The organism is Actinomycetes bacterium (assembly GCA_035489715.1).
In the GTDB taxonomy this organism is placed as follows: Bacteria; Actinomycetota; Actinomycetes; order JACCUZ01; family JACCUZ01; genus DATHAP01.
The window spans coordinates 1-41043 of the sequence record DATHAP010000201.1; the positions used below are offsets into that span (position 1 = coordinate 1).

The window sequence follows — 41043 nt, forward strand, 5'->3', positions numbered from 1 at the left end:
CGGACGAGACCTGGTTCTACCCCGGGCACGGCGACGACTCGACGGTGGGCGCGGAGCGGCCGCACCTCGACGAGTGGCGCGCCCGCGGCTGGTGAGCGGACCGCCACCACGCCTTGTGACCAACCGCCTCCGCAATGTGGCAAATGAGACATTCAACCGCGAACTCCTGACGTGGTTGGCTACCGTGACGCTCCACCTCCGGCCAGGGCGCCGGCCACTGACGCGTCGCCCCCGCAAGGCCCGGCGCGGTCACCGTCCGCGGAACGCGCGGGATCACCAGCCGCGCAAGGCAGGGCGCGGGATCACCAGCCGCGGGCGCGCCACTCCTCGAGGTGCGGCCGCTCCGCACGCAGGGTCGAGTCGTCGCCGTGCCCGGGGTAGAACCAGGTCTCGTCCGGCAGCCGGCCGAAGAGCTTGCTCTCCACGTCACCCAGCAGCGACGCGAAGTCCTCGGGAGTCGTGGTCCTGCCGACCCCGCCCGGGAACAGCGAGTCACCGGTGAACAGGTGCGGGTGGCCGCTCCTGTCGTCGTGCAGCAGGGCCACCGAGCCCGGCGTGTGGCCGACTAGCTGGACGACGCCGAGCGTGACCTCGCCGACCGTCACGGTGTCGCCGTCGGCGAGCAGGTCGTCGGTCCCGACCGGGATGCCCTCCACGTCGTCCCGGCCGGCTGCAGTGCGCGCACCGGTGGCGTTCACCACCCGCTCCAGCGCCTGCCAATGGTCCCCGTGCCGGTGCGTGGTCACGACCTGGCCCAGGCGCCGCTCGCCGACCAGCCCCAGGAGCCGGCTCGCTTCGGCGGCCGCGTCCACCAGCAGCAGCTCACCGGACGCCCGGCACTCCAGCAGGTAGGCGTTGTTGTCCATCGAGCCGACTGAGACCTTAATGATGGTCAGCGCGTCCAGCTCGCGGGTGGCGGCCGGGCCGCCGGGGGAGACGTGTCCGTCGTAGCTCACGCCGCGAGGCTAGCCGCCGCCCTCAGGACCAGCGCGGGGCGCGGGGGACCTCGCCCGGCGGGTCCAGGGTCAGACCTTCGCCGGCCGTGCGCCCGATGAGCCACCCGACCAGCGCCGACCGTGGCCCGGCCAGGGTGGGACCGGCCGAGGCAACCTCCCACCGGCCATCCGCATCGGTCGCGGCCAGGACGCCTACCGGGCAGTCCCGGTTGTCGTGGAAGAAGCCGGCCAGCTGGTCCAGCGTCCGCGCCGCGAACTCCGGCGACCAGTCGTCAGGCGTGTAGCCCGCGTCCAGGTCGACGTGGTGGACCTCGACCTCGCGGACCCGGATCACCGGGATCTCCCAGCCGTAGGCCGACGCCCCGGACCTCAGGTGGACCTCCCTGTCGAGCCCGTCGGCCGGGAAGTCGGCGAAGGCCTCCAGCAGCCTCTCGGCGGAGTCGGTCAGGTCCAGCCGCAGGTCACCGAGCCCCCGACCAGCCCCCGCCTCGATGGCGGCGTCCCGGTCCTCGCGGTACATCGGCCGGTCGTCACCGGTGCGCGCGTTCTGCGCCAGGACCGCCAGCCCGTCGGCGTTGCGAGCGACGTGGGTCAGGACGTGCGCCCGGGTCCAGCCCGGCAGGAGGGACGGTCCGCGTACGTCGCGCTCGGTCAGCCGGTCCAGGCCGGCCAGCAGGCGGTCGGTCGCCTCGGCCATCTCGTCGAGGGCGCGCTGCAGGTCGGCCATCCGGCCGGTCGGGTCCCCGCTCATGCCGGCGACCATAGTGGGGACCTCAGGAGGACGGCGCCACCTGTCGGCGCGGCCACCTAGCATGGTCCGCGACCTGACCGCTCCGGCCAGAAGGATCACGAGTGGACCAGCTGATCGTCCGAGGTGCGCGTGAGCACAACCTCAAGGACGTCTCGCTCGACCTGCCCCGCGACTCGCTCATCGTGTTCACCGGGCTGTCCGGGTCCGGCAAGTCCAGCCTCGCGTTCGACACGATCTTCGCCGAGGGCCAGCGGCGCTACGTGGAGTCCCTGTCCGCCTACGCCCGGCAGTTCCTCGGCCAGATGGACAAGCCGGACGTCGACTTCATCGAGGGACTGTCCCCGGCGGTCTCGATCGACCAGAAGTCCACCAGCCGCAATCCCCGGTCCACCGTGGGGACGATCACCGAGGTCTACGACTACCTGCGCCTGCTCTTCGCCCGGGCCGGCCGCCCGCACTGCCCGGTCTGCGGCGAGCCGGTCAGCCGGCAGACCCCCCAGCAGATCGTCGACCGGGTGCTCGAGATGGAGGAGGGCACCCGGTTCCAGGTTCTGGCCCCGGTCGTCCGCGGCCGCAAGGGCGAGTACGCCGAGCTGTTCCGCGAGCTGCAGACCAAGGGCTACAGCAGGGCCCGTGTCGACGGCGAGACCGTCTCGCTCGCCGAGCCGCCCAAGCTGGACAAGAAGTACAAGCACTCGATCGACGTCGTCGTCGACCGCCTCTCCGTCAAGCCGTCCGCCAAGCGCCGGCTCACCGACTCGGTCGAGACGGCCCTCGGCCTGGCCGGAGGCCTGCTGCTCCTCGACCTGGTGGACCTGCCGGTCAAGGACAAGGGCCGGGAGCGCCGCTTCTCCGAGAAGCTCGCCTGCCCCAACGACCACCCGCTGACGATGGACGAGCTGGAGCCGCGGTCGTTCTCCTTCAACTCGCCCTACGGCGCCTGCCCCGAGTGCACAGGCATCGGCACCCGGCTCGAAGTCGACCCCGAGCTCATCGTCCCGGACGACGAGAAGTCGCTGGGCGAGGGCGCGGTCGCGCCATGGGCCTCGGGCACCTCGTCGAGCGAGTACTTCCAGCGGCTGCTGCAGGCGCTGGCCGACGACATGAACGTCAGCATGGACACGCCGTGGCGCAAGCTGCCTGCGCGCGCCAAGGACGCCGTCATGCACGGCCTGGACTACCAGGTGCACGTCAAGTACCGGAACCGCTACGGCCGGATGCGCAGCTACCACACCGGTTTCGAGGGTGCGATCCCCTTCGTGCAGCGCCGCCACTCCGAGACCGAGTCGGACTGGAGCCGCGACCGCTACGAGGGCTACATGCGCGAGGTGCCGTGCCCAGTCTGCGGCGGTGCCCGGCTCAAGCCGGAGTCGCTGGCCGTCCTGGTCGGTGGCCACTCGATCGCCGACGTCTGCCGGCTGCCGATCCGCGACTGCGACGACTTCCTGCGCAGCGTCGACTTCACCGACCGGGAGCGCCAGATCGCCGAGCGGGTGGTCAAGGAGATCCATGCCCGGCTGGGCTTCCTGCTCGACGTGGGCCTGGACTACCTCTCCCTGGAGCGGCCCTCCGGCACGCTCTCGGGCGGCGAGGCGCAGCGGATCCGGCTGGCCACGCAGATCGGCGCCGGCCTGGTCGGCGTGCTCTACGTGCTCGACGAGCCCTCGATCGGCCTGCACCAGCGTGACAACCACCGGCTGATCGAGACGCTGACCCGGCTGCGCGACCTGGGCAACACGCTGATCGTCGTCGAGCACGACGAGGACACGATCCGCACCGCCGACTGGGTCGTCGACATCGGGCCGGGCGCCGGCGAGCACGGCGGCCAGATCGTGGTCTCCGGCACGGTCGAGGACCTGCTGGCCAGCAACGACTCGCTGACCGGTGCCTACCTCGCGCGACGTACCGTCATCCCGACCCCCGAGATCCGGCGGCCCCGCACGCGCGGCCGCGACCTGACCGTCGTCGGCGCGCGGGAGCACAACCTGCAGACCATCGACGTGACGTTCCCGCTGGGCTGCTTCGTCGCCGTGACCGGGGTGTCAGGGTCCGGGAAGTCGACCCTCGTCAACGACATCCTCTACACCGCGTTGGCCCAGAGGCTGCACGGCGCCCGGACGGTGCCGGGACGGCACAAGAAGATCAAGGGGCTGGAGCACGTCGACAAGGTCGTCCACGTCGACCAGAGCCCGATCGGGCGGACACCGAGGTCCAACCCGGCCACCTACACCGGCGTCTTCGACCACATGCGGCGGCTGTTCGCCGAGACCACCGAGGCCAAGATCCGCGGCTACCAGCCCGGCCGGTTCTCGTTCAACGTCAAGGGCGGCCGCTGCGAGGCCTGCTCCGGCGACGGCACGATCAAGATCGAGATGAACTTCCTGCCGGACGTCTACGTGCCGTGCGAGGTCTGCCACGGAGCCCGCTACAACCGCGAGACCCTCGAGGTGCACTTCAAGGGCCGGACCATCGCCGAGGTCCTCGACATGCCGATCGAGGAGGCCGCCGACTTCTTCGCCGCGGTCCCCGCGATCGCGCGCCACCTCACCACGCTCAACGACGTCGGTCTCGGTTACGTCCGGCTCGGTCAGCCGGCGCCGACCCTCTCCGGCGGGGAGGCGCAGCGCGTCAAGCTCGCCTCCGAGCTGCAGAAGCGCTCGACCGGCCGCACCGTCTACGTGCTCGACGAGCCGACCACCGGCCTGCACTTCGAGGACATCTACAAGCTGCTCCGGGTGCTCCAGGGGCTGGCCGACAAGGGCAACACGGTCATCGTCATCGAGCACAACCTCGACGTCATCAAGACCGCCGACTGGGTCATCGACATGGGCCCCGAGGGTGGCTCGGGGGGTGGCACCGTCGTCGCGGAGGGCACGCCCGAAGACATCGTGGCGGTGCCGGAGAGCCACACCGGGGTCTTCCTCAAGAACGTCTTGGGGCAGACGGCTAGGCCCGCGAAGCGGGCGCGGGCACCGCGGCGTACGGCGCGCAAGGCGGGCTGACCACGAGCAGCCCGGACACGCCTCCGAGCGGCGGGCGGCCACGGGGGATGCACACCCGCCGCTCGGTGGGCGGGGCCGGGCAGGGAGCTGGGGGCAGGCCCCGACCCGGCGGTACGGACGACACGGGGCAGGGTCCTGCCGTGTCTTCGACAGGGCCGTGTCGTCCGACGTCCTCAACGCTGCCGCGCCCGGCACGGTACCGACAGACTCATCGGCACGATCCTCGCCTAGTGCCTCTGGCGGGCCGCCGCGCAACCCGGGAGGGCCGGTCGTGACGCGGACGCACTACTCACCGGTAGCCGTACGCTGCGTGGCCCGGCCGTGGCAGGGTGTGAGAGCAGGGCTGACGACGACGTCGAGCAACAAGGGGTCGGGGGGAGGCTGACAGTGGGTCCACCGGTGACTGGCGCGAACAGGGGCTCGAGCCCGGCCGGCCCACCGACCAGGCTGCTGATCGTCGACGACCACGACATGTTCGCCGACAGCCTGCGGCTGGCACTGTCCGCCCAGCCGGACTTCCAGGTCGTGGGTACGGCCGGCACCCTGGTGCAGGCCAAGAACATGGTGGCGACGACCACGCCGGACGTTGTGCTCCTCGACCATCATCTGCCCGACGGGCTGGGGGTCGACGCGATCGCCGACCTGCGTGCGATCCGACCCGAGAGCTACATCGTGGTGCTCACCGCCGCGGCCGACGACTCGATGCTGGTGGCGGCCACGGAGGCGGGCTGCGCCGGCTTCATCCTCAAGACCAGCCCGCTCGACGAGCTCGTCTCCGCGGTGCGTACGGCGGCTGCCGGGGAGATCATGGTCAGCTCCGACCTGCTGTCCCGGCTGCTCCACCGGCTGCACCACCAGTACGACAAGCCGGCCGACGACCTCACCTCCCGAGAGCGCGAGATCCTGCAGCTCATCGCCGAAGGCCTCACCAACGGTGCCATCGCCACCCGGCTGTTCATCTCGGTCAACACCGTGCGCAACCACGTGCAGAGCATCCTGATCAAGCTCGGTGCGCACTCCAAGCTCGAGGCCCTCTCGGTGGCCATCCGCGACGGCATCATCGACCCGCCGAGCGCGGCGGCCGGCTGACCGCCGGGCGGAACCTCGTCGTGCCGGAAACTCCGGCACCGTCCCGCTCGTTGCGGGGGTCATGCCCGAGCTGACACCAGACACCACTTCCGAGACCACCCTGACCGAGCTGTCCCGCCGCCGGGTGCTGCGGGTGGCGGCCGTGTCCGGCGCCGGCGCCCTCCTCGTGGCCTGCGGCGGTGACGACACGGCGACCGACTCCTCCGACCAGGGGTCCGGCGGATCCTCGAGCACGCCGGCCGGCACCTCGTCGTCGGCAGCCGAGTCCGACGAGGATGCGGGTGGAGGTGGCGGCGGTGGGCTGGTCGCCACGGCCGACGTGCCGGTCAAGGGCGGCGTCGTGCTGGACGACAAGAAGATCGTCGTGACCCAGCCGGCGTCGGGGGAGTTCAAGGCCTTCACGGCGGTCTGCACGCACCAGTCGTGCACCGTGGCGAGTGTCAAGGCCAACACCATCACCTGCCCCTGCCACGGCAGCACGTACAGCGCGCTCGACGGCAGCGTGCAGGGCGGCCCGGCGCCGAGCCCGCTGCGGGAGATCGCGGTGACGGTCGAGGGCGACCAGGTCGTCAGGTCCTGACCTCGTCGTCCGGCGCGGGCGTCCCTGAGACGGGTGCGGTGCGGCCTGCGGGTGACGCACGCCGGTCGTAGGGTTGTCGGGTGGCTGACCCGGCGTCGTACCGTCCTGCGCCGGGGTCCATCCCGGAGCAGCCGGGCGTCTACCGGTTCCGTGACGAGCGCGGGCGGGTCATCTACGTCGGCAAGGCCCGCAGCCTGCGGCCGCGGCTCTCCTCGTACTTCCAGGACCTGGCCAACCTGCACGCCCGGACCCAGTCGATGGTCACCACGGCGGCCAGCGTCGAGTGGACCGTCGTCAGCACCGAGGTCGAGGCGCTCCAGCTGGAGTACAGCTGGATCAAGGAGTTCGACCCCCGCTTCAACATCCGCTACCGGGACGACAAGAGCTACCCCAGCCTGGCCGTCACGCTGAACGAGGAGTACCCCCGGCTGCAGGTCATGCGCGGACCGAAGAAGCGGGGGGTCCGGTACTTCGGGCCGTACTCCCACGCCTGGGCCATCCGCGAGACCCTGGACCTGCTGCTGCGGGTCTTCCCGGCCCGCACCTGCTCCGCCGGGGTCTTCAAGCGGGCCGGTCAGGTCGGCCGCCCCTGCCTACTGGGCTACATCGGCAAGTGCTCGGCTCCCTGCGTCGGCCGGGTCGGCGCCGAGGAGCACCGGCGGATCGTCGACGACTTCTGCGACTTCATGGCCGGCCAGACCGGGACCTACCTGCGTCGCCTCGAGAAGGAGATGCAGGTCGCCGCCGCCAACCAGGAGTACGAACGGGCTGCCCGCCTGCGCGACGACGTCAAGGCGCTGGAGCGGGCGATCGAGAAGCAGTCGGTGGTCCTGGGCGACGGCACCGACGCCGACGTGGTCGCCTTCGCCGAGGACCCGCTCGAGGCGGCGGTCCAGGTCTTCTACGTCCGCGGCGGCCGGGTCCGCGGCCAGCGCGGCTGGGTCGTGGAGAAGGTCGAGGACCTGACGACCGGCGACCTGGTCGAGCACTTCCTGCAGCAGGTCTATGGCGGCGAGAGCGGTGACGCGGTGCCTCGAGAGGTGCTGGTGCCGGCCATGCCACCCGACGCCGAGGCGGTCACCGACTGGCTGACCGGCCTGCGCGGGCGGCCGGTCTCCCTCCGGGTGCCGCAGCGCGGCGACAAGCGGGCACTGATGGAGACCGTCGCTCGCAACGCCGGCCAGTCGCTCGCGCTGCACAAGACCAAGCGGGGCAGCGACCTGACCGCGCGCAGCCTCGCGCTGCAGGAGATCCAGGACGCGTTGGGGCTCGACGAGGCCCCCCTGCGCATCGAGTGCTTCGACGTGTCCCACCTGCAGGAGAGCGAGGTCGTGGCGTCGATGGTCGTCTTCGAGGACGGCCTCGCGCGAAAGAGCGAGTACCGCCGGTTCGTCGTGAGAGGCCAGGGCGACCGGCCGGGCGCCGGCGGCGACGTAGCCGCCATCCACGAGGTGGTCAGCCGCCGGTTCCGCCGGCTGGTCGACGAGCGCTCCCGCACCGGCGACCTCCAGGAGACCGCCGCGGGCACCGGCGTCGATGCGCCGGAGGTCCCGGCCGGCATCGACCCCGAGACCGGCCGCCCGCGCAAGTTCGCGTACGCCCCCAACCTGGTCGTGGTCGACGGCGGTGCGCCCCAGGTCGCCGCGGCCCAGCGGGCCCTGGACGAGCTCGGCGTCGACGACGTCGCACTCTGCGGCCTGGCCAAGCGGCTCGAGGAGGTATGGCTGCCGGGCGTGGCCTACCCGGTCGTGATGCCGCGGACCAGCGAGGGGCTCTACCTGCTGCAGCGGGTGCGCGACGAGGCGCACCGCTTCGCCATCACCCACCACCGCGGGCGCCGGTCCCGGTCGATGACCGCCAGCGCGCTGGACGGGATACCGGGGCTGGGCGAGACCCGGCGCAAGGCTCTGCTCAAGCAGTTCGGGTCGCTCAAGCGGCTCCGCGCCGCCTCGGCGGCCGAGATCGCCACCGTGCCCGGTGTGGGACCGCGCACGGCGGCCGCAGTGGTCGCCGCGCTCGCGACCGGTGCCGACGTCCCGGCGGGGGTCAACATGGCCACCGGCGAGGTCCTCGACGACGGCGCGGATGACCGACCGGACGACCGTACGACCGGAGGGACCCACCCGTGACCGCCGCCGAGGCGCGCCCGGACGCCGCCCCGCACCTGCCGGAGCTCGCCATCATCACGGGCATGTCCGGGGCCGGGCGCAGCACGACGGCCAACGTGCTCGAGGACCTCGGCTGGTTCGTCGTCGACAACCTGCCACCCGCGCTGCTGCCCACCCTCGCCGAGCTCGGTGGCCGCGCCCGGGGCGACGTCGCGCGGATCGCCGCCGTCGTGGACGTCCGCAGCGGCTCCTTCTTCGCCGACCTGACCGAGGCGCTGGGTCAGCTGGCGGTGCGCGGCTCCGACCCGCGGATCGTCTTCCTCGAGGCATCCGACGAGGCGCTGGTCCGCCGGCACGAGGCGGTGCGCCGACCGCACCCGCTGCAGGGCGAGGGCATGCTCAGCGACGGCATCTCGCGGGAGCGGGCGATGCTGCGCGACCTGAGGGCCGACGCCGACATCGTGCTCGACACCACCAACCTCAACGTGCACGAGCTCGCCGCCAAGGTCGTGCAGTCCTTCGAGCAGGTCTCGCCCGGGCTGCACGTCACGATCATGACCTTCGGCTACAAGTACGGCCTGCCCGTCGACGCCGACCTCGTGCTGGACTGCCGCTTCCTGCCCAACCCGCACTGGGTGCCCGAGCTGCGCCCGCTGACCGGCCAGGACCCAGCGGTCCGCGACTACGTCCTGGCCCAGCCGGGTGCCCGGCCGGTGCTCGACTCCTACGAGCAGGTCCTGGCCCTGGTGGGCGAGGGCTACCTGCGCGAGGGCAAGCGCTACGCGACGGTCGCCATCGGCTGCACCGGGGGCAAGCACCGCTCGGTGGCGATGGCCGAGGAGCTGGTGGCCCGGTTGGCCGCCGGCGGGGTCGACGCCACCGTCGTCCACCGGGACCTCGGCCGTGAGTGAGCCGGTGGCCGAGGGTCCCGCCGGACCGGCGGTGGTCGCGCTGGGGGGTGGCCACGGGCTGGCCGCGTCGCTTCAGGCGCTGCGGCGGGTCACCGACGCGCTCACCGCGGTCGTCACGGTCGCCGACGACGGCGGCTCGAGCGGCCGCCTGCGCCGGGAGCTCGGCGTGCTGCCGCCCGGCGACCTGCGGATGGCGCTGGCCGCGCTGTGCGGCGACGACGAGTGGGGGCAGACCTGGAGCAAGGTCGCCCAGCACCGCTTCCGCAGCGCCGGCGACCTGCACGACCACGCCGTCGGCAACCTGCTGATCGTCGCGCTGTGGGAACTCTTGGGTGACTCGGTGGCCGGGCTGGACTGGGTCGCCCGCCTCCTCGGGGCGCACGGCCGGGTGCTGCCGATGTCGCTGGTGCCGCTGGACATCGAGGCGGTCATGGCGGTCGACGACCCGGTGGCCGCTGCGGAGGGGACCGGCCGGTCGGCGCGCACGGTGACCGTCCGTGGACAGGTGGCGGTGGCCACGACGCCCGGGCGCGTGGTCGGCCTCGGCCTGGTGCCGGACCGGCCTCCCGCCTGCCAGGAGGCGGTGGCTGCCGTGCGCAGCGCCGACTGGGTCGTCCTCGGCCCCGGGTCCTGGTACACCAGCGTGATCCCGCACCTCCTCGTGCCCGACCTCGCCGACGCCCTGTGCTCGACCGCCGCCCGCCGGCTGGTCGTCCTCAACCTGGCGCCCCAGCCGGGCGAGACCGCGGGCTTCGCGCCGGAGACCCACCTGGAGGTGCTGGCGGAGCACGCCCCCGGTCTGCGGCTCGACGCGGTCGTCGCCGACGCGGCCGCCGTGCCGCACCCCGACCGGCTCGCGCGGGTCGCCCGGTCGCTTGGGGCCGAGCTGAGGCTCGACGACCTGGCCCGCGCCGGCCAGCCCGAGATGCATGACCCCGACCGCCTCGGCGCCGTCCTCGGTGCCCTCTTCGCCGATGCCGGTGCCGACGCGGGCGGCCCTGGCGCTGCCCAGGACGCCCGACCGGGACGAACGGATCGGTTCGCCCGGCTCGACCCGCTCTCGACTGACAGGATGTGAGCCCATGGCCATGACCGCCGCCGTCAAGGACGAGCTCGCCCACCTCGAGGTGACCAAGCCCTGCTGCCGCAAGGCCGAGGTGTCGGCGATGCTGCGCTTCGCGGGCGGCCTGCACATCGTCGCGGGTCGCATCGTCGTCGAGGCGGAGGTCGACAACGGCGCCACCGCCCGGCGGCTGCGAAAGGACATCGCCGAGGTCTTCGGCCACCCGTCGGAGGTCGCGGTCGTGGCACCGGGCGGGCTGCGCAAGGGCAGCCGCTACGTGGTGCGGGTCGCCAAGGACGGCGAGGCGCTGGCCCGCCAGACCGGGCTTCTGGACGGGCGAGGGCGCCCCGTCCGCGGCCTGCCGCCGCAGGTCGTCTCGGGCGCGCCGTGCGACGCCGAGGCGGCGTGGCGGGGCGCCTTCCTCGCCCACGGGTCGCTCACCGAGCCGGGCCGGTCCTCGGCCCTGGAGATCACCTGCCCCGGGCCCGAGGCCGCCCTGGCCCTGGTCGGCGCGGCCCGCCGGCTGGGCATCAGCGCCAAGGCGCGCGAGGTGCGCGGGGTCGACCGGGTCGTGGTCCGCGACGGTGACGCGATCGGTGCGATGCTCACCCGGCTCGGCGCCCACGACAGCGTGCTGGCGTGGGAGGAGCGGCGGATGCGCCGCGAGGTGCGGGCGACCGCCAACCGCCTGGCCAACTTCGACGACGCCAACATGCGCCGCTCGGCCCGGGCGGCCGTCGCGGCGGGTGCGCGGGTACAGCGCGCTCTGGAGATCCTCGGCGAGGACATCCCCGACCACCTGCGGGTGGCCGGCGAGCTGCGGCTGGCGCACAAGCAGGCCAGCCTCGAGGAGCTGGGCACCCTGGCCGACCCGCCCATGACCAAGGACGCCGTCGCCGGTCGGATCCGGCGGCTGCTCGCGATGGCCGACAAGCGGGCCGCCGACCAGGGCATCCCCGGGACCGACGCCAACCTGACGCCGGACATGCTCGACGCGTGACATCAGCGCGATCCGCGGAAGAGCGGGCGGGCATCTCGCCAGGTGAGGCGGCCCGACGACGGCCCTGTGGCCTCTCGGTAGGGTCGGACCTGGACGGATGACCGAGAGCGCTGGAGGAGATCGTCGTGACTGTTCGGGTGGGCATCAACGGCTTCGGCCGCATCGGCCGCAACTTCTTCCGCGCCGTCCTCGCTCAGGGCGCCGACATCGAGGTCGTCGGTGCCAACGACCTGACCGACAACAAGACGCTGGCCCACCTGCTCAAGTACGACAGCATCCTGGGCCGGCTGACCGAGGACGTGAGCTACGACGACGAGAACATCGTCGTCGGAGGCCGCAAGATCCGCGCGCTCGAGGAGCGCGACCCGGCCGCACTGCCCTGGAAGGAGCTGGGCGCCGACGTCGTCATCGAGTCCACCGGCTTCTTCACCGACGCGACCAAGGCAAAGGCTCACCTCGACGGTGGTGCGCAGAAGGTCATCATCTCGGCCCCGGCCAAGAACGAGGACTTCACGGTCGTCCTCGGTGCCAACGACGGCGACTACGACCCGGTGAAGCACCACATCATCAGCAACGCCTCCTGCACGACCAACTGCCTCGCCCCGCTGGCCAAGGTCCTGCACGACACGTTCACCATCGAGCGCGGCCTGATGACGACGATCCACGCCTACACCGCCGACCAGAACCTGCAGGACGGGCCGCACAAGGACCTGCGCCGGGCCCGCGCCGCGGCGCTCAACGTGGTGCCCACCAGCACCGGGGCGGCGAAGGCGATCGGCCTGGTCCTTCCCGAGCTCAAGGGCAAGCTCGACGGCTACGCGCTCCGCGTCCCCGTCCCGACCGGCTCGGCCACCGACCTCACCGTCACGGTGGGCCGCGACACCACCGTCGAGGAGGTCAACGCCGCCTACCAGGCCGCGGCCGCCGGCGCCCTCAAGGGTTACCTGACCTACACCGAGGACGAGATCGTGTCGAGCGACATCGTCACCGACCCGTCGTCGTGCATCTACGACTCCAAGCTCACCAAGGTGATCGGCGACCAGGTCAAGGTGGTCGGCTGGTACGACAACGAGTGGGGCTACTCCAACCGCCTCGTCGACCTCGTGTCGCTCGTCGGCGCGTCGCTCTGACCGGCACCGTGCAGACCGTCGACGACCTAGGGGACCTCCGAGGCAAGCGCGTCCTCGTCCGCTCGGACCTCAACGTGCCGCTGGACGGCAGCACCATCACCGACGACGGCCGGATCCGGGCGAGTGCACCGACCATCGCCGACCTCGCCGACCGCGGTGCCCGCGTTGTGGTGTGCGCGCACCTGGGACGGCCCAAGGGCCGGCCGGTGGAGAAGTACAGCCTCGCCCCGGTCGCGAAGCGGCTGGCCGAGGTGCTCGGCCGGCCGGTCGAGTTCGCCACCGACACCGTCGGCGACAGCGCCAGGGCAGCCGTCGACGGGCTGGGCGACGGCGACATCGCCCTGCTCGAGAACCTTCGCTACAACGCAGGCGAGGAGAGCAAGGACGACGCGGAGCGCGGCGCGTTCGCCGACCAGCTCGCCGCTCTCGCCGACGTCTACGTCGGTGACGGCTTCGGTGCCGTGCACCGCAAGCACGCCAGCGTGTACGACGTGCCCCGGCGGCTGCCGCACGCGGCCGGCGAGCTGGTCGAGGTCGAGACCGAGGTTCTGCGCCGTCTCACCGGCGATCCCGAGCGGCCGTACGTCGTCGTGCTCGGCGGCTCCAAGGTCTCGGACAAGCTGGGCGTCATCGACAACCTGCTCGGCTCGGTCGACCGGCTGCTGATCGGCGGCGGCATGGTCTTCACGTTCCTCAAGGCCCAGGGCGACGAGGTCGGCAAGAGCCTGCTCGAGGAGGACCAGCTCGACACCGTCGGGGGCTACCTCGAGCGCGCCGAGGCCAAGGGTGTCGAGATCGTGCTCCCGGTCGACGTCGTCGTCGCCACCGAGGTCTCGGCCGACGCCGAGCACGAGGTGGTCGCCGTCGACGCGATCCCGGCCGACCGCTACGGCCTCGACATCGGCCCCGAGAGCGGCCGGCTGTTCGCGGGGCGGATCGCCGACGCGCGCACCGTCTTCTGGAACGGCCCGATGGGCGTCTTCGAGCTGGCGCCCTACGCGGAGGGAACCCGCGCGGTCGCCCAGGCGCTCACCGAGGTGTCCGCTGCCGGCGGGCTGACCGTGGTCGGCGGAGGCGACTCCGCCGCGGCCGTCCGCAAGCTGGCGTTCGACGAGGGCGCCTTCGGCCACATCTCCACCGGAGGCGGTGCCAGCCTCGAGCTCCTCGAGGGCAAGGACCTTCCGGGGTTGGACGCGCTCGCTGACAGCGACGGAGGTCGTTAGACCCATGGCACGCACCCCGCTGATGGCGGGCAACTGGAAGATGAACCTCAACCACCTCGAGGCCCTGGCGCTGGTCCAGAAGCTCGCCTTCTCGCTGACCGACGAGGACCACGACGCCGTCGAGGTGGTGCTGCTCCCGCCGTTCACCGACATCCGCTCCGTGCAGACGCTGGTCGACGGCGACAAGTACCGCATCCGGTACGGCGCGCAGGACGTCTCACCGCACCCACCGGGCGCCCACACCGGCGACATCGCAGCCTCGATGCTCGCCAAGCTGGGCTGCGGCTACGTCGTCGTCGGGCACAGCGAGCGCCGGGCGGACCACGGCGAGGACGACGCCCTGGTCAACGCCAAGGTGAAGGCGGCGTGTGCTGAGAAGCTGGTCCCGATCCTGTGCGTCGGCGAGCCGCTGCAGGTGCGCCAGGAGGGCGGCCACGTCGGGCACTGCGCCGACCAGCTGGCCGCCGACCTCGACGGCGTCCCGGCCGAGCAGGCGCGGACCATCGTCATCGCCTACGAGCCGGTGTGGGCGATCGGCACCGGCGAGGTGGCCACCCCGGACGACGCCCAGGAGGTCTGCGCGGCGATCCGCACCCGGCTCGCCGAGCTCTACTCCGGCGACCTGGCCGACGGTGTGCGCATCCTCTACGGCGGCTCGGTCAAGGCCGCCAACGTGGCCGGCATCATGGCCCAGGAGGACGTGGACGGCGCGCTCGTCGGCGGTGCGAGCATCGACCCGGACGAGTTCGTCGGCATCGTCCGCTACCGCACGTCGACCGAGGAGCTCGCGGCGTCCTGACCTGTCCGGCCGACCGGTGACGTACCCTGGTCCCTCCCGGTCCTGACGAACGTAAGGCTGAGCCAGCGTGGAGATCGCGTTCCAGATCGTGCTCGTCATCACGAGCCTGCTGATGGTGCTGCTCGTGCTCCTGCACAAGGGCAAGGGCGGTGGGCTGTCCGACCTCTTCGGGGGCGGTGTCTCGTCCTCCCTCGGCGGCTCGTCCGTCGTCGAGCGCAACCTGGACCGGCTCACGATCGGCATCGGCATCCTGTGGCTCGCCTCGATCATCGGACTGGGGCTGCTGCTCAAGAACTGACCGTCCGCGGGTGGACGGGCCGGCACAACACCTCGAGAAGCTGGGGAGCGACGAACGTGGCAAGCGGTAACGCGATCCGGGGCAGCCGTGTCGGTGCGGGCCCCATGGGTGAGGCCGAGCGCGGCGAGGCCGCGCCCCGGTTCCGGCTGTCCTACTGGTGCGCCAATGGCCACGAGACCAAGCCGAGCTTCGCCGAGGAGACCCAGGCGACAGCCCCCGAGGTCTGGGACTGCCCGCGGTGCGGGTTCCCCGCCGGGCAGGACCGCGACAACCCGCCGTCCCCGCCGCGCACCGAGCCGTACAAGACGCACCTGGCCTACGTGAAGGAGCGCCGGACCGAGGCCGACGGGGCCGCGATCCTGGAAGAGGCGCTGGCCAAGCTGCGCGGCCGCTGAGTCTCCCGGGAGCCGCCGCGCCGTGTGACAGGCTGCACCGGCATGAGCGGTCCCCTCAGCGGAGTCCTCGTCGTCGATCTCTCCCGGGCGCTCGCCGGCCCGCACGCGGCGATGATGATGGGTGACCTCGGCGCACGGGTCATCAAGGTCGAGACCCCCGGGGGCGGTGACGACAGCCGCGGCTGGGGCCCGCCGTTCGTCGACGACACCGGGCAGGTGGCCGACCACGGCGAGAGCACCTACTTCTTCTCCTGCAACCGCAACAAGGAGTCGGTGACCGCCGACCTGAAGTCCGCCGAGGGCAAGGAGCTGCTGACCGGGCTGGTCCGACGGGCCGACGTGCTCGTCGAGAACTTCCGGACGGGGGTGCTCGACCGGCTCGGCTTCCCCGTCGAGGTGCTGCACGAGCTGAACCCGCGTCTCGTCGTGCTCTCCATCACCGGGTTCGGCCACGACGGCCCTGAGGGCGGCCGGGCAGGCTACGACCAGATCGCCCAGGGGGAGGCCGGCCTGATGTCCCTCACTGGTCCGGGGCCGGACGACCCCACCAAGGTCGGGGTGCCGATCGGTGACCTGCTCGCCGGCATGTACGGCGCCTACGGCGCGGTGGCCGCCCTGCACGAGAGGGACCGCACCGGCAAGGGCCGTGTCGTCCGGACCTCGCTGCTGGCGGGCATCGTCGGGGTGCACGCCTTCCAGGGCACCCGCTACACCGTCACCGGCGAGGTCCCGCACAGCCAGGGGAACCACCACCCGTCGATCTGCCCCTACGGCCTCTTCCACTGCGCCGACGGGCTGCTGCAGATCGCCGTCGGCAGCGAGGGCCTCTGGCGCAGGCTCGCGCCGGCCTTCGACCTGCCGCTCGACGAGCCCGGCTTCGCCTCCAACGCGGAGCGGGTGCGCAACCGGGACGCCGTCAACGCGGCCCTCGACAGCGCCTTCGCGACGTACGCCCTCGCCGACCTGCTGCCGAAGCTGGCCGAGCTGGGGGTGCCCGCCGGAGAGGTGCGGTCGCTGGACCGGGTCTACGGCTGGGAGCAGACGCGCTCGCAGGGGCTGCTGGTCGAGGTCGAGCACGCGACGGCCGGCCGGATCACGCTGCCCGGCCCGCCGCTGCGCTTCGACGGGATCGACGCGCTGGAGCACACCGCCCCGCCGACCCTGGGCCAGCACGACGAGTCGGTGCGCCGGTGGCTGGCGCAGGACGGCGGACCGACCGACGAGCCGGCGGGCGGGGCGGCCGGGCGGTGACCAGCCCCGATGCCCTCGAGCTGATCGGCGCGGTCCTCGACGAGGGCAGCTGGGTGCGGTGGGACGAGCCGGTCAGGGCGCGACCGGCCGACACGGAGTACGCCGCCGCGCTCGACCGGGCACGGGACCGCACCGGGCTGGACGAGGCCGTCGTCACCGGCGAGGGCCGGGTCCGCGGCCGCCGGGTCGCCGTGGCCGCCTGCGAGTTCGGCTTCCTGGCCGGCTCGATCGGCGTGCATGCCGCGGACCGGCTGGTCCGCGCCGTCGAGCGCGCGACCGACGAGCGGCTGCCGCTGCTGGCCTCGCCCACGTCCGGCGGCACCCGGATGCAGGAGGGCACCGTCGCGTTCCTGCAGATGGTGAAGATCTCGGCCGCGATCGGGCGGCACAAGGCCAACGGCAACCCCTACCTCGTCTACCTGCGCAACCCCACGACCGGTGGCGTCCTCGCCTCGTGGGGCTCGCTCGGGCACGTCACCGTCGCCGAGCCCGGCGCGCTGATCGGCTTCCTCGGGCCCCGCGTCTACGCCGCGCTGTACGGCGCCGAGTTCCCCGCAGGGGTGCAGACGGCGGAGAACCTGCGCGAGCACGGGCTGGTCGACGCAGTGGTCGCCCCGGACGCGATCGCGGATGTCCTCGACCGGGCCCTCAACGTGCTGGCCGCCCCGCTCGAGGGCTCGCCCGACGTCGAGGATCCGGCGGACGACCCGGTCCCCGACCGGCCGGCCTGGGACTCGGTCGTGCGCTCCCGCCGGCCCGACCGGCCCGGGGTGCGCCAGCTGCTGCGGCACGCGGCCCGCGACGTCGTACCACTGCACGGGACCGGGGCGGGCGAGACGGACGCCGGGCTGCTGCTGACGCTGGCCCGCTTCGGCGGGGCGCCCTGCGTCGTGCTCGGTCAGGACCGGTCCCGGCAGGGCCCCGGCACCCCGCTCGGCCCGGCCGGCCTCCGCGAGGCGCGGCGCGGCATGAAGCTCGCCGACGAGCTCAAGCTGCCGCTGCTCACCGTCATCGACACCTCGGGCGCGGCGCTGTCGAAGGAGGCCGAGGAGGGCGGGCTGGCCGGGGAGATCGCCCGCTCGCTGGCCGACCTCGTGCTGCTCGACGCCCCGACCGTCTGCCTGCTCCTCGGCGAGGGGGCGGGCGGGGGAGCGCTCGCCCTGCTGCCCGCCGACCGGGTGGTGTGCGCCCAGCACGGGTGGCTCTCGCCGCTGCCGCCCGAGGGGGCGTCCGCGATCATCCACCGCACGACGGACCGAGCCGCCGAGATGGCCACCGTCCAGGGCGTCCGCTCGCTGGACCTGCTGCGGGACGGGGTCGTGGACCGGGTCGTGGCCGAGCACCCGGACGCCGCCGACGAGCCGGGGCCGTTCCTGGACCGGCTGGCCCGCGTCCTCGAGGCCGAGCTGACCGGGCTGCTCCGCCGCGATCCGCGCACCCGGCTCGCGGCCCGGCTGGCGCGCTACCGCCGCCTCGGGTCCGCACCGGGTGCCCCCTAGGGTGACCGCATGAGCAGGCTGCGCGCGCTGATCGCCCTCGGTGGCAACGCGATGACCGGCCAGGGTGGCGACGCCGCGCCGGCCGAGCAGGACCGCGCGATCAGGTTCGCCATGGACCGGGTGGCCGACCTCGTCGGCGAGGGCGTCGACGTGCTGCTCACCCACGGCAACGGCCCGCAGGTCGGCAACCTGCTGGTCAAGAACGAGCTCGCTGCCCACGTGGTCCCACCGGTGCCGCTCGACTGGTGCGGCGCCCAGACGCAGGGGACGATCGGCTTCCTGGTGCTCGACGCCCTCGAGTCGGCGCTGGCCGCCCGGGGGCTGGAGACGCGGGTCGCCGCCGTCGTGACCCGGACCCTGGTCGACGGCCAGGACCCCGGCTTCGGCAAGCCGACCAAGCCGATCGGGCGCTACCTGCCGGAGCCGCAGGCCCGGGCGCTGATGGACCACGGCCAGGTATGGGAGGACCGCGGAAGCCGCGGCTGGCGGCGGGTCGTCGCATCGCCCGAGCCGCTCGAGATCCTCGACGCCCCCGCCATCGCCGCGCTGGCCGCGGCCGGCTACGTCGTGCTCGGGGCCGGCGGCGGCGGCATCCCGGTGGTGCGCGGCCGGGACGGCGTCCTGCGCGGCGTCGAGGCGGTCATCGACAAGGACCTCTCCGCCGCGCTGCTGGCGCGGTCGGCCGACGTGGACGTGCTGGTCATCGCCACCGACGTCGAGCACGTCGTGCTCGGCTGGGGGACCGACGACCAGCATCCGATCGGCCGGGTGAGCGCCGAGGAGATGCGCCGCATCCAGAAGGAGCACGACTTCGCCAGCGGGAGCATGGGGCCAAAGGTCGAGGCAGCCCTGCGCTTCGTCGAGGCCGGCGGCACCCGGTCGGTCATCTCGTCGCTGGAGAACATCGAGCAGGCCGTGCACGGCAGGGCCGGCACCGTCATCGAGCCCGAGAGGCAGTGAGCTACATGGCCACCCCGCAGCCCGTCGAGGTGCACAAGGTCCCGATCGAGAGCGTGTCCGACGCGTCCGGCCTGGCCCGGCTGATCGACGACGGTGCGATCGAGGCGGACCGGGTCATCGCCGTCATCGGCAAGACCGAGGGCAACGGGGGCGTCAACGACTACACCCGGATCATCGCCGACCGGGCCTTCCGCGAGGTGCTCGAGGCCAAGGGCAAGCGGCCGATGGAGGACATCAAGCAGATCCCCATCGTGTGGTCCGGCGGCACCGACGGCGTCATCTCGCCGCACGCGACGATCTTCGCGACAACCGACCCCGGCAAGGTGCCCGCGACCGACGAGCCCCGCCTCTCGGTCGGCTACGCGATGAGCGACCAGATCCACCCCGAGGACATCGGCCGCCTCCCGATGGTCGAGAAGGTCGCGGCCGGGGTGAAGGTCGCGATGGAGCGGGCCGGCATCACCGACCCTGCCGACGTGCACTATGTGCAGACCAAGACGCCGCTGCTCACACTCGAGACCATCACCGACGCCAAGCGGCGTGACCAGGACGTGTGGACCGAGGACACCCTGAAGTCGATGGACGTCTCCAACTCGACGACGGCGCTGGGCATCGCGGTCGCCCTGGGCGAGATCGAGATGCCCAAGGCCGAGCAGATCCACAAGGACCTCTCGCTCTACTCGTCCGTCGCGTCCTGCTCGTCGGGCGTCGAGCTGGACCAGGCGCAGATCGTGGTCCTGGGCAACGTGCGCGGCGTCGGCGGCCGGTTCCGCATCGGGCACAGCGTCATGAAGGATGCGCTGGACGCCGATGGCGTGTGGGAGTCGATCCGCAGCGCGGGCCTCGACGACCTGCCGGAGCGCCCGCGCACCAGCGACCTGGGCGACCGGGTCGTCAACATCTTCTGCAAGTGCGAGGCCGACCCGACCGGCAGGGTGCGCGACCGGCGCAACATCATGCTCGACGACTCCGACGTGCACTGGCACCGCCAGATCAAGTCGTGCGTCGGCGGCGTGGTCGCGTCGGTGACCGGTGACCCGGCGGTCTTCGTGTCGGTGGCGGCCGTCCACCAGGGCCCGTCAGGCGGCGGCCCGGTCATCGCCATCGTCGAGCCCTGACGACGTACGTCGTCGTTGCCCGTGCCGAAGCCTTACCGCCGCATCCCCGACCCGGGGTTCGCCGGTGACACCGGAGGAGCCGACCCGAACCTCGCTGACGCGCTCGAGGCGGTCGCGGCGGACCCCGGCCGCCAGCCGGAGGTCCTGGCGGCCCTGCACGGCGCCCGGGTGCTCGCCGCCGTCGGGGCAGTGGCGACGGAGACCGCGCCAGGGGCGGGTGTCCACCTCGCCGACAAGGAGGCCGACATCGCCCTCGCGCTCCTCGACGACGGCGCGGGCCGCCGGGCGCTGCCGGTCTTCTCCAGCGTCGCCACCCTGGCGCGCTGGGACCCGCGGTCCCGCCCGGTGCCGGTCGAGGGGTCGCGGGCTGCCGCCGTCGCCCAGGCCGAGGGGGCCCAGGACCTGGTGGTCGATCTTGCCGGGCCGGTGCCCGTCGTCCTGGGGGAGCGGGAGGTCCGCGCGCTGCTTCGGCCGATGCCGACCGTGCCGGCGTACGCCGACAGGCAGCTCACCCGGACGCTGAGCGCGGTCCTCGGCCACGAGCCCGGCCTCTCGGCCGCCTGGATCGGCCCGTATCCCGGGACCGACGCCCGGCTCAGCGTGGCCGTGGCCGCGGACCAGGACCCGGTCGCCGTCGCCCAGGCCGTCGCCGGCCGGCTGGCGGCCCTGGCCCGGACCAGCGTCCTCGGCCTGGACCTGGCGGTCGTCCCGGCCGGCTGGACGCCCCCGCGAGGGCACCGGCAGCTCGCCACCGAGCAGGACCGACCATGATCGGGCCGGGGGGACCGGACGCCCGGGCCAGTCGCGCGCCCACGATCACCGGTTTCTCCCTCTCCGCCCGCGGCTGGTACCCTGTCCGGCGACCCACCCGTGCCCGCCCTCACCGGCGAGCCGGGTGCGCAAGCGGAGGTCCTCCTCCCACCCGCACGACCGCCGCACCACCGCACCACAGGTCGTCGGGTCCCGGTCCGGTCGGCCACCCCCGGGTGGCCCGACCCGGCGTCGCCGCCCGCGCCCGACCGCGCGGACTGTCCGGCGCCGGCTGGGTGTTGAGGCTTCCGTGAGCTCCGGTCACGGGAGCCTTTCTCGTGTCCGGGGTCCGTCAGGAAGCACGAGTGGAAGCCTGAGGAGGCCCCATCAGCACTGAGCCCAGGATCAACGACCGCATCCGCGTCAACGAGGTGCGCCTGGTCGGTCCGAACGGTGAGCAGGTCGGCATCGTCGCCATCGGCGACGCGCTCCGGCTGGCGCAGGAGGCAGACCTCGACCTCGTCGAGGTGGCCCCCATGGCCCGCCCGCCGGTCTGCAAGCTCATGGACTACGGCAAGTTCAAGTACGAGTCGGCGCAGAAGGCCCGCGAGGCCCGCAAGAATCAGGTCAACACGGTCATCAAGGAGATGAAGCTCCGGCCGAAGATCGACCCGCACGACTACGCGACCAAGAAGGGTCACGTGGTCCGGTTCCTCAAGCAGGGTGACAAGGTCAAGATAACGATCATGTTCCGTGGTCGCGAGCAGTCCCGCCCCGAGCTGGGGTTCCGGCTGCTGCAGCGCCTCGCCGAGGACGTCCAGGAGCTCGGGTTCGTCGAGTCCGCGCCGAAGCAGGACGGCCGCAACATGATCATGGTGCTGGGTCCGACGAAGAAGAAGGCCGACGCCCGCGCCGAGAAGGCCGCCGACCGAGCCCGCCGCGCCGAGACCGCGCCGGAGGGCGAGACCGAGCCCGAGGTGACGCAGGCGACGCAGGCGACGGAGTCGGAGGCGACCGCGCCGGCCGCCGAGCCGGCTCCCGCGCCGGACGCCGAGGTCCCGGCACCGACCGAGGCGCCGACCGCGGCCGCGTCGTCGGAGCAGCCGGTCGCCTGACCGGTCGCACGCTCAGCCCCCCGAGCAAGCCCAGCAGCACCAGCACCACCCACGACACGCACCGATTGAGGAGAACCCGGCCGTCATGCCGAAGAACAAGACGCACAGCGGGACCAAGAAGCGCTTCCGCCTGACCGGCTCCGGCAAGGTCATGCGCCAGCAGGCCAACCGCCGGCACCTCTTGGAGAACAAGCCCTCCAAGCGCACCCGCGCCCTGGCCCTCGACGTCGAGACCTCCAGCTCCGACGTCAAGAAGGTCAAGCGCCTTCTCGGCAAGTAGCCGACGACCCCCACGACCAAGGAGAGTTTCAGTGGCACGCGTCAAGCGGGCGGTCAACGCCCACAAGAAGCGCCGGGTCGTCCTCGAGCGGGCGAGCGGCTACCGCGGGCAGCGGTCCCGCCTCTATCGCAAGGCGAAAGAGCAGGTCACCCACTCGCTCGTCTACTCGTACCGTGACCGCAAGAAGCGCAAGGGCGACTTCCGGCAGCTGTGGATCCAGCGGATCAACGCCGCGTCCCGGGCGAACGGCATGACCTACAACCGGTTCATCCAGGGCCTCAAGGCCGCCGGTGTCGAGGTGGACCGCAAGGTCCTCGCCGACATGGCGGTCAACGACGCCGCGGCGTTCACCGCGCTGGTCGACCTGGCCAAGGGCGCCCTGCCGGACGACGTCAACGCCGCCAGGTCGCCGAAGAAGGACGAGACCGCCGCCTGACGGCCCGTCAGCACCTGGCGACGTCCCGCACGAACTCGATGCCGCCTGTGCCCCTCGGACCCGAGCTCACCAGCATCCGGTCCGGGCGGGTGCAGGCGGCTCGTCGTCTCGCCAAGCGCGCCTTACGGGCCCGCGAGGGCCGGTTCCTCGCCGAGGGACCGCAAGCCGTGCGCGAGGCGGTGGCCGAGCCGGGCACCGTCACCGAGCTGTTCGTCACCCGGGAGGCGGCCGAGCGCCATCCCGATCTGTTGGCGCCGGCCGCCGGGCACGAGGTGCCGGTCCACCTGGTGAGCGGCGAGGTGATGTCGGCGATCGCCCAGACGGTGACCCCGCAGGGAGTCGTGGCGGTGTGCCGGACCGTGGACCGCCCTCTGGACGAGGTCCTGGCCGCGGCGCCCCGCCTGGTCGCCGTCCTGGCCCACGCCCGGGACCCGGGCAACGCCGGCACGGTGCTGCGCACCGCCGACGCGGCCGGCGCGGGCGCGGTGCTGATGACCGGCGGCAGCGTCGACCCCTACAACCCGAAGTGCGTGCGGGCCAGCGCCGGCAGCCTCTTCCACCTACCGGTGGCCGTGGGGCGTGACGTGGCGCAGGACCTGCCGGCCCTGCGCGCCGCGGGCCTGCGGGTCGTGGCCGCCGACGGGCACGCGGACCTCGACCTGGACCGGGCCACCGACCAGGGCCTGCTCGCCGGACCGACCGCCTGGGTGTTCGGCAACGAGGCGTGGGGGCTCCCGCCGGAGACCCGCGAGCTGGCCGACGTGGTCGTCAAGGTGCCGATCCACGGTCGGGCCGAGAGCCTCAACCTGGCCACCGCGGCGGCCGTGTGCCTCTATGCATCGGCCCGGGCGCAGAGGTCGACCAACCACCGCGAGTCCTGACAGAACCGTCATCTGGCGAACAGTTCTCGTCCAGGCCGGTCGCTAGGCTCGCCGCGTGCGTACGGGGAGCGGTCCGGCAGGTCTCGGGGGGAGCCGTGGTCCCGGCCGGCCGGTGGCGGACGTCGCTGCCTACGCCGACGACCTGCCCGACGGCCTGCTGGTGGCCGACGCGACCGGCTCCGTCGTCGTGTTCAACTCCGCAGCCGCACGCATCACCGGCGTCGGCGTGGCCACCGCCCTCGGCAAGGACCTGACGGCGGCCCTCCCGCTCGAGGGCCTGGACGGCCGCGACTGGTGGTCGTGCGCCGACCCCTACGGCACCCTGCCGAGCGTCACCGGCCACCCCGAGCGCAACCTGCTGCTGCCCGGCGGTCACGAGGTGCTGGTCACGTCGCGCTACGTCCGCAGCGCGCCCCGCGGACCGGTCCGTCAGGTGCTCGTGTCGATCCGGGACACCCGCCACCGCGCGCGCGAGGAGCTCAGCCGCGCCGAGCTGGTGTCGACCGTCGCCCACGAGCTGCGCTCGCCGCTCACCTCGGTCAAGGGCTTCACCGCCACGCTGCTCGCCAAGTGGGAGCGCTTCAGCGACGACCAGAAGCGGCTGATGCTCGAGACCGTCAACGCCGACGCCGACCGGATCACCCGGCTGATCACCGAGCTGCTCGACATCGCCCGCATCGACTCCGGCCGGCTCACCGTCAGCCGGCAGCTGGTCGACCTGGACCGGGTCGTGCGGCGTCACGTCGACGGGCTGGTCGCCTCGGGTCACCAGCGCGACGGCTTCCAGGTCCAGGTCGACACGGACCTGCCGGAGATCTGGGCCGACGCCGACAAGCTCGACCAGGTGATGGCAAACCTGCTGGAAAATGCCGTGCGGCACGGAGCCGGCCGGGTGACGATCGTCATCGAACCCGTGGACGACGGAGCGGCGGTGACGGTGATGGACGAGGGAGAGGGCATCCCCCTCGAGCTGCACGATCGCGTCTTCACCCGGTTCTGGCGGTCCGGTCGCCGGGGTGGGACCGGGCTTGGTCTCTACATCGTCCGCGGCCTCGTCGAGGCGCACGGCGGGCACATCGAGGTGGGTCGCGCACCCGGCGGCGGTGCGAGGTTCCGATTCGTGCTGCCCGCCGCGACCCCGGACTTCGCCGACTAGTCGCCGGCCCGAGATCCAGGGGAGCGGCGGGCCTTCCGCCTGCCCCCCCGCCCGGCTCCCTAGACTCGAGGCCCCATGTCAGCACCGAACAAGTCCTACGACCCCGTGCAGGTGACCCCTTTGAACGCCGACGAGGTCGAGCGCGCCCGCGACGACGCTCTGGCCGCCGTCGCGGCCGCGAGCGACCTGGACGCCCTGAAGCAGGTCCGCCTGGACCACGCCGGCGACCGCTCCCGTCTTGCGCAGGCCAACCGCGAGATCGGTGCCCTACCGCCGGCCGCCAAGGCCGACGCCGGCAAGCGGGTCGGCCTGGCCCGCCGCGCGGTCACCGAGGCCCTCGGCGCCCGGCAGGCCGTGCTCGAGAAGGAGCGCGACGAGCGAGTCCTGGTCGAGGAGGCGGTCGACGTGACCCTCCCCTGGGACCGCGCCCCCCGCGGTGCGCGGCACCCGCTGACCACGGTGACCGAGCGGGTCGCCGAGCTGTTCGTGGCCATGGGCTACGAGTGGTCCGAAGGCCCCGAGCTCGAGGCGGAGTGGTTCAACTTCGACGCGCTCAACATCCCGCCCGACCACCCGGCGCGCTCCATCCAGGACACCTTCTGGGTCGACTCGCCCGAGTCAGGGGTGGTGCTGCGCACCCAGACGTCGCCGGTGCAGATCCGCACGATGCTGCGCCGCGAGCCGCCGATCTACGCCGTGTCCCCGGGGCGGGTCTACCGGACCGACGAGCTCGACGCCACGCACACCCCGGTGTTCAGCCAGGTGGAGGGCCTGGTGGTCGACGAGGGCATCACGATGGCCCACCTGCGGGGGACGCTGGAGCACTTCGCCCGGTCGCTGCTGGGCGACGTCACGACCCGGCTCCGGCCGTCGTACTTCCCCTTCACCGAGCCCAGCGCCGAGATGGACCTGCGCTGCTGGGTCTGCGACGGGAAGTCCGTCGGCAACCCCGACCGGCCCTGCCGCACCTGCTCCTCCGAGGGTTGGATCGAGCTGGGCGGCTGCGGAATGGTCAACCCGCGCGTCCTGCGCGCCTGCGGTGTCGACCCGGACCGGTGGACGGGCTTCGCGTTCGGCATCGGGCTGGAACGCTCGCTGATGTCCCGCCACGGCGCCGAGGACATGCGGGACATGGTCGAGGGGGACGTGCGCTTCACGCTCCCGTTCGGGACGGAGATCTGATGCGCGCCCCGCTGTCCTGGCTGCGCGAGCACGCCGACCTGCCCTCCGGGATCACCGGCCGGGAGCTGGCCGAGCGACTGGTCGCGGCTGGTCTCGAGGTCGAGACCGTCGAGCAGCCCGGCCACGACATCACCGGCCCGCTCGTCGTCGGGCGCGTCGTCGCGCTCGAGGAGGAGACCGCCTCCAACGGCAAGACCGTGCGCTGGTGCCAGGTCGACGTGGGCGAGGGCCGGCCGCGCGGCATCGTGTGCGGCGCGCGCAACTTCGCCGTCGACGACCGGGTCGTGGTGGCGCTGCCGGGCAGCACGCTGCCGGGTGGCTTCGCGATCACGGCCAGGACGACGTACGGCCACGTCAGTGACGGGATGATCTGCTCGTCCCGCGAGCTCGGCGTGGGCGACGACCACACCGGCATCCTGGTGCTCGACGGCGAGCCCGAGGTGGGAGCAGCGGCCGTCGAGCTGCTCGGGCTGCGCGACGAGGTCCTGGACATCGCCGTCACGCCGGATCGTGCCTACTGCCTCTCGATCCGGGGCCTGGCCCGCGAGGCCGCCACGGCGTACGGCGTCAGCTTCACCGATCCGGCGGCAGGGGAGACGCTGCCGGTCGACGGCAGCGGCCATCCGGGCGAGGTCGACCCGGAATCGTCGGTCGACCGGCTGGTGCTCCGCACGGTGACCGGCCTCGACCCAGTGGCGCGGTCGCCCCTGTGGATGCAGCGCCGGCTGGTGCTGTGCGGCATGCGGCCGGTGTCGCTGGCCGTCGACGTCACCAACTACGTGATGCTCGAGACCGGCCAGCCGCTGCACGCCTTCGACCGTGGGCGGCTGGACGGGCCGATCGTGATCCGGCGGGCCCGGCCCGGAGAGCGGCTGGAGACCCTCGACCACGTCGCGCGCACGCTGGACCGCGAGGACGTCGTCATCACCAACGGGGCCGGGCCGGTCGCCCTCGCCGGCGTCATGGGCGGTCTGACGACCGAGGTCGACGACGACTCCACCGACCTGGTGCTCGAGGCCGCGCACTTCGACGCCGTGGCCGTTGCCCGGACGTCCCGCCGGCACAAGCTGTCCAGCGAGGCGGCCAAGCGGTTCGAGCGCGGCGTCGACCCGGAGCTCGGGCCGGCCGCATCCGCCCGCGCCGTCGCGCTGCTCGCGGAGCTCGGCGGGGCACGCCACGGCGGGTCGATCGAGGTGCACCGGCCCCTGCCGGTGCGGACCATCCCGCTCGACCCCACCCGGCCGGCGCGGACGGCCGGCCTGCCGATCGAGCCGGACGAGGTCGCCCGCCGGCTGGAGCAGGTCGGCGCCTCGGTCGACCGCGGCGGAGCGACCTGGACCGTGACCCCGCCGACCTGGCGACCCGACCTCACCGACCCGGCCGACCTCGACGAGGAGGTCATCCGGCTGGTCGGCTACGACTCGGTCCCCGCCCTGCTGCCCGCCGCGCCGGCCGGCCCGGGGTTCTCCGACGCCCAACGGCTGCGCCGGCGCATCGGGCAGGCCCTGGCGCACGCCGGGCTGGTGGAGTCGCCGTCCTACCCGTTCGTCGGTCTGCCGGCGCTGGACGCGCTCGGCCTCGACCCGGACGACGACCGGCGCAACGCCGTGCGGCTGGCCAACCCCCTCTCGGACGAGGAGCCGCTGCTGCGCACCACGCTGCTCCCCGGCCTGCTCGCGACGCTGCGCCGCAACGTCGGTCGCGGCAACCAGGACGTCGCCCTCTTCGAGGTCGCCCCGGTCTTCCGGCCCGGTCCCACGCCGCTCCCGCGACCGCCGCGGCCGAGCGTCGAGCACCGGCCGGGTGACGACGAGGTGGCGGCGCTGGACGCCGCCCTTCCCGCGCAGCCCTGGCGGGTCGGCGCGGTCCTGTCCGGCGACCGAGACCGGCGGGGCTGGTGGGGCGCCGGCCGGCCGGCGAGCTGGGCCGACGCGGTCGAGCTGGCCAGGCTGGTCGCCGACCAGGCGCGGGTGGTGCTCACCGTGTCGGCCGACCGGCACGCCCCGTGGCACCCCGGGCGGTGCGCGGCGCTGCACGTCGCCGGACGGCTGGTCGGGCATGCCGGCGAGCTGCACCCCAGGGTGGTGGCGGCCGTCGGCGTGCCCGAGCGCACCTGCGCGGTGGAGCTCGACCTCGAGCTGCTGGGCGCGGCCCACGGTCCGGTGCCCGCCCCGCGCATCTCCACCTTCCCGGTCGCCACCCAGGACGTCGCGCTCGTCGTGGACGCGTCCGTGCCCGCCGCCGACGTCGAGCGGGCGCTGCGCGACGGGGCGGGCGACCTCCTCGAGTCGCTGCGGCTGTTCGACGTCTACCGCGGCAGCCAGGTCGGCGAGGGCAAGGTGTCGCTGGCGTTCGCGCTGCGCTTCCGGGCCACCGACCGGACGCTGACCGCCGAGGAGGCCACCGCGGCCCGGGAGGCGGCCGCGGCCGAGGCGGCCCGGCGCACCGGCGCGGTCCAGCGTGCCTGACGCCGCCCCTCTCGCCGGGCAGGTGGCGCTGGTGTCCGGCGCCGGGCGCGGCATCGGCCGCGAGCTCGCGCTGGGGCTGGCCGCGGCAGGCGCCCGGGTCGGTCTGGTCGGGCGGACCCGCGCCCCGCTGGACGCGGTGCTGCGCGAGTGCGCCACGCTCGGCACCCGAGCGGTCGCCGTGCCGGCCGACGTCGCCGACCGTGACCGGGCGCGGGCGGCGGTCGACACGGTGGTGCGCGACCTCGGCCCGGTCGACCTGCTCGTCACCAACGCCGGCCTCCGCGAGCGGGCGGCAGCGACGCCCTGGGAGGCCGACCCGGACGACTGGTGGCGGGTGGTCGAGACCAACCTGCGCGGCACCTTCCTGCTGGACCGGCTGGTGCTGCCGGCCATGGTCGGGCGCGGGGCAGGGCGCGTGCTGCACGTCGGCAGCGGCATGGGGCAGCGGCCGCACCCCGACTGGTCGGCCTACGCGGTGTCCAAGGCTGCCGTCTCCCGGCTCACCGACAGCCTGGCCGCCGCCCTCGACGGCACCGGTGTCACGGTGCTCGAGGTGAGCCCCGGGCTGGTCCGAACCGACATGACCGAGACGATGTGGGGCCCGGCCGACGAGCAGGCATGGAACCCCGCACAGCGGGTCGTCGACCTGGCCGTGCGCTACGCGGCCGGAGACCTGGACGCGCTCCACGGCCGGTTCGTCCACGCGGCGCGCGACGACGTCGACCGGCTGCTGCGGACCGCGGCCGACCTGCGCGCCGCGGACGCCCGCACCCTGCGGCTGCGCACGTTCGGGCCGGACGACCCGCTGGCGGACCGGTGAGCCGCTACCGGCTCACGGTCGGCGACCGGGACGTGGCCGGCGTCGAGACCGGGCTGCGCGCGGCGCTCTACCGCTTCAACGTCGAGACGACCGGCCTCGACGACGGGGACCTGCTCGTCGTCGAGCTGCTCGACGACGCGGGGGATCGGGTGGCCGGCCTCTTCGGCTGGACCTGGGGCGGCACGTGCTTCGTGGACCTGCTGCACGTCGAGGCCGGGCACCGCGGGCGGGGGCTCGGCTCCCGGCTGCTCGCGACCGCCGAGGAGGATGCCCGCCGCCGGGGCTGCCGGCAGGTGGTGCTGGCCACGCACACCTTCCAGGCGCCCGAGTTCTACGCCGGGCGCGGATACCGCGAGGTAGGTCGGGTCGAGGGCTACCCGGCCGGCCACGCCCAGGTCCACCTGGTCAAGCAGCTGGACTGACCGGCGGGCCGTCTCAGGATCCGGCGCCGGAAGGGATGACGGTTTGCATGGCCATGCGTTCGACCGCATACTCATGCGCATGGGTCGGTCAGCCGCTGTCGTGGGCGCGAGCGGGTACGCCGGGGGCGAGCTGCTCCGGCTGCTGCTGGCGCACCCCGCCCTGGACGTGGGGCTGGTGCTGGCCGGGACGGCTGCGGGCCGGCCGGTCACCGAGCTGCACCCGCAGCTGCCCCAGCTAGCCGGCCTGACGTTCGGGGCCACCGACGATGCGGCCGTCGCGACGCTGGCTGGCGCCGACGTGGTCTTCCTGGCCCTGCCGCACGGCGAGTCCGCCGGGCTCGTCGACCGGCTCCCTGCCGACCTGCCGGTCGTCGACCTCGGGGCGGACTTCCGGCTGGAGCAGGCGGCGGCCTGGGAGCACTACTACGGCGGTGCGCACGCGGGGAGCTGGGTCTACGGCCTGCCCGAGCTTTCGGGAGCGCGCGCCGCCGTCGCCGCGAGCCACCGGGTCGCCAACCCGGGGTGCTACCCGACCGCGGTGACGGTCGGCCTGGCCCCGCTGCTCGCGGCGGGGCTGGTCGAGCCGACCGACGTCGTCGTGGTCGCGTCGTCGGGCACCTCCGGCGCCGGCCGCAAGAACACGGCCGCGCTGATGGCCAGCGAGGTCATGGGTGCCCTGTCGACGTACAAGGCCGGCGGCGTGCACCAGCACACGCCGGAGATGGAGCAGGCCCTGACCGTCGTGGGCGGCTCGCCGGTCACCGTCTCCTTCACGCCTGTCCTGGCCCCCATGCCCCGCGGCATCCTGGCGACCAGCACGGCCCGCCTCGTCGCCGGCGCCGGCACCGCGGCGCTGCGGGCGGCGCTCCTGGAGGCGTACGCCGACGAGCCGTTCGTCCACGTCCTGCCGGAGGGCACCTGGCCGACCACCGCCGCGACCACCGGAAGCAACAGCGTGCACCTGCAGGTCGCCGCCGACGCCCACGCCGGCAGAGCGGTCGTCGTCGCGGCGCTGGACAACCTGGTCAAGGGGGCCGCCGGCCAGGCGGTGCAGAACGCCAACCTGGTCCTCGGGCTCGACGAGTCCGCGGGGCTCCCGATCTCCGGGGTCGCTCCGTGAGCGTCACCGCGGCGCAGGGGTTCCGGGCCGCCGGCGTGGCCGCCGGGCTCAAGACGACCGGGCTGCTCGACGTCGCGCTGGTCGTCAACGACGGGCCGCGCCGCACCGGCGCCGGCGTCTTCACGGCCAACCGGGTCAAGGCCGCACCGGTGGTCTGGACCCAGCAGGTGGTGGCGGACGGCCGGGTCGACGCCGTCGTCCTCAACTCCGGCGGCGCCAACGCCTGCACCGGGCCGGGCGGCTTCCAGGACACCCACTCCACGGCCGAGTGGACCGCCGACCTGCTCGGCGTCTCGGCGGGCGACGTCGCCGTGTGCTCGACCGGGCTGATCGGGGAGCGGCTGCCGGTCGACGCCCTGATGCACGGGCTGGACGAGGCGGTGCCGCTGCTCGCCGCGGCCGGCGCCGACGACGCCGCCCGCGCGATCATGACGACCGACAGCCGGCCCAAGCAGTCGATCGCGGTGAGCGACGGCTTTGTGGTAGGCGGCATGGCCAAGGGCGCCGGCATGCTCGCGCCGGGCCTGGCGACCATGCTCGCGGTGCTCACCACCGACGCCGACGTGCCGGCCGAGCTCCTCGACCGGGTGCTGCACGCGGCGACGGCGCGCACGTTCGACCGGGTGGACTCCGACGGCTGCATGTCGACCAACGACACGGTGCTGCTGCTGGCCAGCGGCGCGAGCGGGGTCGCACCCGCCGAGACCGAGCTCGTAGCCGCGGTCGAGCAGGTCTGCGCCGACCTGGCCCGCCAGCTCGTCGACGACGCCGAGGGCGCGTCCAAGACGGTGGCGGTCACGGTGAGCCGGGCGGCCAGCGAGGACGACGCGCTCGTCGTGGCCCGGGCGGTCGCGCGCAGCAACCTGCTCAAGTGCGCGCTGCACGGCGAGGACCCCAACTGGGGCCGGGTGCTCGCGGCGGTCGGGACGACGGACGCGGCCTTCGAGCCGGACCGGCTGGCCGTCGCGCTCAACGACGTCTGGGTCTGCCGCGCGGGGACGGCTGCAGGGGACCGGGGCAAGGCCGACCTGTCCGGGCGCGAGGTGTCCGTCGTCGTCGACCTGGCAGCGGGCCAGGCCGAGGTGACGGTCTGGACCAACGACCTCACCGCGGCGTACGTCCACGAGAACTCGGCGTACTCCACGTGACCGCCCTGACCACGGCGAAGGCTCGCCACGCCGCTGCCCTGGAGAAGGCGAACGCGCTCGTCGAGGCGCTGCCGTGGCTGGAGCGCTTCCACGGCCGGACGGTCGTCATCAAGTTCGGCGGCAACGCCATGACCGACGTCGCGCTGCAGCGTGCCTTCGCCGAGGACGTCGTCTTCCTGCGGTACGCAGGCCTGCGCCCGGTCGTCGTCCACGGCGGCGGGCCGCAGATCACCGCGGCGCTCGAGCGGCACGGCATCGAGTCGGTGTTCGCGTCCGGCCACCGGGTGACCACGCCCGAGGCGATGGATGTCGTGCGGATGGTGCTCGTCGGACAGGTCCAGCGCGAGATCGTCGGGCTGGTCAACGCGCACGGACCGTTCGCGGTCGGGCTCTCGGGCGAGGACGCCAACCTCTTCACCGCGGAGCCGCACCGGGTCGAGGTCGACGGCGAGGAGGTCGACCTCGGGATGGTCGGCGACGTGGTGCACGTCGAGCCCGGTGTGGTCCTCGGGCTGGTCGCCGACGGCCGCATCCCGGTCGTGTCGAGCGTCGCGCGCGGCGAGGGCGGCGCGGTCTTCAACGTCAACGCCGACACCGCGGCAGCGGCGCTGGCGGTCGCGCTGGGCGCCGTCAAGCTGGTCGTGCTCACCGACGTGGCGGGCCTGTACGGCGACTGGCCGGCCGACGGGAGCGATCCCGACGTCACTGGTGCGGGCGAGGTGGTGAGCAGCATCGCGGCGGACGAGCTGGCCATCCTGCTGCCGACGCTGTCCAGCGGGATGGTGCCCAAGATGGACGCCTGCCTGCGGGCGGTGCGTGGCGGGGTGCCCAAGGCGCACGTCATCGACGGGCGGGTCGCGCACGCGCTGCTGGTCGAGGTCTTCACCGACCAGGGTGTCGGGACGGAGGTGCACCTGTGACGCCGTCCCCACTGGCCACCGCCGTCCCGGCGTGGCCCGACGTGATGCTCCCGACGTACGCCGCGCCGGTGCTCACCCTGGTGCGCGGCGAGGGCGCGACGGTGTGGGACGACCAGGGCCGGTCCTACGTCGACCTGGTCGCCGGGATCGCGGTCAACGCGCTCGGCCACGCGCACCCGGCGGTCGTCGAGGCCGTCTCCCGCCAGGTCGCGACCCTGGGGCACACGAGCAACCTGGTCGCGACCGAGCCGTCGCTGCGGCTGGCCGAGCGGCTGCTCGCCGTCGCAGGCCGGCCCGGCGAGGGGCGGGTCTTCTTCGCCAACAGCGGTGCCGAGGCCAACGAGACGGCCTTCAAGCTGGCCCGCCGGACCGGGCGCGGCTCGGTGGTGAGCGCCGAGGGCGGATTCCACGGCCGGACGATGGGGGCCCTGGCCCTGACCGGCCAGCCGGCCAAGCGGGCCCCCTTCGAGCCGCTGCCCGACGGGGTCAGCTTCGTGCCGTACGGCGACGTGACCGCGCTGACCTCCGCCGTCGGACCGCACACGGCAGCGGTGCTGCTGGAGCCGGTGCAGGGCGAGGCCGGCGTCGTCGTGCCACCCGCCGGCTACCTGCGCGCGGCCCGCGAGGTGACCCGGCGGCACGGCGCGCTGCTGGTGCTCGACGAGGTGCAGACCGGGATCGGGCGCACCGGCGCATGGTTGGCCCACCAGCACGAGCCTGCTGCCGACCCGGACGTCGTCACGCTGGCCAAGGGGCTCGGCGGCGGCCTGCCCATCGGGGCGCTGCTCGCCTTCGGCGCGACCGCGGACCTGATCCAGCCGGGCCAGCACGGCAGCACGTTCGGCGGCAACCCGGTGTCCTGCGCGGCAGCGCTCGCCGTGCTCGACACCATCGAGTCGGACGGCCTGCTGGCCCGGGCGACCGTCCTGGGCCAGCGGCTCCGCGCCGGCGTCGCGGCCACCGGCCACCCGCTCGTGGCCGGGGTGCGGGGAGTCGGCCTGATGCTGGCCGTGCAGCTCGACCGCCCGGTCGCCGCGGCGGCCGAGACGGCGGCGCGCGAGGCCGGCTTCCTGGTCAACGCGGTCGGTCCGTCGACGATCCGCCTGGTGCCGCCCCTCGTTCTGACCGACGAGCAGGCCGACGCGTTCGTCGCCGCGCTGCCGGGGGTCCTCGACTCAGCCGTCACCGCCAGTGCAGCCAGTAGCGTCCCCGCGACCGCACCCACGCGAGAGGACCCCTGATGCCCCGCCACTTCCTGCGCGACGACGACCTCACCTCGAGCGAGCAGGCCGAGGTGCTCGACCTCGCCGACGCCCTGAAGCAGGACCGCACCGGGCGGCAGCCGCTGGCGGGGCCGCGCGCCGTCGCGGTCGTCTTCGACAAGCCCTCGACCCGGACCCGGGTGTCGTTCTCGGTCGGTGTCGCCGAGCTGGGGGGCTACCCGCTCGTCATCGACGCCCAGTCCACCCAGCTCGGCCGCGGCGAGCCGATCGAGGACACGACCCGGGTGCTGGAGCGGCAGTGCGCCGCGATCGTGTGGCGGACGTTCGGCCAGGACCGGATCGAGGCGATGGCCGCGGTCAGCCGGGTGCCCGTGGTCAACGCGCTGACCGACGCCTTCCACCCGTGCCAGGTCCTGGCGGACCTGCAGACCGTCCGGGAGCACAAGGGCGCCCTCGCCGGCCTGACGCTCACCTACCTCGGTGACGGTGCCAACAACATGGCGCACTCCTACCTGCTCGGCGGCGCCCTGGCCGGGATTCACGTGCGGATCGGGTCTCCGGAGGGCTACGACCCCGACCCCGCGATCCTCTCGCGCGCGGCTGAGATCGCCGCCGGGACCGGCGGGTCGGCCGCCCACGTGCGCGACCCGCACGCCGCCGTCGACGGCTCCGACGTGCTGGCCACCGACACCTGGGTGTCCATGGGCCAGGAGGGCGAGAAGGACGACCGGTCGGCGCCGTTCGTGCCCTACGCCCTGGACGAGGGCGCGCTCGGCCGGGCGGCCGACGGCGCGGTGGTGCTGCACTGCCTGCCGGCCTACCGCGGCAAGGAGATCGCCGCCGCGGTCATCGACGGGCCGCAGAGCGCGGTCTGGGACGAGGCGGAGAACCGCCTGCACGCGCAGAAGGCGCTGCTGACCTGGCTCCTGGAGCGCGCATGAGGTGCCCGAGATGACGTCCCAGCTCGCCGCCAGCCGCACCGCCCGGCACCGCAGGATCGTCGAGCTGCTCGAGACCCACCGGGTGCGCTCGCAGACCGAGCTCGCCCGGCTGCTGGCCGACGACGGCCTGGTCGTCACCCAGACCACGCTGTCGCGCGACCTCGACGAGCTCGGCGCGGTCAAGATCCGTGACGGCGAGGGTGACCTGGTCTACGCGGTGCCGGCCGAGGGCGGCGACCAGACACCGCGGCTGGCGCCGCAGAACGGCGAGGGCGGCGCGCGCCTGTCGCGGCTCGCGGCCGAGCTGCTCGTCTCCGCCGATGCCTCGGGCCAGCTGGTCGTCCTGCGCACCCCGCCGGGCGCGGCCCAGTTCCTCGCCTCCGCGGTCGACCGGGCCGCCCTGAGCGACGTGATGGGCACCATCGCCGGCGACGACACGGTCCTGATGATCGCCCGCGACGCCGGCGGCGGGGCGGCCATCGCCGACCGGATGCTCGGCCTCGCCCAGCACGCCCGCACCAGCCACGAGCCGGACCCCGACCAGCAACCCCGCAGTCAGAAGGAGCAAGTCCCGTGACCGAGCGCGTCGTACTCGCCTACTCCGGAGGTCTCGACACCTCCGTGGCCATCGGCTGGATCGCCGAGGAGACCGGGGCCGAGGTGGTGGCGGTCGCCGCCGACGTCGGCCAGGGCGGGGAGGACCTCGAGGCGATCCGGCAGCGCGCCCTGGCGTGCGGCGCCGTCGAGTCGGTCGTCGTCGACATCCGAGAGGAGTTCGCCGACGAGTACTGCCTGCCGGCGCTGCGGGCCAACGCGCTCTACCTGGACCGCTACCCGCTGGTGTCCGCCCTCTCGAGGCCGGTCATCGTCAAGCACCTCGTCGAGGCGGCCCGCTACCACGGCGCGTCCTCGGTGGCCCACGGCTGCACGGGCAAGGGCAACGACCAGGTGCGCTTCGAGGTCGGCGTCGGCGCGCTGGCCCCCGACCTGCGGGTGCTGGCCCCGGTCCGCGACTCCGGCATGACCCGCGACAAGGCGATCGCCTTCGCCGAGGAGAAGGGCCTGCCGATCGACGTGACGAAGAAGTCGCCCTACTCGATCGACCAGAACCTGTGGGGCCGGGCCGTCGAGACCGGCTTCCTCGAGGACATCTGGAACGGCCCGGTCGAAGACGTCTACGACTACACCGCCGACCCGTCGGTCCCGCAAGAGGCCGACGAGGTCGTCATCACCTTCGAGCGGGGGGCGCCGGTCGCGATCGACGGCCGCCACGTCTCGGTTCTCGACGCGGTGCTCGAGCTCAACAAGCGGGCCGGGGCGCAGGGCGTCGGGCGGCTCGACCTGGTCGAGGACCGGCTGGTCGGCATCAAGAGCCGCGAGGTCTACGAGGCGCCCGGGGCGATCGCCCTGATCACCGCCCACCAGGAGCTCGAGAACGTCACCGTCGAGCGCGACCTGGCCCGGTTCAAGAAGCAGGTGGACCAGCGGTGGGGCGAGCTGGTCTACGACGGCCTGTGGTTCTCGCCGCTGCGCCGCGCCCTGGACACATTCGTCGACGAGGCCAACGCCCACGTGTCCGGCGACGTCCGGCTGACGCTGCACGGCGGACGCGCCGTCGTGACCGGCCGGCGCAGCGAGGAGACCCTCTACGAGTACGAGTGGGCGACGTACGACTCCGGCGACGTCTTCGACCAGAGCCTGGCCCGCGGCTTCGTCGAGCTGTGGGGCCTGCCGTCCAAGATGGCCGCCCGCCGGGACCACCGCACCCGGGACCGTCGCGACAAGGGCCAGCACCCGCACGACTGACCGGCACCGCCGCCCACCCGTCGGGAACCCCCGCGACGGTCGACCACGTACACGTGGTCGACTGGTCCTTGGGGTGGCATGCACGCCACTCCAAGCGATCGTGCGCCACTCCGAGCGGGGCACGGCCGGGCACCAGAGCCACACCACCGAGGAGGGCGAGAACCGTGAGCGAGACGGGCGGGTCACCGACCCGACTGTGGGGCGGCCGGTTCGCCGGCGGGCCGAGCGAGGCCCTGGCCCGGCTGTCGATGAGCGTGCACTTCGACTGGCGCCTCGCGCCGTACGATCTCGCGGCCTCCCGGGCGCACGCTCGCGTCCTGCGCGGCGCCGGTCTCCTCACCGACGGCGAGCTCGCCGACCTGCTGGGTGCTCTCGACGCGCTGGACACGGCGGTCCGCGACGGCAGCTTCCGGCCGACGGCCGACGACGAGGACGTGCACACGGCCCTCGAGCGCGGCCTGCTCGAGCGGGTCGGCGCGCTCGGCGGCAAGCTGCGCGCCGGGCGCAGCCGCAACGACCAGGTGGCGACCGACCTGCGGCTGTACCTGCGCGACGCGGCCAGACTCGTGGTGGCCAGGGTCGCCGAGCTGGAGACCGCCCTGGTGGGGCTGGCCGAGCGGCACCGGGGGACCGCGATGCCCGGCATGACCCACCTGCAGCACGCCCAGCCGGTGCTGCTCGCCCACCACCTGCTCGCCCACGTGCACGCCTTCAAGCGCGACGTCGAGCGCTTCCGGGACTGGGACCGCCGCGCCGCGCGCTCGCCGCTCGGCGCCGGGGCGCTCGCCGGGTCGTCCCTGCCGCTCGACCCGGTCGCCGTCGCGCAGGAGCTGGGCTTCGACGGGCCGGCCGACAACTCGATCGACGCGGTCAGCGACCGGGACTTCGTCGCGGAGTTCGCCTTCGTGGCGGCCTTGCTGGGCACCCACCTGTCCCGGCTGGGCGAGGAGATCTGCCTCTGGGCGACCACGGAGTTCGGGTGGGTGACGCTCGACGACGCCTACGCGACCGGGTCGTCGATCATGCCGCAGAAGAAGAACCCGGACGTCGCCGAGCTCGCGCGCGGCAAGTCCGGCCGCCTGGTGGGCAACCTGATGTCGCTGCTGACCATGCTCAAGGGCCTGCCGCTCGCCTACGACCGCGACCTGCAGGAGGACAAGGAGCCGGTCTTCGACTCGGTGGAGCAGCTGCTGCTCGTCCTGCCTGCCGTCGCGGGCATGGTCGCCACCCTCGGCATCCACGAGGAGCGGCTGTCCGCGGCGGCCGCGACGGGACACGCCCTGGCCACCGACGTCGCTGAGTGGCTGGTGCGTGACGGCGTCGCCTTCCGCGACGCCCACGAGATCACCGGCCGCCTGGTGCGCCACTGCGACGAGCACGACCTGGAGCTGTGGGACGTCGACGACGCCGCGCTCGCTGCGCTCGACCTCCGCCTGCGGCCGGAGGTGCGGTCGGTCCTGACCGTCCGGGGGGCGCTCGAGTCGCGGTCGACCCACGGCGGGACCGCGCCGGCGCGGGTCGCCGAGCAGCTGGCCACGCTGGCCGACGCGGCGCACGCGCACGCCGGGTGGGCGTCCGCCGGGTGACCCGGCGCACGCCGCTGCCGTCGGCCTTCTTCGACCGACCGGTGCTCGAGGTGGCGCCGGGCCTCCTCGGCGCCGTGGTGACGCACCGGAGCGCGGCCGGCCCGGTCTCGGTGCGGCTGACCGAGGTCGAGGCGTACGACGGGGAGACCGACCCGGGATCGCACGCCTTCCGGGGGCGCACCCCGCGCAACGCGGTGATGTACGGCCCACCCGGGCGGGTCTATGTCTACTTCACCTACGGCATGCACTGGTGCATGAACCTGGTGTGCGGCCCGGTCGGCACGGCGTCCGCCGTGCTGCTGCGGGCCGGCGAGGTCGTCGAGGGGCACGGGCTGGCCCTCGCACGGCGCACGACGTCCCGCTCGCCACGCGACCTGGCCCGTGGGCCGGCCCGGCTCACCGTCGCGCTAGGCGTCGACGGCGGCCTCGACGGGACCGACGCGACCCGGCCGCGGTCCCCGCTCGTGGTGTCGGCCGGCCCCGGTGTCTCTAGCGCCGGCCCGGTGGCGACCGGACCGCGGGTCGGCGTGGCCGGCGACGGCGCGGGGCACCCGTGGCGGTTCTGGCTCGAGGAGGAGCCGACGGTCTCGCCGTACCGGGCGGCGGTACTGCGTCGCCGACCGGCCGCGCGATCGGGCAGGCTGGGCTCCTGACGTCCGCACCGCACCGGCTCCCTCGGGACCGGGCACGACCGGAAGGCACCACGTGACCACCGCCGCCGAGCTCGTCGACGACCTGCAGTGGCGCGGGCTGATCGCCCAGAGCACCGACCTCGACGCGCTGCGCGACGCCTTTGACGCCGGCCCGGTCACCTTCTACTCCGGCGTCGACCCCACCGCTGCGAGCATCCACGTCGGCAACCTGGTCCAGTGGCTCACCGCCCGGCGGCTGCAGCTGGCCGGTCACCGGCCGCTCGCGCTGGTCGGGGGCGCCACCGGGCTGATCGGCGACCCCAGCGGCAAGAGCGCCGAGCGGACCCTCAACGAGGCCGACGTCGTGGCGGGCTGGGTGACGCGGATCCGCGACCAGGTGTCCCGCTTCATCTCCTTCGACGGACCGGCCGCCGCCGTGATGGTCAACAACCTCGACTGGACGGCTGCCATGTCGGCGATCGACTGGCTGCGCGACGTGGGCAAGCACTTCAGCGTCAACCGGATGCTCGACAAGGAGTCGGTCAGCGCCAGGCTCGCGGCCGGTGGCATCACCTACACCGAGTTCAGCTACCAGGTCATGCAGGCCAACGACTACCTGGTCCTGCACCGGGAGCACGGCTGCACGCTGCAGACCGGCGGCAACGACCAGTGGGGCAACATCACCGCCGGGGTCGACCTGGTCCGGCGGGTCACTGGCCACACTGTCCACGCCCTGACCACCCCTCTGGTGACCAAGGCCGACGGGACGAAGTTCGGCAAGACGGAGTCGGGGACCATCTGGCTGGACCCGGGAATGACCTCGCCGTACGTCTTCTACCAGTTCTGGCTCAACGTCGACGACCGGGACGTGTCCGGCTACCTGCGGGTGTTCTCCTTCCGGACCCGCGAGGAGATCGAGGCGCTGGAGAAGGCGGCTGCCGAGCGGCCGGCCGCGCGCGAGGCGCAGCGCGCCCTCGCCGACGAGCTCACCGTCCTCGTGCACGGCGCAGCTCAGCGGGACGCCGTGGTCGCGGCCAGCCAGGCGCTGTTCGGCCGCGGCGAGCTGGGGTCGCTGGACGAGCCGACCCTTGCGGCCGCCCTGGCCGAGCTGCCGAGGGCCGCGATGCCCCGGGGGGCCGACGGTCGGCTGCCGCTCGTGGTTGACCTGCTGGCCGAGAGTGGCCTCTCGACGTCGAGGTCGGCCGCGCGGCGCGCGGTGGCCGAGGGGGGGGCGTACGTCAACAACCACCGGGTCGGCGACCCCGACGCGCGGCCGGTCGAGACCGACCTGCTGCACGGCCGCTGGCTGGTCCTGCGCCGCGGGAAGCGCAGTCTCGCGGCGGCCGAGCTGGTCTAGGACTCGCCACCGGGGGCTGCAGGGCCTTCGTGGTGCAGCTACAGGGCTTCTGCCGGCCCTGACAGGCCGCTGACCAGCGGATTTGCAATCCCTGCGAGCGGTGCCTAATCTTTCCTCCGTCGCCCGGCATGGGAGTGACGGACACCGGGAGGTGGCCGGTCCCGGGGTGGCCCTCAGAGCGTGACGAACTCCCGGAGCCCCCGGTTCCGGTGGTGCGGCGCGTGCGGGGACGGCGAGAAGCCCGCGAGTTTGACACCCGTGAGCGCCTCGCCTAGGTTTGAACGGTTGCCCCGAGACCGAGCCGAAAGGCTTCGATCGGTGCGCGTCCGCTCCTTGAGAACTCAACAGCGTGCCAAAAGTCAATGCCAAAAACCCCGTCCGGGGTGACAGTGGCCGGTCCATCAGGACCAGGTGCTGGCGTCCCGACGGAAATTCCTTTGGTACATGACAGACAACTAACTATTTGCTAGTTACGTCTGCAGTGCCAGATCGCTCGAGGTCTCGCCAGACCGAGAGCGCTCTTCATAATGTTGGCGACCGCGTCCGCGTGGTCGTCGTCAGACATTTACGGAGAGTTTGATCCTGGCTCAGGACGAACGCTGGCGGCGTGCTTAACACATGCAAGTCGAACGGTGAACCCTCCTTCGGGAGGGGGATCAGTGGCGAA

At 73.4% G+C, this 41043-nt stretch carries 39 protein-coding genes and 1 rRNA gene; 38 read left to right on the top strand and 2 right to left on the bottom strand.

Annotated features, from left to right (window positions below):
* Nucleotides 1–95 (top strand): MBL fold metallo-hydrolase (locus tag VK640_16085; protein HTE74696.1); only part of this gene is annotated, 95 nt, incomplete at its 5' end.
* A 207-nt stretch (nt 96–302) separates the two neighbouring features.
* Here the strand turns inward: VK640_16085 and VK640_16090 are convergent.
* Together VK640_16090 and VK640_16095 are read right to left on the bottom strand one after the other, a co-directional pair.
* Nucleotides 303–956, bottom strand: coding sequence for an MBL fold metallo-hydrolase (locus VK640_16090; protein HTE74697.1), 654 nt, complete (start codon nt 954–956; stop codon nt 303–305).
* A 22-nt stretch (nt 957–978) separates the two neighbouring features.
* Nucleotides 979–1707 carry a maleylpyruvate isomerase family mycothiol-dependent enzyme gene (locus tag VK640_16095; GenBank protein HTE74698.1) on the bottom strand — a complete coding sequence of 243 codons (729 nt, stop codon included), beginning with the start codon at nt 1705–1707 and terminating at the stop codon, nt 979–981.
* A 101-nt stretch (nt 1708–1808) separates the two neighbouring features.
* Between VK640_16095 and uvrA the strand changes: the two genes are divergently transcribed.
* From uvrA to VK640_16280, 37 genes are all read left to right on the top strand, one after another.
* The gene (gene uvrA / locus VK640_16100) at nt 1809–4709 is read left to right on the top strand and encodes an excinuclease ABC subunit UvrA (GenBank protein ID HTE74699.1); all 2901 of its coding nucleotides are present in this window, start codon (nt 1809–1811) and stop codon (nt 4707–4709) included.
* Nucleotides 4710–5108: 399 nt separating this feature from the next.
* Nucleotides 5109–5798, top strand: coding sequence for a response regulator transcription factor (locus VK640_16105; protein ID HTE74700.1), 690 nt, complete (start codon nt 5109–5111; stop codon nt 5796–5798).
* A gap of 61 nt (nt 5799–5859) precedes the next feature.
* Nucleotides 5860–6378 (top strand): Rieske (2Fe-2S) protein, encoded by a 519-nt coding sequence (locus VK640_16110; protein HTE74701.1) that lies wholly within the window; start codon nt 5860–5862, stop codon nt 6376–6378.
* Nucleotides 6379–6458: 80 nt separating this feature from the next.
* Nucleotides 6459–8507, top strand: a complete 2049-nt coding sequence (uvrC, locus tag VK640_16115) for an excinuclease ABC subunit UvrC (GenBank protein ID HTE74702.1) — start codon at nt 6459–6461, stop codon at nt 8505–8507.
* Nucleotides 8504–9397, top strand: coding sequence for an RNase adapter RapZ (gene rapZ / locus VK640_16120; protein HTE74703.1), 894 nt, complete (start codon nt 8504–8506; stop codon nt 9395–9397). The genes uvrC and rapZ overlap by 4 nt, the downstream gene beginning before the upstream one ends.
* A 31-nt stretch (nt 9398–9428) precedes the next feature.
* On the top strand, nt 9429–10475 hold the full coding sequence (gene yvcK, locus VK640_16125; GenBank protein HTE74704.1) for a uridine diphosphate-N-acetylglucosamine-binding protein YvcK: 1047 nt from the start codon (nt 9429–9431) through the stop codon (nt 10473–10475).
* Nucleotides 10476–10479: 4 nt separating this feature from the next.
* Nucleotides 10480–11460: a DNA-binding protein WhiA gene (gene whiA / locus VK640_16130; GenBank protein ID HTE74705.1), complete on the top strand. Its 981-nt coding sequence runs from the start codon at nt 10480–10482 to the stop codon at nt 11458–11460.
* 125 nt (nt 11461–11585) lie between these two features.
* On the top strand, nt 11586–12590 hold the full coding sequence (gap, locus tag VK640_16135; protein HTE74706.1) for a type I glyceraldehyde-3-phosphate dehydrogenase: 1005 nt from the start codon (nt 11586–11588) through the stop codon (nt 12588–12590).
* Between the two features lie 8 nt (nt 12591–12598).
* Nucleotides 12599–13813: a phosphoglycerate kinase gene (locus VK640_16140; GenBank protein HTE74707.1), complete on the top strand. Its 1215-nt coding sequence runs from the start codon at nt 12599–12601 to the stop codon at nt 13811–13813.
* A 4-nt stretch (nt 13814–13817) separates the two neighbouring features.
* On the top strand, nt 13818–14612 hold the full coding sequence (gene tpiA / locus VK640_16145) for a triose-phosphate isomerase (protein ID HTE74708.1): 795 nt from the start codon (nt 13818–13820) through the stop codon (nt 14610–14612).
* Between the two features lie 67 nt (nt 14613–14679).
* Nucleotides 14680–14910: a preprotein translocase subunit SecG gene (gene secG, locus VK640_16150; GenBank protein ID HTE74709.1), complete on the top strand. Its 231-nt coding sequence runs from the start codon at nt 14680–14682 to the stop codon at nt 14908–14910.
* A 56-nt stretch (nt 14911–14966) separates the two neighbouring features.
* Nucleotides 14967–15305 carry an RNA polymerase-binding protein RbpA gene (locus VK640_16155; protein ID HTE74710.1) on the top strand — a complete coding sequence of 113 codons (339 nt, stop codon included), beginning with the start codon at nt 14967–14969 and terminating at the stop codon, nt 15303–15305.
* Nucleotides 15306–15347: 42 nt separating this feature from the next.
* Complete coding sequence (locus VK640_16160) at nt 15348–16556, top strand: CoA transferase (protein ID HTE74711.1); 1209 nt, start codon at nt 15348–15350, stop codon at nt 16554–16556.
* Nucleotides 16553–18055, top strand: a complete 1503-nt coding sequence (locus tag VK640_16165; protein ID HTE74712.1) for a carboxyl transferase domain-containing protein — start codon at nt 16553–16555, stop codon at nt 18053–18055. The genes VK640_16160 and VK640_16165 overlap by 4 nt, the downstream gene beginning before the upstream one ends.
* A gap of 9 nt (nt 18056–18064) precedes the next feature.
* Nucleotides 18065–19015: a carbamate kinase gene (gene arcC / locus VK640_16170; protein ID HTE74713.1), complete on the top strand. Its 951-nt coding sequence runs from the start codon at nt 18065–18067 to the stop codon at nt 19013–19015.
* A 5-nt stretch (nt 19016–19020) separates the two neighbouring features.
* A complete protein-coding gene (locus VK640_16175) occupies nt 19021–20133 on the top strand; it encodes a ring-opening amidohydrolase (GenBank protein HTE74714.1) in 1113 nt (370 codons plus the stop codon).
* A gap of 21 nt (nt 20134–20154) precedes the next feature.
* Nucleotides 20155–20904, top strand: coding sequence for an SseB family protein (locus tag VK640_16180; protein ID HTE74715.1), 750 nt, complete (start codon nt 20155–20157; stop codon nt 20902–20904).
* Nucleotides 20905–21269: 365 nt separating this feature from the next.
* Nucleotides 21270–21998 (top strand): translation initiation factor IF-3, encoded by a 729-nt coding sequence (infC, locus tag VK640_16185; GenBank protein HTE74716.1) that lies wholly within the window; start codon nt 21270–21272, stop codon nt 21996–21998.
* 85 nt (nt 21999–22083) lie between these two features.
* Entirely contained in the window at nt 22084–22278 is a 195-nt protein-coding gene (rpmI, locus tag VK640_16190; GenBank protein HTE74717.1) for a 50S ribosomal protein L35, read from the top strand.
* A gap of 31 nt (nt 22279–22309) precedes the next feature.
* Nucleotides 22310–22714 carry a 50S ribosomal protein L20 gene (gene rplT, locus VK640_16195; GenBank protein HTE74718.1) on the top strand — a complete coding sequence of 135 codons (405 nt, stop codon included), beginning with the start codon at nt 22310–22312 and terminating at the stop codon, nt 22712–22714.
* Between the two features lie 38 nt (nt 22715–22752).
* Nucleotides 22753–23595: an RNA methyltransferase gene (locus VK640_16200; GenBank protein HTE74719.1), complete on the top strand. Its 843-nt coding sequence runs from the start codon at nt 22753–22755 to the stop codon at nt 23593–23595.
* 112 nt (nt 23596–23707) lie between these two features.
* Nucleotides 23708–24751, top strand: a complete 1044-nt coding sequence (locus VK640_16205) for an ATP-binding protein (GenBank protein ID HTE74720.1) — start codon at nt 23708–23710, stop codon at nt 24749–24751.
* Nucleotides 24752–24826: 75 nt separating this feature from the next.
* Nucleotides 24827–25933, top strand: a complete 1107-nt coding sequence (gene pheS / locus VK640_16210; protein HTE74721.1) for a phenylalanine--tRNA ligase subunit alpha — start codon at nt 24827–24829, stop codon at nt 25931–25933.
* Nucleotides 25933–28401 carry a phenylalanine--tRNA ligase subunit beta gene (pheT, locus tag VK640_16215; GenBank protein ID HTE74722.1) on the top strand — a complete coding sequence of 823 codons (2469 nt, stop codon included), beginning with the start codon at nt 25933–25935 and terminating at the stop codon, nt 28399–28401. The genes pheS and pheT overlap by 1 nt, the downstream gene beginning before the upstream one ends.
* Entirely contained in the window at nt 28394–29221 is an 828-nt protein-coding gene (locus VK640_16220) for an SDR family oxidoreductase (protein ID HTE74723.1), read from the top strand. The genes pheT and VK640_16220 overlap by 8 nt, the downstream gene beginning before the upstream one ends.
* On the top strand, nt 29218–29643 hold the full coding sequence (locus VK640_16225; protein HTE74724.1) for a GNAT family N-acetyltransferase: 426 nt from the start codon (nt 29218–29220) through the stop codon (nt 29641–29643). Before VK640_16220 ends, VK640_16225 begins: the two co-directional genes overlap by 4 nt.
* 79 nt (nt 29644–29722) lie before the next feature.
* Nucleotides 29723–30763: an N-acetyl-gamma-glutamyl-phosphate reductase gene (gene argC, locus VK640_16230; protein HTE74725.1), complete on the top strand. Its 1041-nt coding sequence runs from the start codon at nt 29723–29725 to the stop codon at nt 30761–30763.
* Complete coding sequence (gene argJ, locus VK640_16235; protein HTE74726.1) at nt 30760–31911, top strand: bifunctional glutamate N-acetyltransferase/amino-acid acetyltransferase ArgJ; 1152 nt, start codon at nt 30760–30762, stop codon at nt 31909–31911. The genes argC and argJ overlap by 4 nt, the downstream gene beginning before the upstream one ends.
* Nucleotides 31908–32831, top strand: coding sequence for an acetylglutamate kinase (argB, locus tag VK640_16240; protein ID HTE74727.1), 924 nt, complete (start codon nt 31908–31910; stop codon nt 32829–32831). The genes argJ and argB overlap by 4 nt, the downstream gene beginning before the upstream one ends.
* Nucleotides 32832–32842: 11 nt before the next feature.
* Nucleotides 32843–34072: an acetylornithine transaminase gene (locus VK640_16245; GenBank protein ID HTE74728.1), complete on the top strand. Its 1230-nt coding sequence runs from the start codon at nt 32843–32845 to the stop codon at nt 34070–34072.
* Nucleotides 34072–34995, top strand: coding sequence for an ornithine carbamoyltransferase (argF, locus tag VK640_16250; GenBank protein HTE74729.1), 924 nt, complete (start codon nt 34072–34074; stop codon nt 34993–34995). Before VK640_16245 ends, argF begins: the two co-directional genes overlap by 1 nt.
* Before the next feature lie 10 nt (nt 34996–35005).
* Nucleotides 35006–35572, top strand: coding sequence for an arginine repressor (locus VK640_16255; protein HTE74730.1), 567 nt, complete (start codon nt 35006–35008; stop codon nt 35570–35572).
* On the top strand, nt 35569–36801 hold the full coding sequence (locus VK640_16260) for an argininosuccinate synthase (GenBank protein HTE74731.1): 1233 nt from the start codon (nt 35569–35571) through the stop codon (nt 36799–36801). Before VK640_16255 ends, VK640_16260 begins: the two co-directional genes overlap by 4 nt.
* Nucleotides 36802–36965: 164 nt before the next feature.
* Complete coding sequence (gene argH / locus VK640_16265; protein HTE74732.1) at nt 36966–38387, top strand: argininosuccinate lyase; 1422 nt, start codon at nt 36966–36968, stop codon at nt 38385–38387.
* Nucleotides 38384–39040 carry a DNA-3-methyladenine glycosylase gene (locus VK640_16270; GenBank protein HTE74733.1) on the top strand — a complete coding sequence of 219 codons (657 nt, stop codon included), beginning with the start codon at nt 38384–38386 and terminating at the stop codon, nt 39038–39040. The genes argH and VK640_16270 overlap by 4 nt, the downstream gene beginning before the upstream one ends.
* A gap of 52 nt (nt 39041–39092) precedes the next feature.
* Nucleotides 39093–40376: a tyrosine--tRNA ligase gene (gene tyrS / locus VK640_16275; protein ID HTE74734.1), complete on the top strand. Its 1284-nt coding sequence runs from the start codon at nt 39093–39095 to the stop codon at nt 40374–40376.
* Between the two features lie 564 nt (nt 40377–40940).
* Nucleotides 40941–41043 (top strand): 16S ribosomal RNA (locus VK640_16280); the annotation flags it as partial.

What these genes read in the sequence shown, in the direction of transcription:
- argF (HTE74729.1), top strand. Translation starts at nt 34,072, where the DNA reads ATGCCCCGCCACTTCCTGCGCGACGACGACCTCACCTCGAGCGAGCAG.
- pheT (HTE74722.1), top strand. Translation starts at nt 25,933, where the DNA reads ATGCGCGCCCCGCTGTCCTGGCTGCGCGAGCACGCCGACCTGCCCTCC.
- rpmI (HTE74717.1), top strand. Translation starts at nt 22,084, where the DNA reads ATGCCGAAGAACAAGACGCACAGCGGGACCAAGAAGCGCTTCCGCCTG.
- VK640_16200 (HTE74719.1), top strand. Translation starts at nt 22,753, where the DNA reads ATGCCGCCTGTGCCCCTCGGACCCGAGCTCACCAGCATCCGGTCCGGG.
- VK640_16175 (HTE74714.1), top strand. Translation starts at nt 19,021, where the DNA reads ATGGCCACCCCGCAGCCCGTCGAGGTGCACAAGGTCCCGATCGAGAGC.
- VK640_16110 (HTE74701.1), top strand. Translation starts at nt 5,860, where the DNA reads ATGCCCGAGCTGACACCAGACACCACTTCCGAGACCACCCTGACCGAG.
- tpiA (HTE74708.1), top strand. Translation starts at nt 13,818, where the DNA reads ATGGCACGCACCCCGCTGATGGCGGGCAACTGGAAGATGAACCTCAAC.
- VK640_16160 (HTE74711.1), top strand. Translation starts at nt 15,348, where the DNA reads ATGAGCGGTCCCCTCAGCGGAGTCCTCGTCGTCGATCTCTCCCGGGCG.
- arcC (HTE74713.1), top strand. Translation starts at nt 18,065, where the DNA reads ATGAGCAGGCTGCGCGCGCTGATCGCCCTCGGTGGCAACGCGATGACC.
- pheS (HTE74721.1), top strand. Translation starts at nt 24,827, where the DNA reads ATGTCAGCACCGAACAAGTCCTACGACCCCGTGCAGGTGACCCCTTTG.
- VK640_16255 (HTE74730.1), top strand. Translation starts at nt 35,006, where the DNA reads ATGACGTCCCAGCTCGCCGCCAGCCGCACCGCCCGGCACCGCAGGATC.
- argC (HTE74725.1), top strand. Translation starts at nt 29,723, where the DNA reads ATGGGTCGGTCAGCCGCTGTCGTGGGCGCGAGCGGGTACGCCGGGGGC.
- VK640_16095 (HTE74698.1), bottom strand. Translation starts at nt 1,707, where the DNA reads ATGAGCGGGGACCCGACCGGCCGGATGGCCGACCTGCAGCGCGCCCTC.
- whiA (HTE74705.1), top strand. Translation starts at nt 10,480, where the DNA reads ATGGCCATGACCGCCGCCGTCAAGGACGAGCTCGCCCACCTCGAGGTG.